The 57,671-nt window shown below is 71.7% G+C and carries 31 protein-coding genes and 1 pseudogene (1 of these 32 running past the window's edge); 15 read left to right on the forward strand and 17 right to left on the reverse strand.

From position 1 onward, the window contains the following. Positions 1-87: 87 nt before the first annotated feature. From ACWGJY_RS18795 to ACWGJY_RS18805, 3 genes are all read left to right on the forward strand, one after another. Positions 88-29,025 carry a hypothetical protein gene (locus ACWGJY_RS18795; protein ID WP_453261926.1) on the forward strand — a complete coding sequence of 9,646 codons (28,938 nt, stop codon included), beginning with the start codon at positions 88-90 and terminating at the stop codon, positions 29,023-29,025. 229 nt (positions 29,026-29,254) lie between these two features. Next, positions 29,255-30,124 (forward strand): type VII secretion system-associated protein, encoded by an 870-nt coding sequence (locus ACWGJY_RS18800; RefSeq protein ID WP_453261927.1) that lies wholly within the window; start codon positions 29,255-29,257, stop codon positions 30,122-30,124. Positions 30,125-30,465: 341 nt separating this feature from the next. After that, a complete protein-coding gene (locus tag ACWGJY_RS18805) occupies positions 30,466-31,743 on the forward strand; it encodes a thymidine phosphorylase (RefSeq protein ID WP_453261928.1) in 1,278 nt (425 codons plus the stop codon). 280 nt (positions 31,744-32,023) lie between these two features. On the opposite strand, the gene ACWGJY_RS18810 is transcribed toward ACWGJY_RS18805, so the two are convergent. Then, the gene (locus ACWGJY_RS18810; RefSeq protein ID WP_453261929.1) at positions 32,024-32,551 is read right to left on the reverse strand and encodes a hypothetical protein; all 528 of its coding nucleotides are present in this window, start codon (positions 32,549-32,551) and stop codon (positions 32,024-32,026) included. A gap of 50 nt (positions 32,552-32,601) precedes the next feature. Continuing rightward, entirely contained in the window at positions 32,602-33,060 is a 459-nt protein-coding gene (locus ACWGJY_RS18815; RefSeq protein WP_453261930.1) for a hypothetical protein, read from the reverse strand. A gap of 63 nt (positions 33,061-33,123) precedes the next feature. Here ACWGJY_RS18815 and ACWGJY_RS18820 point away from each other — a divergent pair, with 63 nt between their 5' ends. Genes ACWGJY_RS18820 through ACWGJY_RS18830 form a run of 3 tightly spaced genes read left to right on the forward strand, consistent with a single transcriptional unit; the run spans position 33,124 to position 34,330 of the window. Next, complete coding sequence (locus ACWGJY_RS18820) at positions 33,124-33,705, forward strand: DUF6415 family natural product biosynthesis protein (protein WP_453261931.1); 582 nt, start codon at positions 33,124-33,126, stop codon at positions 33,703-33,705. Continuing rightward, the gene (locus ACWGJY_RS18825; protein WP_453261932.1) at positions 33,702-34,136 is read left to right on the forward strand and encodes a recombinase family protein; all 435 of its coding nucleotides are present in this window, start codon (positions 33,702-33,704) and stop codon (positions 34,134-34,136) included. The genes ACWGJY_RS18820 and ACWGJY_RS18825 overlap by 4 nt, the downstream gene beginning before the upstream one ends. Beyond that, positions 34,133-34,330 (forward strand): hypothetical protein, encoded by a 198-nt coding sequence (locus tag ACWGJY_RS18830; protein ID WP_453261933.1) that lies wholly within the window; start codon positions 34,133-34,135, stop codon positions 34,328-34,330. Before ACWGJY_RS18825 ends, ACWGJY_RS18830 begins: the two co-directional genes overlap by 4 nt. A gap of 251 nt (positions 34,331-34,581) precedes the next feature. Here ACWGJY_RS18830 and ACWGJY_RS18835 read toward each other — a convergent pair whose 3' ends face one another. Further along, on the reverse strand, positions 34,582-35,376 hold the full coding sequence (locus tag ACWGJY_RS18835; RefSeq protein ID WP_453261934.1) for an SDR family oxidoreductase: 795 nt from the start codon (positions 35,374-35,376) through the stop codon (positions 34,582-34,584). A gap of 134 nt (positions 35,377-35,510) precedes the next feature. On the opposite strand from ACWGJY_RS18835, the pseudogene ACWGJY_RS18840 reads away from it, so the two are divergent. Continuing rightward, positions 35,511-35,606 (forward strand): annotated as a pseudogene (locus tag ACWGJY_RS18840) (IS5 family transposase); the annotation flags it as partial. A gap of 351 nt (positions 35,607-35,957) precedes the next feature. Beyond that, positions 35,958-36,491, forward strand: coding sequence for an NUDIX hydrolase (locus tag ACWGJY_RS18845; protein ID WP_453261935.1), 534 nt, complete (start codon positions 35,958-35,960; stop codon positions 36,489-36,491). 332 nt (positions 36,492-36,823) lie between these two features. Here the strand turns inward: ACWGJY_RS18845 and ACWGJY_RS18850 are convergent, their stop codons facing one another. After that, the gene (locus tag ACWGJY_RS18850; RefSeq protein ID WP_453261936.1) at positions 36,824-38,140 is read right to left on the reverse strand and encodes an MFS transporter; all 1,317 of its coding nucleotides are present in this window, start codon (positions 38,138-38,140) and stop codon (positions 36,824-36,826) included. A 95-nt stretch (positions 38,141-38,235) separates the two neighbouring features. Between ACWGJY_RS18850 and ACWGJY_RS18855 the strand changes: the two genes are divergently transcribed. After that, positions 38,236-39,222, forward strand: a complete 987-nt coding sequence (locus ACWGJY_RS18855) for a LysR substrate-binding domain-containing protein (protein WP_453261986.1) — start codon at positions 38,236-38,238, stop codon at positions 39,220-39,222. A 28-nt stretch (positions 39,223-39,250) separates the two neighbouring features. On the opposite strand, the gene ACWGJY_RS18860 is transcribed toward ACWGJY_RS18855, so the two are convergent. After that, on the reverse strand, positions 39,251-40,069 hold the full coding sequence (locus ACWGJY_RS18860; RefSeq protein WP_453261937.1) for an alpha/beta hydrolase: 819 nt from the start codon (positions 40,067-40,069) through the stop codon (positions 39,251-39,253). Between the two features lie 103 nt (positions 40,070-40,172). Here ACWGJY_RS18860 and ACWGJY_RS18865 point away from each other — a divergent pair, with 103 nt between their 5' ends. Continuing rightward, complete coding sequence (locus ACWGJY_RS18865) at positions 40,173-41,333, forward strand: adenosine deaminase (RefSeq protein WP_453261938.1); 1,161 nt, start codon at positions 40,173-40,175, stop codon at positions 41,331-41,333. A gap of 141 nt (positions 41,334-41,474) precedes the next feature. Then, a complete protein-coding gene (locus tag ACWGJY_RS18870) occupies positions 41,475-41,744 on the forward strand; it encodes a hypothetical protein (RefSeq protein WP_453261939.1) in 270 nt (89 codons plus the stop codon). 166 nt (positions 41,745-41,910) lie between these two features. Here ACWGJY_RS18870 and ACWGJY_RS18875 read toward each other — a convergent pair whose 3' ends face one another. The 5 genes from ACWGJY_RS18875 to afsQ1 form a co-directional block, all read right to left on the reverse strand. Further along, a complete protein-coding gene (locus ACWGJY_RS18875) occupies positions 41,911-42,120 on the reverse strand; it encodes a PspC domain-containing protein (protein ID WP_453261940.1) in 210 nt (69 codons plus the stop codon). Between the two features lie 44 nt (positions 42,121-42,164). After that, positions 42,165-42,719, reverse strand: a complete 555-nt coding sequence (locus tag ACWGJY_RS18880) for a VanZ family protein (protein ID WP_453261941.1) — start codon at positions 42,717-42,719, stop codon at positions 42,165-42,167. A gap of 162 nt (positions 42,720-42,881) precedes the next feature. Then, a complete protein-coding gene (locus ACWGJY_RS18885) occupies positions 42,882-43,508 on the reverse strand; it encodes a hypothetical protein (protein WP_453261942.1) in 627 nt (208 codons plus the stop codon). Next, complete coding sequence (locus tag ACWGJY_RS18890; RefSeq protein ID WP_453261943.1) at positions 43,505-45,340, reverse strand: ATP-binding protein; 1,836 nt, start codon at positions 45,338-45,340, stop codon at positions 43,505-43,507. The genes ACWGJY_RS18885 and ACWGJY_RS18890 overlap by 4 nt, the downstream gene beginning before the upstream one ends. Continuing rightward, on the reverse strand, positions 45,337-46,014 hold the full coding sequence (afsQ1, locus tag ACWGJY_RS18895; RefSeq protein ID WP_026169550.1) for a two-component system response regulator AfsQ1: 678 nt from the start codon (positions 46,012-46,014) through the stop codon (positions 45,337-45,339). The genes ACWGJY_RS18890 and afsQ1 overlap by 4 nt, the downstream gene beginning before the upstream one ends. A gap of 222 nt (positions 46,015-46,236) precedes the next feature. Here afsQ1 and ACWGJY_RS18900 point away from each other — a divergent pair, with 222 nt between their 5' ends. Beyond that, the gene (locus ACWGJY_RS18900; protein WP_453261944.1) at positions 46,237-47,067 is read left to right on the forward strand and encodes a SigE family RNA polymerase sigma factor; all 831 of its coding nucleotides are present in this window, start codon (positions 46,237-46,239) and stop codon (positions 47,065-47,067) included. A gap of 293 nt (positions 47,068-47,360) precedes the next feature. On the opposite strand, the gene ACWGJY_RS18905 is transcribed toward ACWGJY_RS18900, so the two are convergent. Further along, positions 47,361-48,005, reverse strand: coding sequence for an ATP-binding protein (locus tag ACWGJY_RS18905; RefSeq protein ID WP_453261945.1), 645 nt, complete (start codon positions 48,003-48,005; stop codon positions 47,361-47,363). A 156-nt stretch (positions 48,006-48,161) separates the two neighbouring features. Here ACWGJY_RS18905 and ACWGJY_RS18910 point away from each other — a divergent pair, with 156 nt between their 5' ends. Further along, positions 48,162-48,566, forward strand: coding sequence for a hypothetical protein (locus ACWGJY_RS18910; RefSeq protein ID WP_453261946.1), 405 nt, complete (start codon positions 48,162-48,164; stop codon positions 48,564-48,566). Positions 48,567-48,671: 105 nt separating this feature from the next. On the opposite strand, the gene ACWGJY_RS18915 is transcribed toward ACWGJY_RS18910, so the two are convergent. The 3 genes from ACWGJY_RS18915 to deoC are packed head-to-tail and all read right to left on the reverse strand — an operon-like array spanning position 48,672 to position 51,958. Beyond that, complete coding sequence (locus ACWGJY_RS18915) at positions 48,672-49,532, reverse strand: aldehyde dehydrogenase family protein (RefSeq protein WP_453261947.1); 861 nt, start codon at positions 49,530-49,532, stop codon at positions 48,672-48,674. Next, positions 49,525-50,955 (reverse strand): aldehyde dehydrogenase family protein, encoded by a 1,431-nt coding sequence (locus ACWGJY_RS18920; protein WP_453261948.1) that lies wholly within the window; start codon positions 50,953-50,955, stop codon positions 49,525-49,527. The genes ACWGJY_RS18915 and ACWGJY_RS18920 overlap by 8 nt, the downstream gene beginning before the upstream one ends. Positions 50,956-50,962: 7 nt before the next feature. Continuing rightward, entirely contained in the window at positions 50,963-51,958 is a 996-nt protein-coding gene (gene deoC / locus ACWGJY_RS18925; protein WP_453261987.1) for a deoxyribose-phosphate aldolase, read from the reverse strand. Between the two features lie 212 nt (positions 51,959-52,170). Here deoC and ACWGJY_RS18930 point away from each other — a divergent pair, with 212 nt between their 5' ends. Then, complete coding sequence (locus ACWGJY_RS18930; protein ID WP_453261949.1) at positions 52,171-52,803, forward strand: PH domain-containing protein; 633 nt, start codon at positions 52,171-52,173, stop codon at positions 52,801-52,803. A 72-nt stretch (positions 52,804-52,875) separates the two neighbouring features. On the opposite strand, the gene ACWGJY_RS18935 is transcribed toward ACWGJY_RS18930, so the two are convergent. The 3 genes from ACWGJY_RS18935 to ACWGJY_RS18945 form a co-directional block, all read right to left on the reverse strand. After that, complete coding sequence (locus ACWGJY_RS18935; protein WP_453261950.1) at positions 52,876-54,570, reverse strand: phospho-sugar mutase; 1,695 nt, start codon at positions 54,568-54,570, stop codon at positions 52,876-52,878. Between the two features lie 324 nt (positions 54,571-54,894). Beyond that, entirely contained in the window at positions 54,895-55,716 is an 822-nt protein-coding gene (locus tag ACWGJY_RS18940; protein ID WP_453261951.1) for a purine-nucleoside phosphorylase, read from the reverse strand. Between the two features lie 202 nt (positions 55,717-55,918). Beyond that, positions 55,919-56,356 carry a gamma-glutamylcyclotransferase gene (locus tag ACWGJY_RS18945; protein ID WP_453261952.1) on the reverse strand — a complete coding sequence of 146 codons (438 nt, stop codon included), beginning with the start codon at positions 56,354-56,356 and terminating at the stop codon, positions 55,919-55,921. 168 nt (positions 56,357-56,524) lie between these two features. On the opposite strand from ACWGJY_RS18945, the gene ACWGJY_RS18950 reads away from it, so the two are divergent. Further along, positions 56,525-57,671 carry the 5' portion of an NAD(P)H-quinone dehydrogenase gene (locus ACWGJY_RS18950; RefSeq protein ID WP_453261953.1) on the forward strand. 299 nt of this gene lie beyond the right edge of the window, so 1,147 of the gene's 1,446 nt are visible here — the first part of the coding sequence; the start codon lies at positions 56,525-56,527; its stop codon lies off the right edge, out of view.

Below are 57,671 nucleotides of genomic sequence, written 5' to 3' on the forward strand. Positions count from 1 at the left end.
ACCGGCGTCACCAGCTTCCGCCGCGAGATCATCAAGTACGGCACGGGCCTGTCGCAGAACGAGGACGACGAACCGGACGACAGCGGCGTGCTCGGCTACACCCTGACCGTGCACGCCGTCCTGGAGGTCACCGGCCCCGAAGGCACCCGGTGGGTCACGGGCAACGCCGTGGTGCGGGCCACCTTGGAGGACGTCCTCGGTCTCGGCCTCGCCCCGGCTCGGGCCTCCCGCGACGTCTACGACGCCCCCGCCGTCGTCGCCGCGAACGGCTCCGGCGACTGGCGCGCACTGGATTCCGCGGACTTCGGTGGCCTGCTCGCCGCCGCGTTCACCGAGGAGGACACCGCCCCGCAGGTCTGGCTCGACCCCGGCGACGTCCCGACGGCGGCCCGGCAGGCGCTGCTCGGTGCGCGTACCGCCCTGCTGGACGGCGGCACGCTCGCCGACGCACGGGAGGCCGCCGGCACCGAACTCCCCGCAGACCTCTCGGCCGCCATGGGCGCCACGGCCCACGCCGCCGGCCTCGCACACCGCCCCGTCACCCTGGTCCTGCGCACCCCCGACGGCCCGGTCCACCTGCCCTTCACCCCGTCGATGGTCCGTGGCGGCGGTGAGCAGCAGCCCTCGGGCTCCATCAAGGACGCCATCGACGATGTCTTCGACGACCTGTCTTCGGCTGTGGGGGCGGGCGGTCGGGATCAGCAGGTGTCGCCGCCCGAGGACGTGATCAACGCAGCATTCTCTGACGAGAACGCGCCTGCGGCCAAGGCCATGTCGGACCACGAAAGCGCTCCTGCGTCCGAGGCTCCGTCGCACGAGGGGCCGCGGTCTCCGGCCGTCGACAAGGGTAAGAGGGCGGTTCCGGGCAGCCACCCGAGCTCCGACGGGGACGTGGCCGCGGTGGCCTCGCCCGAGCACCCGCTGAGCGGTTACGCCGAGTCGATGGTCCCCCGGATCCGCCGCGACGACGCCCAGCGGCGGTGGATCGCCTCGCAGGTGACGGCGCAGGACCTGCCGGAAAGTCTGGCGGAGGACCTGTCGGACGCAAATGTCGATCCGGACGGCCTCGTCACGGCGGATGGACTGCCGGCGGCTGACGTCTCGCCGCCCCCGGGGCGGCGGGCCGAGGAGCCGCAGAGCGAGGGCAGGCTCCCGCTGGGGTCGTTGGCGCCGGTGGACCAGGTGCGGGTGCTCATGGCGCGCCCCGGTCCGTGGCCGGAGGCGCTCGACGCCGTGGCGGCGAAGGCGTCGCGGAGGATGTGGCGCGAGGCGTACACGGACTTCGCGAACGCGATGCCGCAGGGTGCCGATGGAGGCGAGGAGGCCGCCGCCCAGGCCTGGGACACCGCCATGGCCCTGGTCCTGCCGTTGGAGCTGCACCCGGTACGCGCCGACTCCCGGCACGTCGGCGATCCGTATCGGGCCGCCGTACGCGACGTCGCCGGCCTCCTGGTGCAGGGCGGCGACCGCACCGAGGTCGTCGCCCTTGCCGACCGCCACCGCCACGAACTCCGTCTGCCTCCCCGTGGCCGTGGGGGCGCGCCCGGGGACCGGACCGGGGAGGTACGCGTCCCCGGCCGCACCACCGCCCTGACCCTGGATCTCGACGCACCCGTGCGGGGGCTGGACGATCCGCTGCCGGACTTCGGCGGACCGGTGCCGGGCTACGCCGACGGCACGTACGAGGCGGAGCCGGGGCCGATCGGCCGTCGGGTGTCTGTGACGGAGCCGCGGCGTGGTGGTATCGCGGAGGTGCCTTCGCAGGAGGTGCCGACGCGTACGGGCGATGTCCCGGAGCAGTGGTTCGCGTACGTCCGTCCGTCGTCGTCCCTTACCGTGCCCTTCAGGTATGAGGTCAGTGACCGGGGCCGGATCAAGGTTCCCGGCTGGAAGACGCTCTCGCCTCAGGGGTGGGTGCGGTTCGGTGACGACTTCTTCCATTCGACGGGTGCGTTCCTGCGCGGGGACAGCGGTTGGATCGGCCAGGTCGAGGATCTGGACGCGCTGCGGAAGAGCGCCGTTTCCCTGGACCCTGCGAGCGCGCCGTACACGCTCGTGTCGGGATGGGAGGGGATGTATCTGGTGCCGGACGCGGAGGAGGGCGCCCCGGCGATCCGTATTCCGCTGGACCCTTCGCTGAACGCCGCCGCAGCGCATCCTCACGGGCACCCGTCCCTCGTGGAGGCCGACGCGACGTTGTTCAACGCGGTGCGCGATTACCTTCCGACGGGGACACCGGCGCCCGGCGCCGATGGTGCCTCGACGGTGTGGGTTCCGGACCGGGCGGTGCGGGACCACGCGCGGGCCTGGTGGTCGCGCATGGACGCCGCGTCCGAGTCGGGCCACGAACGGGTTGCCGAGGTGACCGATCAGGTTGTCGGGCGGCTGGAGCGTGGTGAGCAGACCGTCCCGTACATGCTGGAGGACGCGACCGGCGGTCTGGCCGACCCGGACCGCGGCGGTCTGGTGTTCGGCATCGAGGTCGAGTTCACCTTCCCCGCGTACTTCACGCGTGAGCAGAGGTTCGCCGCGCTCGGTGGTATCACCGCCGGACTCCGCACGGCCGGGCTGACCTCGCAGCGGGAGTTCGGGGGAATTCACACCGCACAGATGCAGGAAGGGGGTTATCGGGAAGCCCGGAACGGATGGATCCTGGAGGGCGACGCCTCGATCGGCGCCGAGCTGGTCTCTCCGCTGCTGCGGGACGGGCGGCATACGTGGGACGACCTGAACACGGCGCTGCGCATCATCCGCGACCACGAGGGGATCATCACACCGGAAGCGGGCCTGCACGTGCATGTGAGTACCCGTCAGTTCGGTACGGGTACCCGGCAGCGCCACGCGTTGGTGGACATGTTCCGCGGCTACCAGAGCGCTCTGGGCAGGCTGGCGATGGACCCGCATGCCCAGTCGCACCGCGGCCTGACCTATACCGGGCCGCTGCCTCCGCCGGAGTCGGCGGAGTCGGCCTCCGTAGGGGCTGTTCCGCCTGGTTGGCTGCCCACGTCGCATTACGACGCCCTGAACTTCGAGAACGTGGTGGGCGTGGGCTCGGACCATGTGGAGTTCCGGCTGAGTGACGGAAGCCTGGACGCGGCGAAGGTTCAGGTCTGGACCAAGATTGTGCTCGGGTTGACGCACACCGCCTTGCGGCTGGCCGGCGATCCGTCTTGGCAGCCGCCCGCCTACGACCCGATCGACGGGCACGCCGAGGTGGTGCAGCGGGTGCGGTACCCCGCCGACGGGGTGCGCCGGCCCGGCGATGTGGTGGTGTTCGAACCGGACTTGCCCAGGAACACGGCGCGCCTGCGCGCGATGCTGGACACGATCTTCTGGCGGCAGTCCGACCGGGAGCAGGCCATGGCCGTGTTCGCGACCACTGCCTGGTTCGGGGGCCGGGGGGCCCAGGAGGGCGCTCACGCGAGCGTCGGCTGGCCGGTCCCGGTCGGTGTTCCAGGGCTGGCGCCGCTGGAGTCGTTGGAGCGGATCTTCGTGGCGCAGCAGCCCGGCGCCGTGGCGTTCCTGACAGCCGTCGGTGGGTCGGCGGATGATTGGGACGCGGCCGGGGTGCGGGCCCGGTTCGGGCGTGACGATGCCTTCGTGGTCGGCGTCGCGCCGGGCGCGCGGGGTGTGCCGGCCGTCTTCGGCCTGGAGGGCAGCCGCCCGTTGGGCGGTGCGGAGTTCACGGCGCTGCTGTCGCAGCTGGGCTGGTCACCGGGGATGCCGCTGGCGGTGGTCTACCCGAGCGCGGAGATCCCCGCGTCCGTGTACAAGTGGGCCACCGCGGTGACCGGCGCCATCGGGCAGCCGGTGCACCTCACGGTCACCGACCAGTATCTTCCCGGCGAGATTGAGGTGCCGTCGGCTTGGCTGGCCGGTGGCGAGGTCTTCCGGCAGGGGGGCGGCGAGGTGGTCGACGACGACGGCTTCACGGCCGTGCTGCCGGGCGACTCGTGGCTGCGGACCGGCGGTGCGGGACAGCCCGACAGCGCCTGGCCCGCCCAGACCGGGTACGTACGCTATGCCGGCGCGCAACCGCATACACCGGCCGAGGCCGAGGCCCCGGCGCAGGCACAGCCGCAGGCGGAGGCGGAGGTGCATTCGACCTTCCTCACGACCAGCGGCATGGACAGCCTGCCGGGCACGGGCCGCACCACCGGCCAGGTGCCGGCAGAGGGCGAGCCCACTGTCTTCATCGAGCCGGTGTCCGAGGAGGCCCGCGAGGAGGTTCCGGACTCCCTGCCGGCTCCGCCGGCGTCGCGGCGCGGGGGCCTCGACGCCCTCCGCGACTGGATGGAGTTCTCGTCGGTATCGGGGCACAGGCGCTCCGGTGCGCTGCGCGCGATCGACGACGCCGTGGACGCTGTGCACCGCCATCCGGACGTCCAGCACCTGTCGGGCGTGCTCCGCGCGGTGCAGAGCTGGCAGCAGAAGCCCGCGAGCCGGGGGAGCAGCCGCTGGGAAGCGGTCCGACAGTTGGAGAACGCGGTACTCGATCGAGTGGATCGGTTGCAACGGGACTCCCGGCCCGGCCACCACGCGTCCGCCGGCCACCCGGCGCAGTCCTCGGCGCACGGCGTCGGGCGCGGCGCGACCATGTCGCTGGTCCCGGCCGGCCCGCGTCCGGCCGAGGTCGAGGGCTTCGCCCCGGGCAGCGGTTTCGAGGCCGAAGTCCACCGGTACCGGGTGGTATTGCCCGCAGGGGTGGGGCCCTCGGACTACGGCGAGCTCGTGGAGCTGCCCGGGGTGCTGACCATCACCCTGGACGTACTGGGTGATGTGCCGATCCTGGAGATCGTCACCGAACCGGCCCGGGGTCTGGTGCGGGGAGAGCACGACGGACGCGCCGAGCGGTCCGACGTGCTGGCCGCCTTCCACGATGTGCTGTCGCGGCTCGACAACGCCCGGCCCGGTGCCACGCTGCCGCGCATCTTCCCCAGGTCGGCCGGGTATGTGATCAACCCGCTCGCGGAGGAGGACCGCCTCCAGGTGTGGCCGCACCCGCCCGGCGGGGACGTCATTCTCGTGCATCACACGGCGACCGCCCCGCTCAGCGGCGTGCTTGCCTTCCTGAGGCACCTCGCCGACCACATGCGGAGGGATTCGCCCCCGTCGCGGATCGCGCACCGGGACCTGGGTGCGGCGGAGGTCTTCGCCGACGGCGTGCTGGAGCGTTATGGGCAATGGTTGACGCGGCACCCGGAGTTCGCGGGCCGGGAGCGGCCGTGGGACACGGACGAGCTGGCCGGTGCCGCCGCGCTCGGCTACACCCAGGTCGCCGCCACCCTGCGTGGGAGCCTGGACCACCGGGTGCACGCCAAGGGATTCGCGGGCGTCATCTCCCGTGCCTCCCTCGGTGGGATCCGGCGCGGCCTGGGCCCGGTGCCCCGCAGGTTCCTGGAGGACGAGGCGGCCTGGTTCACTCATCGCTTCCAGCGCACCTTCCAGCAGTACACCGACTACGAGCTGCCCAAGATGCTGGAGCGGCTGCTTCCGCCACGGTGGGACGACCGGTCGCCCGCCTTGGTCGGCCAGTACATGGAGAACCTGCTCCTCGCGCACCCCTCACGTGTCATTGACCAGTACGAAGCGCTGGGGGTCCGCACCAGGCACCGCGAGCTGGACAGCAACCCGGTGAACGGGGTGCCGACCCTCGACCCGGCAGTCGTCGTGATGGAGGCCCGTTTTCTGGCAGCCGCCCGATCCACCCCGCAGAGCATCGAGCACGATTACCACGCCCAGGCCCAGCGGTCCGTCGACCTCTACAACGGTTCCCGGCAGCAGCACGGGCTGCCCCCGGTGGGCCGGCCCCTGGCGCGCGGGCACCGAGGGCATACCGGGTATGCGCCGCCGACCAGGGCGCAGGTGGCCGGTGGTATCGATGCGGCCGGACCGGGTACGGCGCAGGGCGTCACCGGTCAGCCGGTTCAGTCCGGTGCGGCTGAGTCCCCGGCCACCCCGTCGGTTCCGCTGTCGCCGGCCCTGGCCGATCTGGCGGCTCGGCTGCCTGGCATGCCGCAGGACGAGCGGGCGGAGGAGCTGGCTCTCCTGCCCGCCGCCGATGTGGAGGCGCTGGCCTCCGATCCGGTGCTGGTGCGGGATCTGCGCGAGAGTCTGTCCGCCGAGGACTTCGCTGCCACTGTTGCCCGGTTGATGGTGCGGATCCCTGAGGGGGTGCGGCAGCCGTTCTCGGCGCGGCGTGAGGCCGTGAACCGGATAGCGCCGATGCTGGGTGACCCGGAGGTGGCGGTGCGGCTGCTGAACAAGGGCAGCCGGATCTTCGTGGTCCCCCGGGATGCCGAGTTGACGTCGGTGGGCCCGTTCCGCGAGTTGCGCGGCACTCTTACCGGCGACGGTCGTCCTTTTGCATCCCTGCGCGGCGACCTCAGGCGTGGTCAGGTGGGGGCCACGGAGGAGAATCTGCTGGGTGAGACCACCAGTGTGCCGGGCGCCGATACCTACGCGGACGGATACTCCGTCATCACGCATGAGTTGGCGCACGGCATCCACAGGCACGGGCTGAGCGACGCCGACGGGAGGCTCATCAAGGAGGTTTTCGACGCCAAGGTGAAGCAGGGGCGGGCCGCGAAGTGGCCTGACGGCTTCTGGTATGACCCTGCCGGCGTCAACCCGGACCCCAACTACTCCTGCCGCAACGAGTACGAGTACTTCGCCCAGCTCACCAATGCCTACCTGGGCACGAACGCGGGTCGGGACCCGTATACCGAGGCGCCCCGCAACAACGGCGCCAGCTGGGTGCGGGAGAACGACCCGGAGATGCTGCCGCTGCTGGAGCGGCTGTACGGTCCGGGTGCCGAGCCGCCCGGTCGCGGTGACAGCGGGCGGGCCAACCCGTTCACCACGACCCAGGCCGAGAACGAGGTCTGGGCGGGCTTCCGTGCCTTCTGGGACCGGGCCGAGGGCGTGCTGCGCCCGCAGCCGCATGCGGTGATGCCGCCCGTCCCGGCCACCTCCCGCGGACACGGGGCTCCCGGGGTGGTGTTCGACAGCCTCAGCCCGACCGGACCGGGTACACGGACGGTGCCCCCGGTGTCGCGCTACGGTGAGCAGGGGGAGGAGCCGCCGGAGACCCTGCTGTGGCACCTGCTGAACAACCGGCTGGAGAAGCCGAACGCGCGCCTGGAGGCCATGGGCCTCGCACGCGTGGAGACGCCGTCCAAGGCCGAGCTGGCGGCCGAGCTGGCGGACCACCCGGACAGGCTGAAGCACGACACGGTGCAGAAGATCGCCGACAACTACGCCACATACCTGCTCAACGAGGCGGGCGCCCGCCGCCGCGGTGTGCCCCCCGAGCCACTTGGTCTCAAGGGCGGACGGCTGAACCCCAACCGGCCCCCGAACTGGGAGGACGAGGCCGGCCCGTCGAACCTGCTGCCCGAGGAGGAAGAGGACCCGGCGCTGCCGCAGAGGGCCTTCGACAACGAGCGGGATCGCATGGCCATCCACGCCCATGCGCGGCGCCAGGGCGCTCCCGCGAACCCTCAACCGGTCGATCCGCGGGAGGCGGCAGCCCTCGCTCGGGAGCAGGCACAAGCCGCCGCCCGCGAGCAGATCGCCCGCGCGCAGGAGTGGGACAGCGACGACCTGCCGGAGGGGGAGACCCCTGCCCCGAGGCGGCGCCGGCGGCCCCTCACCGGCCGTCGGCCGATCGGTCAGCCACCGACGACAGTCGCCGGCCCGAGGATCCCCACCCTGCGTACGCAGCGGGCGGTGGAAGGCCTGGCGGAGATGGCCGTCGACGAGGAGCTCGTCGGAGAGACCGGCGAGAACCTCGGCGAGGACGACGGGGACCAGGTCCTCCTGGACGGGCAGCCCGTCGGCGGCGGGGACGAGGGCCTGTTCGGGGGCCTGATCGACCGGAACGCGGAGTTCTCGGAAGCCCGGGTCACCAACCGGAACGGACAGGGTGTCGGGCGGACCTTCTTCAATGACACGGACCGCGAGCTGCGCCGCTTCTACTCCTCCTACCGGCAGATCACCCGGGGCGTCCAGTGGCGAGGGTTGCCCGGCGGGCGGCGGGGCGCCTGGTTCGGCGTGCCCATCGGCAACCGGGGCCAGGCCTTCCTCCTGGGCGCGCACGGCTACGACCTGAACGAGCGCCCGGCCCTCAGTGAGGCCGTGCTGCAGCACTTCTCCGCCCGAGCCGGTGCCGAGGGCATCGTTGCGGTGTGCGACTTCCCGCCCGCGCTGGCACGGCGGGTGGCCGACCGGTTCCGCATCACGCTCCACACCGGCATGGTGCTGGGCGATCAGCCGATGGCCTACCACGTGCTGGAGGACGCCCTGGGACGGCCCCGGACCTGGCAGGTGTTCCGTCCGAACCAGCCGACGGAGCACTACCCGCAGGAGCCGCTGGTCTGGGACGTGAACGAGTCGGCGTACCCGGACGAGAGCCTGCACAACACGGGGCCGCGCGGCCTTCTCCGGCGTATACGCAACACCGCGCCGCCCGCGGAGTCGAGCACGGCTGCCGCCCGGCGCCCCGCGTCTCCTCCGGCCTGGGACGAGGAGCCACCGGCCGGCGGGACGTCGAACCTGTACAGCGAACTGATCCACCACCCGGAGTGGGAGCGACGGGCCGCGGACTACGAGAAGGGCCTGATCCGTGCCTTCCGGCAGGACCAGGACGTGCAGGAGGCCGCCGCCCGCATCCGCCGCGTCCTTGAGGATCACGCCACGCTTGAGGTGTCCCGTGCCGTCCGCAAGGGGCTGCGGAGCACGATCGGCCTCAAGCCCCGGAGCGGTGTGAATCCGGGGCTGGAGCAGGCGCCCCTCGGCGAGAAGCTGGTCTACGTCTTCCGTCCGTCGCAGGACGCACCCGCGGGGGTCGACCTCTCGCCCCTGGATCCGGCGACGGCCCAGCAGGGCGGCTACCTCCTCGGCAACGGCGACATCGCCCTCACCGCCCGGCTGATGCACGCGTACGTGGAGTGGGTCCGGGACCACGAAGTCGACCGGGTGCCCGTCCCGCTGGCCCTCAAGGCGTTCATCGCGGGCCTGGTGCAGGTCCTGCCGCAGAGCACGAGCAAGCCGCCGTCGACGGTGCGCGAGGTGTTCGAGGCGTGGCGGCGCGTGGGCCTCGGAGCGGACTACGGCGCGGAGTTGCCGGCCGGGGCCTTCGACAACGGCGCTCCCGAGATGTACGAGGCGGTCGACCGCGCGCTCACTCCGGCTTCCTCGCTGACGGGCGGCCTGCAGGTCCGCCACCCGGATGCGGAGGACGTCGAGAGCCTGGCGGACGCGCTCACCCTGCCGCATCTGGCTCTGAGCTACGACACCGGCCACTCCCGGCTCTTGGTCGAGGACGCCCGCCACGTGGCGGCTCGTGAGTGGCACCTGCCCGAGCAGCAGGCTGACGCGATCCGCCACGTGCTGCGGCCGGGACCGGCCGGCACCTGGGCACAGGGCCAGAGCTCCGTGGCCAGGTTGGCGGCCGACACGCTTCTGCACCACCTGCCGCCGACCGGGGGCGATGCCTACTTCCGTTACCCGGACGACTACAGCATCAGCGTCGGCGACGAGGTTCCGCTGGACGGCTGGTACGCGGGCCGTCCCGCCCTCCGGGACGCAGTGAAGCTGGGCCCCGGCACCACCGAGACACTGCTCCTGGTCAAGGGCACCACCGCACGTCCCGTCACCGGCCAACTCTCGGACGGGCACCCCCTGGTCCTCTATCCGCCCCACAGGGCGAGTGTCCTCATCGAGAAGGAACACTTCCCCGTCCTGCTCGGCCGCACCATGTTCCGGTTGCTGGTGGGCCGTGAGGTCAAGTCGCTCCCCGAGCCGCGCGTGCGGTGGGGGAAGGAGAGCGTGCGTCGCCAGGACGTCGTCTCCAAGAACGGCAAGGACTGGGTCTCGACGGGCTACTTCACCGACCCGGCGATGGCGTTGAGGGTGTCGCCGCTCCAGCAGCTTCACCTGACGGGCCATCTGAACAGGTGGCGCCTTGAGAACGGCCGCCCCGTCGCCAGGCATCACCTGCTGCCGGTGGGGGAGCCGGGGAAGCACCGGCCCAAGGCGTTCGTGATCGCCGGGCACGAGGGCTCGCTGGGCAACACGATCGGTCAGGCCGAGCGGTTCGCGTCCCTGCTCAGGAAGGACCGGCGCAGCCTTCTCTTCATCGATGAGTGCGGCAACGGCAGCATCCAGCACCCGAACGCGCGGCTGGAGAGGCTCACCCGCGACGGGGACCTGACGGTCATCGGCTTCGACGGGAAGATGGCCGGCCGGGAAGTGCCCCTCCTTCCCGACGGGAGCGGGCCCCTCGTTCCGGTCTGGGACGCGCTCTGGGACGACGCCGGGAACCCGACGAACGCCTTTATCTACGAGAACGGGACCCACCGGGTCTTCCCCGATCCGCAGGACGAGGGTTCGCCCCTCCCCGGTATGGTGCCGCCGCCCGCAGAGCTGATCAACGACGCGGGCCCGAAGGCAGCGGCCGAGGCGAGGCAGTGGCGGCTGACGGAGCGGTTGCACCGCCCCGTGACCCTGGCGTCGGAGCTGCGGAGTGCGCTCCGACAGCGGCCGGATCTCACCTTCGGTGAGGATCACGGGCTCCTCATGGACGAGCTGCGCGGCGGGGTGTTCGACCGCGTCGTCGGCGAGGCCGCGGCGCGCGTCGTCAGGCATGCGTTCCCGGGCGAGGCCGACGGGCACCTGCCGGGTGCGGCGGGACGCCTGGCCGGCCTGGGCCAGGCGTACGAGGGCAAGCTACGGGAAGGGCTCGACGCGAAGAGGGGCAGCGACGAGGAGACAGAGGCCGAGGAGGCAGCCCTGGACGCCCTGCGGGCCCGCCTCTCCGGTGACCCCGAGAACCCCCTTTCGGACGAGGAGTTCTGGGGTGATCAGGGCGAGCCCGAGGAGAGCCGCTTCGCGACCGCGGTCGCCCGCCACTGGCCCCGGCTCGCCACGATCTTCCCGCCCCGCCCGGACGTACTCACGCCGGATGACGAGGCGGGTCTGCGGGAGCAAGGGTTCTGGCTCGACGTCGACGAAGGCAGTGCGCGTGCGGACCGCCTCTTGCATGTCTACAGCGGGCTCGGACTCCCCGCAGAGCAGCACCCGTACTTCCTGACCGGGACGGCGAAGGACGTGCTGGGCAAAGGCCTGGGGCGGACGACCCTCTACCGGTTCGTGCGGGCCGCCTACCGGGCCCGCGTCGGTGACGTGGAAGAACTGCAGCGCGCGCTCACGGGCGGTCCGACGGATCTGTACAAGTGGGCGGCGGTCGAGTTCGACCTGCACGAGACCCTGCCCCACCGCACCTTTTACCGGGAGTACGTCGGTGGCAAGGAGGCGCTGGACAGGAACGCCAAGTCCGTTGCCGAGCAGCATGAGCTGCAGCCCATCGAGATGCATGCGCTCCACAGCCTCAACCACCTGATCGCCACGATGGACCGCGAGGACCGTAGCGGCGTGTCCGACGTCGCGACCGAGGTGCGCCAGGAGGTGACCTCGAACGCGCTCCGGTGCTTCCCCGCCCTGGACCAGGAGGTGTGGTGGCTGGCGGAGGTCCCCGCATCGGGGTACGGAGCCGGGCAGCTCTTGCGGTTCCCCGGGTTCCCGAGGGCGTGGGAGTCGAAGCAGGAGGCTCTGTCGGCATGGCGGGGTGCGGCGGTACCGGGGAACCGGACCCTCTTCCGTGGGCCGGGTCGGATAGCGCGAGACGTCAGCCGCGTCGTCCCGGATCTCGGTCTGCGCTTCCCCGGGAACATCGACCTCCGGGTCACCGGGGTCCGTCCCGCCGCGGCGGGTGAGCCACTGCCCGTGGTGACCCTGGAGGACGGCCGGCCGGGAGTGTTGCCGGAGGCCGACGAGGACTGGGCGCCGGACCGGGTGCGCAGGCGGGAGGCCGTCGGCGACGACGGGCGCGAGCACGGCAGCTTCTTCTTCCGGGACCAGGAGTGGGCGGACCGCGAGTCGGACTACCCGCACCTGCCGGAGGGCTCTGAGGGCGTCGCCTTGAAGTGGGAGAAGGGGGCGGACGGCCGGAAGCAGTGGTACAGGTCGTACTTCACGATGCCGTTCGACCCGAAGCGGGTGTTCTTCACCGGTGGGCTCGGTGACCAGTTGGGCTCCCATGAGTCGGTGGCCGCGGCAGGTGCGGCGGTGGCGATCGAGCGTGGCTTCTCGGGCATGGTGCTGGAGGCGTGTGGTGACGCCGTCCCCGTCGACGGGAGGAAGCTGGGGAGGATCGCCTGGGAGAACGGCCTCAAGCTCTACCGGTACACGAGTAAGGAATCCTTCACCAAGGACCCCTTCGCCCAGGCCGCCCCGGGCCGGGAGAAGTACGTGCACACCCTGAGCCCGGATGCCGAAGGCAACCCCACGTATGTGGAGGTGTACGACCCCGACTGGACCGTCAAGCAGTTCACCGGCGGCGAGAACGGCTGGGAGCCCGTCGACGTCAAGGACATCCCGGACGCGCGGTACAGGAACGACAGGGCGCCTTGGTCGCTTCCGCCCTCGTGGGAGCAGGCGCGGTGGTGGCGGGACTTTGCGAGGCCGGAGGACGACGAGGGGCAGCCGGCCGACCCTCCTGCTTTCCGGACCGCGCTGCGGCCGGACGCGGATGACGAGCTGCGCCGGCGAGTCGACCCTCGTGAACGGGTGCGGCACGAGTGGTCCGAGGAGCGGTCGCGCCGTGCCGAGGCTGAGCGCGCGGCGAGGCAGACCGAACTGCGTGCCGAGGCTGAGCGCGCGGCGAGGCTGGCTGAGTTGCGTGGCGAGGCCGCCATGCCTGAGGTCGCCGAGCTCACGCTGGGCCCGGTGTACGCCGATGAGCGGTACCAGGAGTTGGCGGGCGCGTTCGAGGGCGCTCTGGCGCGCGCGGCGCGGGCCGTCCCTGCGGCACGTGAGGTGATGCCCTGGGCCAAGGCTTCGCTGCTGGAGTGGATGAATGCCCAAGGGGTTCTGGGCGGGGGCCTGACAGCGGAGGCGCTCTTCGGGCCCGAGGGGGCCGGGGGCCCCGAGTCCGACTTCGAGGCGTTCCCCGCCGCTGTGCTGCGCGGTGCGAAGACGTTGCTGCTGGGCAGCGAAGACCCCGACCGGATGCAGACGGACACCGCGGAGGGCGCAGATGCGCAGGCGTCGACGCAGGCCCCTGGGAAGTACTGGGACCTGCTGGGCACCAATGCCGAAGTGAGCCGGGCATTGCGGGAGCGGGGCTTCCGGCTCGGCACCGACGACGTCCTGTGGAACTTGGTGTTCCGGGTCTTCGAGGAGCTCAACCCGACGGCGCAGCAGTGGGACGCCTTCCGTGTGGCGATGATGGCCTTGATGGGTCCGGAGCCCGACAGGCCCACCTTCTGGCAGGTCATGCGGTATTCGGGATGGGGCGGCTACGGGCCTGTGACGGGCCTCGGCAACGGCGTGCCGTTCGACAGGGGCGTGCCGACGGGTGAGGCGGCCGACCTGAACGAATGGGCGCTGAAGCAGGTGGGCGAGGCCGGTCTCGGGAGCTTGGTCTCCGAGAGGGGACTCGACGTCGTCCCGCCGCATCTGCGGTTGCTGGGCATGGAGACGCCACAGCTGGACGACAGGGTCGAGTGGGCGGCCGAGTCCAACGATCTGTCGTTGTCGCAGGTGATAGCGCTGACCAGCCCCGACGTGCTGGCAGGCGAGCTGGACGAGGAAGACCCCCTCGACAACCTGCGGTACGACCTGGCTGTTGAGGGGGTGGACCGGCTCCCCGTCCACGAGGGCCCCGTGTGGCGTGCGGTGCGTCTCTCGCAGCGCCGGATGAAGCGCTTGGCGGCCGGTCAGGAGTGGCAGGAAGACGGCTTCCTCGACGTGTACGGCTCCCCGCAAGAGGCGAGGGACAATCTCACGGGCCCTGCGGAAGACCGGCTGGTCATGGTCCGCATTCCGCCGGGACCCGGAGTCCGGGACGGGCGCGACCTGGGGATCGGGCTGCGCACCCAGCCGGGCACCGGCTTCCTCGTCACCGAGGTCCGTGAGGGTGCCGTGCCGGGTGCCCCCGCGATGGTGACGCTGAAGCAGCCCGGAGACCTCGCGGTGAAGGGCTGGGGTGTGCCCGGCGGCTGGACCAGGTCGTATGTCGTGAACAACGCCGAAGACCGTCCGTTCCTCGTGGCGTTCTACTCCGCGGACGACTACGAAGTGCGCAGGCGGCCCTACGAGTTGCTGTCCTCCATACGGCGTGGCCGGCAGTGGAAGACGGAGACGGAGAACGGGACGCAGCGCTTCTACAGCGCCGACTTCGACGTGCCACTGGAGGACCCGGATCACACGCTCTTCATCGCCGGTCACGGTGGCCGGCTGGGCAACAAGCGTGCCCTCGTACGGGAGATGGCCCGGCGGGTGGCAGGCGCGGGCGTCACGGAACTGGTCCTCCTCGACTGCGATCCCGACCCGGGATTCGAGGACATCGCGGACCGGACGGGCCTGGTGATCCACACCTCACAGGCCGCGGAAGCGACGGTTCCGGCGGAGGCCGGCGGCCGGCACGACCTGCTGGAGGACAAGCACGGCAAGCCGACCTACTGGCACACCTACCGCCCCCGCAAGCCCCTGCAGATCCGCCCCTTCGAGTCCGTGGCGGTCACCCCGGCCCCGGGCACGCAGCAGTGGGTTCCGCGCAGCGCGAGCGAGTACCCCGATGCGCAGTACGTGAACCGCGAAACGACCCGGTCGCACTTGTCGCTTGCGGACTTGTTGCAGGAGGACGAGGCGCAGTGGTTGGTGGAGCGCCACCGGGCGCAGCAGGAACTGCGTGAGGTGGCCGAGGCCGAGGCGCGTCGTGCGGCGGCCGAGCGTGCGGCGAGGCTGGCGGAGCTGCGTGCCGCGGTGCCGGTGTTCGCCGAGCTCAGGTTGGGTCCGGTGTATGACGACGGGCGGTACGAGGAGTTGGCGGGGGCCTTTGAGAAGGCTCTGGCGCGGGCGGCGAGGACCGTTGAGGCGTCTCATGAGGTGTTGTGCTGGGCGAGGGTCCGGCTGCTGGACCAGCTGAACGACATGCTGGGCGGGGGCCTGACGGAGGCGGAGCTCTTCGGCTCCGAGGAGGACGGGTCCGACCGCGACGAGGAGGGGAACGTCTCCGAGTCCTTCCTCGAGTCGTTCCCCGCCGCCGTGGCGCGCCATGCGCCAACCCTGGCGGACTTTGTCCGGGGAGACCTGCCGGGGCATCTCCCTGCCGAAGTGGACCAGGCGTTGCGGGGCCGGGGTTTCCGGCTCGGACGGCAGAACGTTTTCTGGAATCTGGTGTTCCGGGTCCTTGAGGAGCTCGACCCGACCGAGCAGCGGTGGGACGACTTCCGTGTGGCCATGATGGGCTTGATGGCGCCGGAGGAGCACCGGCCCACCCTCTGGCAGGTCATGCGGTATTCCGGGTGGGGCGACTTCGGGCCTTTGACGGGTGTCGGCCCAGGGGTGGCCGACGACAAGGCCGTCCCGGCGGGTGAGGCGGGCGATCTTTACGAGTTCGCGCCGTCCCTCCTGGACGATGTCGATCTTGACGACTTCGCCTCGGAGTTCGGTTCCGACATCGTCCCGCCGCATCTGCGGCTGCTGGGTATGGAGACGCCGCAGTCCGACGCGTTGGTCACGATGGCGGCTGAGCTCAACGGGCTGTCGTTGTCGCATGCGGCGGCGCTGACCAGCCCTGAGGTGCTGAGGGGCGAGCTGGAGGAGCTGCCTCTCGATCCTCTGCGGCGGGACCTGGCCGTTGAGGGGATGCGCCGGCTTCCCGCTTTCGAGCGGCCCGTGTGGCGTGCGTTGCGTCTCCCCAGGGACCGGGCCCAGAGGTTGACGGCCGGGCAGAGCTGGCAGGAAGACAGCTTCCTGGAGGTGTACGACTCCGAGCAGGAGGCGCTGGAAAACCTCGAACCGTCGCGTGCGAGGGGCCCGCTGGTGAGGGTCCGCGTCCTGCCGGGCCCTGGCGTCCGGGACGGGCGCGACCTGGGTATCGGGCTGCGTTACGAACCGGGCACCGCCTTCGTCGTCACCGAGCTCCGTGAGGTGGCGGTGCCCGGCGGTACCGGGGTGCTGGTGACGCTGGACCAGGCCGACAGGCAGACGCCACTGAGCCGGTGGGCACCCAGCGACTGGGCCGTGCAGCACGTCGTGCGGCGCCCCGACGGCCGTCCCGCCGTCGTGGCGTTCTACTCCGCCGATGACTACGCAGCGCGCGGGAATCTTCTTCCGTTGCTGCCGTCCCTGTCGCGTGGCCGGCAGTGGGCGACGGAGACGGTTGACGGAACCAAGCGCTTCTACAGTGCCGACTTCACGGTCACGCTGGACGACCCGGACCACGCGCTCTTCATCGGTGGGCATGGCGGCCGGCTGGGCAACAAGCACGTAACGGCCGCACGCGTGGCAGCCGCGGGCGTCAAGGAAGTCGTCTTCTTCGACTGCGACGACGATCCCGGCTTCCAGGAAGTCGTCAACGGCACGCTCCTGACGCTCCATGTGCAGCAGCAGCGGCATGCGCTGGTGCCGGGGGGCGATTCCCGTGGCGAGCACGCTCTGCTGGAGAACCAGCAGGGACAGCCGACCTACTGGCGCACCTACCGCCCCTTCGAGCCCGTGGCGGTCACCCCGGCCCCGGGCACGCAGCAGTGGGTCGAGCGCAGCCGGAGCGAGTACCCGGCGCGGAAGTACTGGAACGCCGCCCCGGCCGCCCCGGCCGCCCTGGGCACATCGGCCGCCCCGGCCGTGCCGGCGGCCCAGGTCGCATCGCCCGACGCCCACGCGCCGCTCTATCCGGACCTCTACGACCACGCCGCGTTCGCGGGGTTCGCGCAGGACTACGAGGACGCCCTGGGGACGCTGCTGGCGCGGGCCCGGGAAGGCGTGAGCGGGCCGCGGAAGCTCGTCCGGCGCCTCTACGCCTACCTGAGCGAGCACCACGACTCCAAGGAGAACGCCGCTGCGGCCTTCGGCCTGCAGACTCAAGGGAACCGGCCTGCGGCCGAGGTGCTGGACGAGCTGCTCAAGGAGCGGTATTCCCAGGATCTGACGCAGCGGTTGATGCACGCTTTTGAGAACGCCGCCTACGCCCACACCGACTCGTCCTACACGCTGGCCCAGCTGTGGCGCGACCAGCCGGAGTTGAACACCCGCGACATCCCGACGGACCCGCCGAAGGAGCGGCCGTGGGACGACGCGGAGCGCGTGGAACTGACCGGACGGCGCGGCCTGGTGCTCACCGAAGGCCCGGACGTGCACACCGAGCGGCAACTGGAGTACGCCCGAGAACTTGGCGCGAGCGAAGGAGATCTGAGGCAGTTCCGCGACGGGAGGATGGTCCACAACCTCCGGCGACCGGGCGGGTACTCGGCCTACGAGACCATGCGGGCGGCGCACGACGCGGGGGTGCGCGACGACATCGACCCGGACCTGTCGGCCGTCGACGCGGCCCGGTTCCACTCCTGGCTGGACGCGATCTACGGGCCCCGCGGGCACCGGGCGTACGCGACCCTCCCTCCGGAGACGCGGTTCGACCTCGGCCTGCCCCACCGGGCGATGTACCAGATGATGGCGGGGAAGGAGGAGCCCGAGGATCTCCAGGAGGACCCGGCGCAGGCGCAGCAGCAGCGCGAGGCGTACCTGCGGTGGCTCGCGCTCACCGGCGCCCAGGACATGCTGCGTGCGAACCTCGGGGCCGAGCATTTCGTCGCGTTCCAGATGGTGCGTGGCAACCACCCGCTGCTGGACCCTCGCTACGCCCAGGACGACCCGCAGGCGCGGGAGCTGCTGCGGGAGCGGCTCGGCCAGCTGGTGTCCCAGGCGCACGCCGCGCCCGGCGCTCACTCCTACCCGCAACTTCTGCTGGACGACGAGAAGTTCGCCGAGCTTGCCGGCTCGGGAGCGAGTCCGGACGCGCTGCGCCGCCGTGCCGCCACGCTGACGCCGGTGGTGGCCCGGCAGATCCGGTCGCACCTGTCGATGCTGGCCGAGTCCCTGAAGAGGCTGCCGCTCAGCCCGTGGGAGTTCCGGACCGCCGACGTGCCGGGCCCGCTGCGTGGTGAGCAGACTCCGGCCGTGGGAAGCACGATGCTCGTTCCGGCGCTGGAGCCCGGAACGGTGAGCCGGGAGTCGGCGTTCGCCTCCCTGCGCCCGTCCTCCGGGACGCATTCGCGCCTGGTCGAGGTCGTGGGCACCACCGGGCGGGACATCTCGCCGTTCGAGGACCGTGCGCAGGACGGGACGCTGCTCCATGCCGAGGAGCGCTCCCTGAGCGTGCGGGAGGTCCGCTTCGGGGTGCATCTGCGGGGCGGCCGGGAGTACGAGCACGTGGTGGCGGAGGAGGACCTGCGGCCGCTGCCCGACGCGGTCTGGGAACGGGAGGTCGCCACCCGTGCCCTCGTCGACCCGGACCGGAACGAGACGGTCGGGTACGCCGTCCACAACACCTACGACTGGTGGTGGATGGACTGGCAGCACCAGGACGTGCTGTTCCGGCGGGCTACGCACTACCGGCTGATGAACCGGCAGGCCAAGACCGTCGGCGAACAGTTCCCGACGCCGTGGACGGACAAGGCGCTCGTGTACTCCGGCCACAGCAACGGGCGCTACTTCAAGGCCATGGGCCAGGCCCTCGACGGGGCCGGACTGGGCCACTTCATCCGTCAGCTGATGGCGCACTCGCACACGACCGGGCGGTGGAGTTCGCTGGCGGCCATCTCGTGTCTCGCGGCCGCCGAGCGGGCCGACGGCCGCGCATCGCTGGCCCAGACGCTCGCCGATCGCGCGCTCATCGAAAGCCACGCTCCGAATGTCACGACGGCTTTCCTGCGAGAGGAAGAGCCCCTGGGACTCATCCCCGCCCCCGGTCGGCCGGAGCCGGCTCTGGTGAGCGCGCAGCCCCGGGATCGCGCCACCATCGCGGCCGAACTGCGCCGCGCGCTGCGGAACACCGCGCAGTGGGCGCCGCTGCTGCGGGAGCTGTACGGCACCCCGGACTTCCGGACGGCGGCCGAGACGTACGAGCACGCGCTCAAGGAGGCGCTGGCGCAGCGGCCCGCGGTGCGGGGCACCGCCGGCCGGGCGCTGATGGCGGCGGTCGCCAGGCCGGCCGACGACGCCGGCTGGCGCGCCGCGGTCGCTCCCGCGCTCGGGCTGGCGAACGACGCGCGTGCGGAGGACATCCAGGCCGAGGCGGCGCGCCGGGCGGCCCCGGACTCAGGCGTCGGCGTGGGCGACCTCCTGCACGCTTTCGCGGTCGCCACCACGTACCCCGATCCGCTGCCCCGGGCCACCACGCGCAGGGCCGACACCCCGGAACACCGGACCTGGCTGCGGGAGCGCGGCATCCCGAAGGGCGACGGGCAGGCGCCGCTGGTCACCGAGCTGCTGAAGAAGTACCGCGCGCTGACGGACGCCGGCGACGCGGACCTGTGGCGGTTCCTGGAGGCCATGGTCGCCGGGCTGCCGTACACCCTCTACGACCAGCTGCGCGCCGCGCAGGACGAGTTGGGGGACCTGTCCGGCTTCCACGACGTGCGGTACCGGGCCGCGACCTCTGGTGACGCGGTCGGGCTGTACCTGGGTGCGGACGAGCTGTTCCGGCCGCTGGAGTCCGCAGTGGGTGCAGACCTGCGCAAGCGGCTGCGGCTGCCGCACGAGGTGGCGTACGAGCGCGACCCGCGGGTGGCGGACGAGGCCAACGGCCTCGACGCGCGGCGGCGGGGTGGGCTGAGCGACGCCCATGCGGTGGCGCTGCACCGGGTCGACGCGCTGGACGACGTGGAGTCGGCCGACCCGCTGGACCGGGGCATGAGCGCGGAGGCGCTGAGCCTGCTGCCCCCGGTGAACGCGACGGTGTGGATACCGGCGCTGCTGCCCGGCGAGCCGGAGAACGAGCTGCACGAGATCGCGGTGCCGGAGTACCAGCAGGCAATGCGGGACCGCGCGGCGGCGGTCGAGGCCCTGCGCACCCGGTGGGGGAAGGGGCAGGACGGGCTCTACCCGGCGCTGCTGAAGGTGTCGGATTCCACGGCTCCCCAGGTGCCCGGCACGCAGCGGGTCCGCTACCCGGTGGAGACCATCCTGCCGGTGGCCGGGCGCGGCAACGGGGACTGGTTCACGGACCTGTCGCTGACCGAGTCCGAGCCGGTGGTGCGGCCATCGCGCGCGCTGCCGCCGGCCATCGCGCCGCACGGCCTCGACCGGCGGGCCGGCGCGATGCCGCGGGACGTCTTCGACTCCGAGGACGGCTCCTGGCTCGGCACCTCCTACTTCAGTGAATCCGATCTCGCACGGCGGGAGGCCACCCTCGGCCGGCTGCGGCGGATCATGTCGTATGTCGGTCTGGACGAGAAGCAGGACGGCACGCCCGACGCTTCCCGGTGGAACATGCCGGTGACCGACGGCACCTCGTCCTACTGGATCGGCCACGGCATGCCGACCGCGCAGGACCTGGAGACCCACGCCGACCGGACCGTCAAGGCCGGGCTCAAGGCCGTGACGATGCTCAACTGCACCACGCCCGGCCAGGCGGTCCTGGGCATGGACATGCTCGTGGACCTCACCCGCCGCACCGGCCTGGACTTCCACCTGGTCCACGGACGGGTCTCGACGGTGAACGGCATCCAACTGCAGTCCCAGGCCGCGTGGTTGACCTACCGTCCGGGCATGACGGCGCCGATCACGACGCGGACCGCGCGGCTCCCCTGGGTCAGCGGCCAGTCGGTGCGCTACCCGGCCCCCGAGGACTGGAACAGCCCCCAGGACGACGAGGACGACACCGACGTCCCGCGCTTCCCCTCCCTCATGGTCGAGGCCCGGAAGGCCGCCGCCGACTACGAGGAGGCCATGGGCCTGGTGCTGGCCGCCGACCTCCGCCTGACGCGAGAGGTGCAGGCCACCATCGGGGGCCTGCACTGGAAGCTGGAGCCGATCCTCGGCACCCATGGCGCCGAGGCGGTGTTCCTGCCCGCCGGCACGGGCGGGTCCGGTGGCGGTCTGGCGTACCTGCTCGGTCCGAACGCCGGTCTCGCCTTCACCGTCCGGGCGTTGGAGCGCGCCGTGGAGCGCGTCGCCTCCGACCCGCGGGCGGGCTCCGCCGGCCTTCGTCTCCCGCGCCGTCCGGCCGCGCAGCCCCACGACGCCGCCACCGAAGCGTCCTTGCACGACGAGCTCGGCCACCGGCTGTCCGGCAAGGGCCACGCCGTGGACGTCGGGTGGCTGCTGGAGGCACAGCGTGAGCTGGCTCTCCAAGACGCACATCCGCTCGCACTGCGCGAGGCTCTGATCGCCGTGGAGTTGATGACGCCGAACGGCCACTCGCTCGCCGAGGCGCTGGCCGGGGCCCAGCGGGTCGGGGTCCACGAACCCGAGGTCGAGCCGGCCGTGGAGGACGTCTCAGCCGACCGCCTCCTGCCCTGGGCCGATGGCTACTTCAGCGTCCTCGAACGGCTCACGCCGGATCAGACGCCCCGCCTGGCGCAGCACGAGAGGGAAGCGCTCGTGGCCAGGCTGTGGGAGCTCCCGCACCACCGCGTGTACGGGGAGATGGCTGCCCGGCGGGGGGTGGAGCCCGTCACCGAGGACCAGACCGCGTACCAGCGCTGGCTCGACTGGCACCACGCCCCGGGCGTACCGGCGTACAACCTGCGCCGGGCGCACCTGCTGGCCCTGAAGCTGCTGGAGAGCGGCGGGAAGCTGGACCCCGCCGACGCGGAGATGGCCGCGGAGGCGCTGGAGCGCCTCCCCGCCTGGCACGGCCCGTTGTGGCAGAGCGTGCGGATGGCGCGGCCCCCGCGAGTAGGGCGACAGTTCACCCTGCCCGGTCTGTACCCCGGCACGGCAGACCGGGAGACCGCCACGCGCCGGATGGCCGAGTACGCGACCAAGGTGGGTGTGCCCCTCCTGGTGGACGTCGCGGAGGCGAACGGCGTGCGCAACGACCCGTACGTCACGGACCGGCTGACCTATCCGCGCAGTGCCGACTTCGTGGCGCGCGACGTCAGGTCGGCCGTGGACGGTTCGACCGGGGTGCCGTTCTGGCATGTGCTGGCCGACGAGGTCGTCACGCCGCTGTCGACGGACGGGTGGGACCGCCCGATCATCACTCGCCGCCTGGCCGACCCTGGACGGAAGTGGCTCGTCGTGTCCAGCCTCAGCGCGCTGGACCCGGTGGCGCTCGGCGACCGCGTCTGGGCGGAGGCGGCGTCCGCCAAGACCGTCTCGCGCTACGACCCGGGGAGCCAGGCAGAGGAGAGCGACGCTCAGCGCCTCGCCACCCACACCGGCCGGGTCCTGCGCGTCGCGCACGGCAACGATGAGTTCATGTCCGTGTCCTCGCGCCACGGCCGCATCTTCGTCACCGGCCGGGACGACGGCCACCACCTGCGGCGGCTGCTCCCGGAGCACGGCTTCGCCCTGGACGCCCAGGTGCTGCTGGTCTCCTGCCAAGCGGCGCGCTCCCGGGGGGACGGCGTGCCGCTGCGGGCGCAGGACGCGGCCGACGGGAGCCTGCGCGTCACCGTCGCGTCGAAGGTCTTGATCGGGCCGAAGGCCGACGACGGGAAGCCGGCGCGGCTCGTGCTGTTCCGCGACGCGGAGGAGCCGCAGCCGAGGCTGCTCGCCTTCGAGCCCCGGGACGGCGTCACGCCGCTCCAGCGCGCCCGCGCCGCCCAGCGGCGGGGCCGGAAGCTGCCGCCCCCGGTCACCGCGGAGGCGTGGTGGCACGGCCGGCGGCCGGGCGTGCTGCTTCCCCAGGACGCAGGCACCGCGCCGACGGACACCTTGCACGAGGTGTGGGTCCCCGGCTCCCACGAGGTGACGCTGGACGCCCGTACCGCGCATGCCGGTCTGCGCGGCCCGGTCAACTTCAGCGGTACGCCGGACCACGCGGTGCTGTACCACGTGGTCAACACCTCGGTGCACCAGGTGTCCGGCGCCCCCGGCGACAAGCACCGGGCCCGGTACGGCTGGGACAGGATGCTGGACGTCGTGCTGCGCCAGGTGCGCCGCGACCCGGGCACCGGCCAGGTCTACGAGTACATGCGGCTGAGCGACCGGGAGGCGGCCACGACGCCGCGGCCGCGGCCGGGCCACGGCCTGGTGGCCCGGGACATCAACGCGCAGGGCAGTGGCTGGTTCGGCTTCGGCGGCGACTGGGTCGGCACGACCTACCACACGAGGTCCGACCACGACCTGCGTGCCGGGGTCGTCTCCCGCGCGCACCGGATCACCGAGTACACCGAGTGGCGTCGGAAGCCGGCCGGGGAGCTGACCTCGGTACAGCGCAAGATGCCCAAGGCCGACGCCTTCCTTGACGGTCACGGGCCGATGCCCCGCCGCGTGGTCGAGGACTTCGTGGCACGCGCGGCAGGCGAGGGCCGCAGGTCGGTCGCGCTGCTTCCCTGTTCCACGTCGGCGTCCAGGGCCGAATCGGCGCCGTGGCTGCAACGGCAGTCCGACACCCACCACATGACGCTGTTCCGGGTCATGGGCCGTTTCGCGCCCGTGCCCAACGACGTGGAGAGGTCGGAGGGATTCCACGAGGGCGGGGGCGAGCCGGACCGGTTCCATCTGGGCGAGGACGTCTACGGCCGGCCCATCCAGTGGGAGGTGTTCGTGCCGGGCGGTTCCGGGCCGGTCCCGGTCGACGCCCCGATCGTCGAGGGCTCGGCGCCGCCGGCCGCCTACCCGCCGGAGGAGTACTGGAACGGTCCGGGCGACGACGAGGCGGGCAGGGCGTACGTGAACGCCGCCGGCGGCGTCGACGCCCTGCGGGCACGCTTCCCCGGGCTCCATGGCGACCCGCGGTACCACGAGCTGAGCCAGTACTTCGAGACCGCACTCGGTCAGGTGCTGGCCAAGAACGGCGCCGTCATCAAGGAGGTGGCGCTGACGCTCGCCACGCTGCACGGCCTCTTCGCGGACGAGTTCGCCGCCTTCGCCAACCCGAAGGAGATCGAGGGCGGCGCAGCTGCTGCGGCGGCGCGGCTGTTCGCCGACCCCAGGGAGCGCGTCTCCTCGATGGATCAGTTGCTCCAACTCACCGACCCGCGCTCAGACGTCGGGCTCCCCGCACGGATGCGGGCGCTGGTCCGGGCCGCGTACGGCAACCCGCGGCGCCGAGGATTGGCCACGCTGTGGGAGCGTAAGCCGGAGCTGCGGCCGGACGGCATGGCGGACCGGCCTGCCGAGGAGCTCCCGCACAGGCCCGAGGACGTGAAAGGGCTGCGCGAGCGCTACGGAATCCACCTTTCCCCGAACGGGGAGGCCCATGTGGCGGAGTGGCTGCTCCGGTTGCGCGCGTGGCTGAAGGTGGACGACGGGGACCTGTGGACCTTCTTCCAGGCGGTGCTCGGCTACGAGCTGGGCGAACACAGCCTGGCGGAGCTCATGCGGGCGGCGGCCAACGCCAAGGTGCCCGGCGTGCCGAACCAGCGGATGGACGCCGCGCGGATGCACGCCTGGGCGTATAACGCCATCGACCCCCGGGCACTGGCCGGCGGGCGGGCCCTGCGGGACGACTTCGGGCCTGGCACGGAGGGTGGGGACAACCTGCGGCTGCCGCACGAGAGGTGGTACGCGGAGAACCCGGGCCGACTCGCGCCCTCGGTGCTGAAGGAGACCGGCGACATCGCGAAGCTGCTCGCTCTGCCCGACAAGCCCGTATACAGCACCGGCAAGGCTCTCGTCGGTCCGCTGGTGCAAAAGCGCCGGATATCCCTGATGGATTTCATAGCCGAACACGGGGGCTCCTGGCCGGTGTCCAACTTCCGGCCCGGCTACCTGGTGGGGTGGTTCCTGGCCACCGGGCCGGACCGCGCGCTGCTCGCACAGCGGCTGGCTCAGCCGGTCATCTCGGCGCATGACGACCCGGGCCTCCCGGCGCTCAAGCGGGTCGGCCGCGAACTCGCCACCGAGGCGTACGACAGCAAGGACATGGACCGGTACCCGCTGCTCCTCCAGGGCGACCCGACGTTCATGCAACTGATCCGCGAGTTCCACACGTCCCCGAACCGGGGAAGCCTGTGGGAGGAGGACCAACGCGGTCGTCGGCAGCGCACGGGGCAGCAACGCAACCGGAAGACCGACCTCGCCAGGCTGGAGGCCCGTGCCGACGCCGTCATCGAGAAGATCGCCGCAGACCTGACCGGCTACGCCGAGCTGGCCGCCGAGGCCGCCGCGATGATGCCGAAGCGGCGCGGCTGGGTGGGCTATTGGACCCAGGAGCCCGGTTCACTGCAGAAGCCGGAGACCTACGGTTCTGCGGGAGCCTCGCAGCACGTCCGGCAGTCCGCCCTGAAGGAGGGAACGGGGTCCTGGTCCGCCGCGCTCGCCACCATGCCCGGGGCCCAGAACATCCGGGACGGGCATCACCTCGTGCTGTGGCAGACGGAGGACTCGGAGTTCCACGACATCGGCCCCGCCGCGCGTTACCCGGACAAGAGCGCTGTGCTCACCTCCAGGCCGGGCCTTGTGGAGATACGCGGAATCACGTCGGCCATGGACATGCACAGCGGGCGGCGTTTCCACATCGTCACCCTCCGGACCGTCGAGCAGCCGCCTTCCCGCCGTTGGGGCCCGGAGATCCTCCACACGCCGGTCACCTCTGGCGACCGCCCCGTGGGAGTCAGCTTCCTCAGCACCCACGAACGGGCCGCGGCGGCGGAGGACTACCGCGACTTCCCGAGCCTGACGAGTTCCCGGGTCTGGAACGTCTGGGACGACGGCACCAGGGCGCCGGAGACCATCTGGAACAGCGCCGAGGAAACCCCGGACGAGCTGCCCCACATCCTGCCCTGGGACCCGAGCGCCGTCGCCCTGCTCGGCGCTCGCCCCGTCGATGACAGTGCCTTCGTGGTGCAGACGCCCTACGGGCCGAAGAACGAGAGCCCGTACCAGGTGGGGCGCCATGCGAAGCGTCTGCTGGACGCGGCGGGCGCGTCGGGGGATCTGCCGATCGTCCTGATGGGGGGCAGCCCCGGCAAGGACCGCCTCGGAGCCGATCAGCCGGCACAGGAGATCGCCGACGGGAGCCGGCACCGGGCCGTGGGGTCCACGGCGCTGTCCTGGGTGCGGCGGAAGACCGACCACGCGACGCAAGACGCGGAGGCGGCCGGGATGAAGGTCACCGGCACGGAGCTGGCCCTGGAGCGCGAGCACCTGCTCGCCCCCGATCCGCGGCTGGCCGTCTTCGAGCCCAGGTTGCGGGACGGCCTGCTGCCGATGTCCCCCTCACCGGCATGGCAACAGGCCCGGTTCGCCGGCTTCTACGGGGGCGGCGACAAGGCCAGGGCCAAGGAATGGATGAAGCAGGTCAAGAAGTACGAGACGAGGCTCGGCAAGGCGCTGGGCGGGCCCGTGGCGCTGGACGCCGCCCGGTACGCTGTGCGGCTCGCCACGGGGAAGCCCGCGGAGCGGTCGCGGTCCCTGGCCGAACTCATGAGTCGTTTCTTCATCGCGGTCGAACCGAAGCGGCACACAGTGGACTTCGACCAGCTGCTGCCGGATCCGCAGCGGCTGAAGAACCTGAAGAACCGCGGGATGCACACCCTGCGGGATACCACCGACCTGCCCGAGCTGCTGTTCCGGCGGTACCGCAGGCTGGCCGGCCCCGACCTCCAAGGGCTCCGGGCCTGGCGGCTGGCGGTCTTCGCCTGGCTGCTCGGTTCGTACTCGCTGCACGACCTGGTCGGCGCGTCGCTCCGTGCCGACGTGGGCTTCGCGACTCCGGCCGTGGAGGCTGCCATGCACGGTGAAGGGGCCCACCTGTTCCACTGGGCGGACCGGGATCTCGACCCCACCGGCCACGACGCCAGTCACCCCAAGGCCTACTACCGCACTCCACAGGAGTTCGCCTACCAGGAGGGAACCACCTGGCTCGTCCCCGAGGTCACCGGTGGCCCGGTGGTGCCCGGGGGCATCTGGGACGCCCTCCGGCGTCTGGCTCCCGACCAGGAGCGCCTCGACGCGTTGGACGAGTACGAGGAGCGCCACGGCAGCCACCCGCTGGACCACGTGCGGCCGGCGCACATCACGGCGGTGTACCTGGCCAGTGGACCTGACTGGGGGATTTTCCAGGCGGCCCTGGACGGGCAGCTGGGCGTGAACGAGCTGCTGGACGTTCTCCATGACATGGTCAGCAGCAAAATGGAGCAGGACAGCACCGATCTCCCCCTGCTGCTGATGCGGGACAGGAATTTCCAGGACACGGTCAGCCGGCTGGAGACCGCGTACATCCGGGGGACGGCCAAGGACATCACCCGGCACGAGACCAAAGTGCTCGGCATGATCGACAAGATCGACCCGAGGGCGGCCGAGCGGCTGCTGGAGGAGATCCCCGAGCACCTGGGCATGCTCGCCTACGCCCTGGACCGACTGCCGCCGACCGGCGAGGACGGTTTCTGGTCCTCCACCGTGCATGGGGAACTGATCGGCAAACGGCCCGGGGACGTGCTGCGGGGCGGCCCTGAGCTGCTCTCCATGCCGCAGTTCCACAAGCTCACGACGGACCCGGGCGTCCTGAACCTGGAGCCGGCCGTCCCCGGCCGCCATCGGGTGCTGAACCGGGTCCTGCGGATGAGCGCACCCGACATCACCGTCTTCGCGCGCCGCCCTGGCCGGCCACAGGCGATGTACCCGCGGGCGGTGGCCCTTGAGGTCGTCAGGCGTGTGGTCAAGCAGAACAAGCACGGCCTGTACGAGCTGCGAGAGCTCAGGGAGGTGCAGGCCATGCCGCAGGGCACCGCGCCCGCGGGCAACGTGCGACGCTTCACCGAGCCCACCCCGGCCACGTCTCACGGAAGCTCTGCGAAGGCTCCGCACTACTTCACCGGCAACTCCCCTGCCGAGGAGCGGGGGAGCGAGCCGCTACCCCGCCGTGCGACCGAACCGGCGGGCCGCCGGCCACAGCCGCAGCCGAAGCGCACGCCGCAGCGGGGGCGGACGTCGTACGGGGCGGGGGAGGAGCCCAAGCCGCAGCAGACGGCACGGCCGCAGTCGCAGCCGAAGTCGGAGCAGTCCGGGGCCGGGTCGCGGTCGAAGCCGGATCCGGTGTTCCCGTTGGAGCGGGAGCGGACGCCGTATGCGGAGAGGCCGGGGTCGCAGGCGACGTCGCAGCCGAAGTCGGAGCAGTCCGGGGCCGGGTCGCGGTCGAAGCCGGATCCGGTGTTCCCGTTGGAGCGGGAGCGGACGCCGTACGCGGAGAAGCCGGGGTCGCAGGCGACGTCGCAGCCGAAGTCGCGGGAGGCGTCGCAGCCGAAGCGGTCCGAGCCGGGGGCGCAGCCGCAGCCGCAGCCGCAACCCACCGTGATTGAGCGGGTTCCGAGGTCGGAGCAGCAGGCGGAGCGGTCCGCGCCAAAGCCCCAGGCCCAGCAGAAGCCCAAGCCCCAGCAGAAGCCCCAGCCCCAGCCCCAGCCGCAGCCGCGTCCGCAGGCCGGTCAGGGCCGTACGCCCGCCGGTCGTCGGGACTGGCACAGCTTCTGGGGCGACGACGGAGTAACGGGCCAGGTGTTGGCTCACTTCACCGAAACCGATTGGGAACGGCGCGATGACCCGTACAGCGAGGTCGGAGACGCCACGCACTATGTCCGGTGGGAGCGCCGCGAGGGGGAGTTGGTCGGCAGCCTCTACGAGTTGCCCGAGGAACTGACCGGCGAACAGCGGTTCGTCTTCGCCCGGCGCGGTCCGACGGCGACCTCAGGCATCGGCGTGCGGGAGATTCTCGGGTCCCCGAATGTGAGGTCGATGCGCAGCCTGCTGCTTCTGGAGTGTGCGGCCGACCAGGCACGGGCGGAGCACCTCGCGCGCTCGGTGGACCTGGGGACGGTCGGGTACACCGGGGGCGACGTGGCGGCGACGCTCGTGCCTGTGCCCGAGCTGGACTCCGAGCCCGTGCCCCTCGTCCACCTGCGCGAGAAGGACTCCGGAGGCCCGACGTCGCTGCTCCTCATACGCCACCAGCCGGACGGTCGGATGGTGGCGGACGTCCACGCCCAGGCGCAGCCCTTGGGCCGGGTAGACCCGAAGTACTACCCCCACCCGGACGACTGGAACAGCGGATCCGGGGAGGCCCGGTGAGGCGGCCCCCGCGTGCCCCGGAATCCCCGGGCATGCGAACCTGCGACACCACGCCCCGTCCGGGACGTCCGAACACCCCCCGGCCGTCCCCGGCGCGGGCGGGCGACCACGGCCACCGGCCGCCTTCCGGCACCGACGATGCCGGGGTGCGTCACACGACGTGACCCCGGCACCCACAGCACCCCCATCACCCACGATGAGACGCAACGCACCACAGAATGAGGGAAACGTGAGCAAGGCGACCGGACAGAGCGACGCCGCGGAGCAGAAGAAGGCGGTGGGCGCCGAGGAGACGACGGGCGGCGAGGCCACCGAGGCGATCGAGGGCGCCACCGAGACGATCGCGGGTGCCACCGAGAACATGCCTCCGGTGCCGGACTCGATCCGTGAGGCGGCCAAGTTGGCCCCGGACCACTGGCTCGGCATGGTCGACCCCACGTGGTCCGGTGACGGCGCGCCCCCGGCCTGGGCCGTCGTCGGGCAGTGGCGTTCCGGTGTGGACGGCGAGATCGCCGAGTGGCGGGACAACGAGGACTACCGGCCCTCGCCGACGGCGCTCGGCTGGCCGGAGCCCGCGGACGACGTGGACGCCGCCGTGCAGCTGGCGGCGACCGGCTACGGCCCCGGCGAGGACGTGACCACCGCCTTGGCCGCGCTGCCCGAGCTCGCCGTGTTCGTCACCGTCTCCGGCGACCCGCTGCCGGCCGCCGCGCCGGACGGGGAGACACCGGTGGTCCCGGTGTTCACCTCGCCGGTATACCTCCACATGTCGGGCCGGCTGGCGTTCGAGCTGCTGTCGGTGACCGAGGTGCTCGACCGGCTCCCCGAGGACCACCTGCTCTACCTCAACCCGTCCGCGCCGGTGAGCATGACGGTGGAGACCGAGGCGCTCCGCGAGGCGCTGGCCTCCGGGAACCCGGACACTGCCGAGGACGAGGACGAGTCAGACACTCGGATAAGCATCGGCGGCGTCCCGGCCGAGCCGGTCGGCGCCCCGGCGGAGCAGCCCGCGAAGAAGCGGGCCGCCCGCAAGACGACGAAGGCGAGCCCGAAGAGCAAGGTCGAAGAGGTGGACACGGCGTCCTCCGAGGCCCTCTGAGCAGCAGCGCAGCCACGGTCCGGCCGCGGACGAGACCCGCGGCCGGTCCGCGCGTGTTCTCCCGCACGGTCGTGGCCTTCGCGCAGGACGCGCAGGTGTTGCGGGGCGGGCTCGGGACAGGCGTCCGAACAGACGAAACGACGACGCCGCCCGCCGGGTGAGTGCCTCGTCCGTTCTCATCCTGGCGGGTCGCTTCGACCCGACCTGCGATCCGGTGGTTGTGGAGTTGAACCGGCGCGCCGCGCACTCAGGGGCCGCCCCCAGGGGCCGGCGCCCCCCTCCCTGGCCACCCCGCCATCTATGCGTGTAGAACGGACCTACCCGTTGGAAAGGAACCCTCCATGGACGCCATCTCCGTCATCCGCACCAAGCGCGACCGCGGCGAGCTGACCCCCGCCCAGATCGACTGGGTCATCGACGCCTACACCCGCGGCGAGGTCGCCCACGAGCAGATGTCGTCCCTGGCGATGGCCATCTTCCTCAACGGCATGAACCGCACGGAGATCGCCCGCTGGACCGCCGCGATGATCGCCTCCGGCGAGCGCATGGACTTCTCCTCCCTGCCCCGCCCCACCGCCGACAAGCACTCCACCGGCGGTGTCGGCGACAAGATCACCCTCCCGCTCGCCCCGCTCGTCGCCGCCTGCGGCGCGGCCGTCCCGCAGCTCTCCGGCCGGGGCCTGGGCCACACCGGCGGCACCCTCGACAAGCTCGAAGCGATCCCCGGCTGGCGCGCGACGCTCTCCAACGCCGCGATGCTGGACGTCCTGCGCGACGTCGGCTCCGTCATCTGCGCGGCCGGCGACGGCCTGGCCCCCGCCGACAAGAAGCTCTACGCGCTCCGCGACGTCACCGGCACCGTCGAGTCCCTCCCGCTCATCGCCTCCTCCATCATGTCCAAGAAGATCGCCGAGGGCACCGGCTCCCTCGTCCTGGACGTCAAGGTCGGCTCCGGCGCCTTCATGAAGGACCTCGACAACGCCCGCGAACTCGCCTCCACCATGGTCGAGTTGGGCACCGACCACGGCGTGAAGACCGTCGCCCTGCTCACCGACATGGCCACCCCGCTCGGCCTGACCGCCGGCAACGCCCTCGAAGTCCGCGAATCCGTCGAGGTGTTGGCCGGCGGCGGCCCCCAGGACGTCATCGACCTCACCCTCGCCCTCGCCCGCGAAATGCTCGACGCGGCCGGCCTCAAGGACGCCGACCCGGCCAAGGCCCTGGCCGACGGCTCCGCCATGGACCACTGGCGCCGCATGATCCGCGCCCAGGGCGGCGACCCCGACGCCACCCTCCCGGTCGCCCGCGAACAGCACGTCGTCACCGCCTCCTCCACCGGCACCCTCACCACCCTCGACGCCTACGCCGTCGGCCTCGCCGCCTGGCGCCTGGGCGCCGGCCGCGCCCGCAAGGAGGACCCGGTCCAGGCGGGCGCGGGCATCGAACTCCACGCCAAGCCCGGCGACCCGGTCACCGTCGGCCAGCCCCTGCTGACCCTGCACACCGACACCCCCGAGAAGTTCCCCTACGCCCTGGAGGCCCTGGACGGCGGCGTGCTCGTCGGCCCCGCGGACGCGGCCTTCGCCGCCACTCCGGTGGTGCTGGAACGTATCGCCTGAGCCGGCCGGGACGCCCGCCCCTGCCAGGGCAGGGCGTCCCGCCACCCGCCACCTTGGTCCAGGTCCCCTGGACGGGTGGTCTGGGAACTGATCCAGCTGCGAGAGGCTGGGCCGGCTGTGCCGTTTTGACCGGACGCCTGGGCTCACCCGTCAGCCAATAGGCCTTGGTTTCGTGCCCGCTTTGTCATGGGCGGGACGACTGAACACCTGGCCTGTTGCGAGCACTCGCTCGACGTCATGACGCGCCGCCGGATGGCAATTCTGGGTTGCGCCTGTACCTCTACGCCCCCAAGGAATCGATCATGTGATCGTCCAGTTCGGCAACCCAGTCCTCCCGGCGCCACGGCCGCAGCTCGTGTCGGGCACGCCGTAGCCGGATCGTCGCCACTCGACCGCCGGTCGCCGACGCGGCGTCGACACACTCGTGCAGCAGTGCGGCCGCCGACTGCGGATCGCCAAGACGCAGCCTGGCCAGTGCCTGGTCTGACATCACGATGGCTCGCTGTACTTGTTCCCGCGGTCGAGTGAGGGCTGCCGCGGACCGCGCGAACTCATCGTGTGCGGCGGCTGCGTCGCCTACATACAACGACGTCACGCCCTCGAACCCGCGCAGGTGCGCGGCTGAGAAGGACGACATCGACGGATCACCGGAGTGGTCGCCGTCGAGGTCGTACCAAGAGAGGGAGAGTGCCGCCCGAGCCTGCCGCTCAGCGTGCTCCCGTCCCGCCCGCGCGGTGATCTCTGCCTGGAGCGCATGGGCGCGGGCACGAACGATGGTGCTGCCGCCGGCGCGAACGTGTGACTGCATCAAGATGGCGGTCGTGCTCGCTCATGTGCCCATCATGCCCGTGCCGTACGTCACACGGGGACGATCAGGCGAGGCTTCCCGCTCTCCGCGGCGTGATGGATCGTCTGCCATGTGCCGGACGTACTGGCGCCCCCGTCAAGAGGAAACCCGATCACCATGTCGGAGCGGTCGACCATGTACCGGTTGCGGGCGTAGTAGGCAGGCGTCCGCAACTCGGAAGCCCGAAGTTCGAAGACGTCCGTGATCCGCCCTCGGCACCGGCTGATCGCCTCTTGTGCGTCGGTCGGCTGCTGGTCGACAGTCCCCGGGACGACGACCGTGATCGACGACTGTGAATGGCCGGCCAGCCACAGCAACGACAGCGAGTCGATCCCCTTCGCGCCACCGATATGGAAGTGGGAGTCATTGCTCGCGAACGGCCCGATGTAGCGGGCGAAATGGTCGGTGTACCAGGTGACTTCGTGGTGTTCGGTTGACCGGGTTCCGGTAATGGCAATGCTCAGAGTCATGATCAAGTCCGTGTCATAGGTTGTCAGATCCCCTGGCCGCTCGCGCCCCAGTGCACTGGCACCATGAACGTGAGAAACGACTCGGTCGCCATTCTGGCCGAGCACCTCCGAGCGAACGGGCTCGCAGTCGTCTGGACCGACGCGGCCGCCGTCTCCGCTTCACATTCGCTGAACTCAGCAGTCCGCGAGGACGTCACCGTCGACAATGGTCGTTACGTCACCGCCTACGAGTACGAGGTCGGTCAGTGCGGCGACGAGCGGGCAACGGCCCACCGAGTCGCCTTCCTCGTAGGAGCTGGCTCTGGGTGTGAAGCGCCACCGGTCGATGTGGAAACGATCAGCGCGACCATCGGACGCGCGCTGCGTCTCGGCTCCGGCCGGCCGGACTCGGGCGTACTGACAGAGCTGGAAGAGGAACTGCGGGGGCACGTCTCGCTCCTCCTCTCCGAGGCCCGTAAGCCGGTCCGGCATCTGTGCCCCAGCAGTATCGAGGCACACCGGCTGAAGACCCGACTCGACGCAATCGAGCGACGTACCCAGCAAGGACTCGGGCAGGGTGCACTCTCCGCCCGTGTCCAGGTGCACCAGCTTGCGCGGGATTGCCAGTACCTGCTGGCCCGGCACACCGCGGAGGCCCGGCGATGACAGCCACGAATCCCCTGGTCTTCGTGTACGACCGATCCGCCGGCCAGGCCCAACGCCGGCTCGCCCTGCGCCTGGCAGCTTGCCGCCACTACGCCGACGAGAAGGGCTGGTCCCTCGTTGGCTGTTGGTGCGATCTCGGCGACCACGCGCTGAGCACGCACCGGCCGCAGCTGTCCGCACTTCTGGCCGCCATGCGGGCCGCGGCGGACCATCGCGAGGTGCTGTGCCTGGTGCACACCTGGGAGAGGCCGGGGACCGATGCCATGCACCGCCTGCTGCTCCAACAGCGCGTCAGCGAAGCCGGCGGCCGGACGGTCACCACGTTCGGCGAATCCGACGGTCCCTCCAGCGTCATTCTGGACTGTAGGCCCCCCTTGCCTCCCCACCAGGAGTGGACGACCACGCTGGACGCAATGGAGGGCGCACGATGAACGGCGGTCAGCGTCCACAGGTGGGCGATGAGGTCGAGTACGCCACTGGCCGCCGTGCGATCGTCACGGACATCAGGAAGGGCATCCCCTACCTGCGAGTGGCGGGACGTCGGGAGTGGCCGGCTGAGGATCCGGACTCCCTGAGCGTGATGCGGACGCGGGTGCAGCGGATCGCGGACGGTGACCTGTGGTGAGTGGCGTCCACGCCCGGCCGCAGCCCGTTCCGCTGATCCGCTCATCCCTCTGCCGCCCGCTACTCGTCCTGGCAGCCCTCGGCCTGACACCGCCCGTCGCGACCGTCAGTGGCACCGCAGTCGCCCTCAGCGCGCCGGACCCTCCGCTTTCCCAATCCCCGGATACGGCCTCTGAGGCTGTCAGCGCGGTGCACACAGCTCCGCAGCCCCCCTGCCGGTGCGGCAACCACACCGGCCCCTAACTAGGCGGCCTACGCGGTGGTGGCGATGCCGCCGTCGACGGGGATCACGGCGCCTGTTAGGTATGCGCCTGCCCGGCTGGCGAGGAACACGGCGACACCCGCCATGTCGTCGTCGCGGCCGATCCGGCGTAGTGGGGCCGACGCCGCGATCGCCTCGCCGAACTCATCGAGGGTTGCAGCCATCATCGTCGACGGGAACGGTCCCGGCGCCACGGCGTTCACGGTGACGTGCTGCGGTCCTAGTTCCTTGGCGAGCACTCTGGTGAGTTGATGCAGTGCGGCCTTGCTGCTGGAGTACGAGTAGTTGGGCCGCTGGGGGATGTGGATGGCGGCGATGCTGCCGATGTTGATGATCCGCGCGGGATCGTCGGCGGTGCCCGCCCTGCGAAGTGCGGGCAGCAGCGCCTGGACTAGCCAGAACGGCGACTTCAGGTTGAGGTCGACGACCGTGTCCCAGGCCGCGTCTGGGAACGTCGCCAGCGGCTCGTCCCACATGGCGCCCGCGTTGTTGACGAGGATGTCGAGACGCTCCGAGTCGGCGGTGACGAGGTCGGACAGTCGCCGACACTCGTCGTGGCGGGACAGGTCGGCGGGGATGGCCCGCACCTCACCAAATCTGGACAGCTGTTCCTGCGCCTGAGCGCACGCTTCTGCGTTGCGTGAGCTGATGACCACGCGGACGCCCGCCTGGAGAAGGCCACGCGCGATCATCATTCCGATGCCTCGGGTGCCACCAGTGACGAGCGCGCGCTTTCCACACAGATCGAAAAGTTCTGCATGCGTGGTGAATTGGTTGTCTACCACTTGCCGCCTTTCCAGTTGGTCGTGCGGGATGATGCGCCGACGCGTTGGGTGTTCGGTTCAGCTGTCTCAACGCTATGGCCTTGGAGTGCACTCCAAGCAAGCGGATCAGGGTCCCGACGGACCGCGTCCGCAACCGCCTCAAGCGCGGATCGCGAGGCGGACGACCGCCCAAGTTCGACAAGGACGACTACAAGCAGCGGCACGCGGTCGAGTGCGGGATCAACCGCCTGTACGGGGAGCCGGCGGGCGGTTTGTACCGTGTGCTCGAGACCGTGAAGTACGGCGATGAGATGCACCTTCCCGCGCCGTTCGAGGTCACCGTAGATACGGCACTCTTCCCCGCCGGCTGAGAGAGCGACGACGAAGAGCCCGCCCCACCAGGACAGGCGGCGGAACGGGCCCTTCGGTCCGAGGGGTGTTACGCGGCCTTCTCCAGGTGGAGGAGGCGGCGTTCGGCCACGGCCTTGCGGGTGGCGTAGAGGGTGCACAGTATTCGTCACTGTGACATGAATTCTCCCGAATCCGGCTGCAGTTCAGCCTGGCTCTGCGATGCTGGAGGCCGATCGAGAGGGGCCGCAGCGATGCAGTGGAAGATCCACGGGGAACGTCCGATCTACGAGAACAAGTGGGTGAACCTGTGGCTCACCGACGTCGAGACACCGGACGGACACCGCTGGGAACACCACGTCGTCAAGCTCCGCCACCTGGCCGTGGCCGCGGTCGTCAACGAACGCCGACAGGTTCTGATGATGTGGCGGCACCGCTTCATCACGGACACCTGGGCGTGGGAGCTGCCCATGGGGCTGGTCGAGGAGGGCGAGACCCCCGCCGATGCCGCGGCCCGTGAGGTCTTGGAGGAGACCGGCTGGCGCCCCGGTCCCGTCAAGCCGCTGATCTACGCCGAGCCGGCCAACGGCATCACCGACTCCCAGCACTACGTCTTCCGCGCCGACGGGGCGACGTACGAGGGTCCGCCGACCGAGAAGAACGAGTCGGACCGGATCGAGTGGGTCCCGCTGGCCGAGGTCCGGGGCATGATCGACCGGCGCGAGATCGTCAGCAGCGGATCCCTTGTCGGGCTGCTCTACGTGCTCATGGACGAGGCGATCCGCTGACCTGGCGGGGCAGTAGCTCCCGGAGCCGGGCCTCGAACCACCGTGGCCGGCTCTCAGCGGAAGGGCGCCAACTGCTCGTGAAACTCCCGGAGGTGGCCGACGACTCATTGCGAGCCGATGGCCACCGCAACGCCGCCTGAATCGGATCTGTCGCGCCGGGTCACCCGAACGACGGGCCGGCCAAGCCGTGCAGGACGCCGGCCGTGCCACGGGCGGGTCTCCACGGGTTTCCTACGTCGGCGCCTGAAGGCGAAGACCAGGACCGACAGGTCTGACGAAGAGCCCGCCCCACCAGGACAGGTGGCGGAACGGGCCCTTCGGTCCGAGGGGTGTTACGCGGCCTTCTCCAGGTGGAGGAGGCGGCGTTCGGCCACGGCCTTGCGGGTGGCGTAGAGGGTGATCGAGGCGGCGCCGGCCATCGCGGCGAGGCCCAGGAGGACCGTGCCCTCCCAGCCGACGGCGTGGAAGGCGGCGGCGCCGAGGGCACCGCCCAGGCTGCTGCCGACGTAGTACGCGCACTGGTAGAGGGCCGACGCCTGGGCGCGGGCCGTCTTGGCGGTGCGGCTGACCGAGGACGAGGCGACCGCATGGCCCGCGAAGAAGCCCGCGGTGATCAGGATGAGGCCCGCCAGCACCGCGTACACGGAGTCGGACAGCGAGAGCAGCAGGCCCGTGGAGGTGGTGCCGACGGCCAGGTAGAGGGCGCCGCGGCGGCCCGTGCGGGCGACCAGCTTGCCGGCCGCGGCCGAGGAGACCGTACCGACCAGGTAGATCACGAAGATCGAACCGACGATGCCCTGCGGGAGGTTGAACGGTTCGGAGACCAGGCGGTAGCCGATGACCGTGTAGACCGCGCCGAAGACCGTCATGAACAGCCCGCCGATGGCGTAGAGGCGGCGCAGCAGCGGGTCGGCGAGGTGGCCGCCGAGCGTACGGGCCAGCGCCCGCGGGCCCACCGAACGGGGCGCGAAATGCCGGGCCTTGGGGACCAGCAGCCGGAACGTCACCGCGCAGACCACGGCCAGCACACCCACCGCGGCCAGTGCGGCCCGCCAGCCCCATGCCTGGGCGACCCAGCCGGTCAGGATCCGGCCGGACATCCCGCCGATGCTGTTGCCCGCCACGAACAGCCCGATGGCCGCCACCAGGGCCTTGGCCCGTACCTCCTCCGCGAGGAACGCCATCGCCGAGGCCGGCAGCCCGGCCAGCGCCACGCCCTGGATGCCGCGCAGCGCGATCAGCGTGCCGAGCGACGGGGCGAACGGCACCAGCAGCGCGATCAGCGCGGCCACCGAGAGGGACACCGTCATCAGCGTGCGCCGGCCGAAACGCTCGGAGACCGCGCTGAGCGGGATCACCCCGAGGGCCAGGCCGAAGGTGGCCGCGGACACGGTCCAGCTGGCCTGGTCGGGGCTGACCCCGAGGTCGGTGGAGATCGCGGGCAGCAGCGCCTGCGTGGAGTAGAGGAGCGCGAAGGTCGCCACCCCGGCGGCGAAGAGGGCGAAGCTCATCCGGCGGTAGCCGGGGCCGCCCGGCCGCAGCTTGTCCGACTCGGGGTCGGGCGCGGCGGAGGGAGAGGAGTCGGCGGACGACAGGGAAGAGGCGGCCGCACGGTCGGTGACGGACGCCCTGGTATCAGCGGGAGGCATGCTTCGAAGGTAGGCCGCCCGGTTTCATGCGTCCAATGCATGGAAACGGCATAATCGATGCTGTGGCACATGATCGCAGGTCGCAAGGGTCGCTGTTGCAAGGTCGCAACAGAAAAGACAGGGGCGAGGCGGGGCGGCGAGCCGGCGCGGAGGTGCCGGAGGCGGCCGAGCTCGGGGTCGGCTCGTGGGCGGCGACCCTCGCCCCACGGCTCGCCCAGTTCACCGCCGTCGCCCGGCACGAACACGTCACCCGCGCCGCGCAGGAGCTCGGCATGCCGCAGCCGACGCTCAGCCGTGCCCTCGTCCGCCTGGAGGACGACCTCGGCGTCGCCCTCTTCGCCCGGCACGGCCGCACCCTCTCCCTCACCCCGGCCGGCCGCGCGTTTCTCGCCTCCACCGAGCGGGCGTTGACGGATCTGGAGCGGGCGACGGAGTCCGTACGGGCCGATGTCGACCCGGCCGCGGGGAAGGTGGCGTTCGGCTTTCTGCACACCCTCGGCCCGGAAACCGTGCCCGGCCTGATCCGCAGCTTCCGCGCCGACCACCCACGCGTCCGCTTCCAGCTCGTCCAGAACTACGGCGAGGCGATGATCGAGCGGCTGCGCGCCGGCGACCTCGATCTCTGCCTGACCTCCCCGGTCCCGGACTACCCCGACCTGGTCGCCCGCCGCCTCGACGAACAGAAGCTGCGTCTGGTCGTCCCGGACGACCATGCGCTGGCCGGCCGCAAGCGGGTCCGGCTCGCGGAGGCCGCCGGCGAGCTGTTCGTCACCCTCGAACCCGGCTACGGGCTGCGCCGCATCACCGACGCGCTGTGCGCCGAGGCGGGTTTCACCCCGCGGATCGCCTTCGAGGGGGAGGAGGCCGAGACGCTGCGCGGCCTGGTCGCGGCCGGCCTCGGCGTGGCACTGCTGCCGCCACCGGCAGTCCCGCGCCCCGGAGTCGCCGAACTGACGGTGACGGCCCCCCGTGCGGTCCGCGAGATCGGCGTCGCCTGGCTGGACGGCCACCCGGACACCCCACCGGTCACCGCATTCAAGAAGTTCCTGCTGAGCCGGCGGGGGCGGTTGTTGCCCAGGTGACGGGCAAGCGCTCCGGGGCGGTCCGCGCTCAGTGCCGCAACGACGCCCCGAACCCCGCGGCCAGGGGCATTCGCAGGCCCAGTGGTGGTGGTGCGGCCAGGGCGTCCTTCACGGGTCTGGCGTAGTCCCGGGCGAACAGGGAGCCGAGCACGAAGTCGGCGGCCAGGGCGAGGACTTCGGTGCGGTGCTGGTGGAGTGAGTGGCCGTCGGAGTGCACCTCGAAGCGGCAGGTGTCGCGGTTGATCTTCTTGGCGCGCTGGGCGTAGCGGTAGGACAGGTCGGGGTCGGTGCGTTCGTCGTTGGTGCCGTGGACGAGCAGGACCTGCCGGCCGATGAGTTGTTTCACCGGGTCGGGCCGCTCGTCGTTCCGGCCGGGGTCGGGCAGCCAGGGGGCCAGGGCCAGTACGGAGTGGACGGCGGGGTGGCCCGCGGCGTGCAGGGCGGCGCGGGCGCCCATGCCCGTACCGACGAGGCAGACCGGGACATCGCCGTAGCGGCGGACCACTTCGTCCAGGGCCCAGGTCGCATCCCGTGCCGGATGGGCGTCGGGTCCGTTCCAGCCGCGGCAGCGGTAGCGCACGACATGGGCCGTCAGGCCTTCAGGGCGCCCCGCTTTCGCCAGCCTGACCGCCAGCGGCCGTACCGCCAGCGCCGCCACCGGCGACGGCCGCCGCACCCCGGTCGGCCCGCCTCCGGGCAGTAAAAGCGCGACCCCGCTCACCTCCCGGCCGGTGCCCGGACCGCCACCACCGCGCCACCGGAGCGCCTCGCGCGCCCCTTCCTTGCCGGCCGTTCCCAGCGGTTTTCCCAGCCGGGCCTCGCGCACCGGCAGTGCTTGCTGAGCCATGACGAGAACGATGGCAGAAGGTGGCGTGCCCGCCACCCCGTGGACGGGTCACTGTTACGTATCGTTCGGCGAGATCTACGCGCGTAGGGGCTAGAGTGCCGAGATGACGAGCGAGACCACCGCACTCCCGACCAGTGAACAGATCCACCGTGCCCCCAAGGTGCTGCTCCACGACCACCTCGACGGCGGACTGCGCCCCGCCACCGTCGTCGAGCTGGCCCGCGCGAGCCGCTACGAGGGACTGCCCGAAACCGACCCGGAAAAGCTCGGGATCTGGTTCCGTGAGGCTGCCGACTCCGGCTCGCTCGAGCGCTACCTGGAGACCTTCGCGCACACCTGCGCCGTCATGCAGACCCGCGACGCACTGGCCCGGGTGGCCGCCGAGTGCGCCGAGGACCTGGCCGCGGACGGTGTGGTCTACGCCGAGGTGAGGTACGCGCCCGAGCAGCACCTCGAACAGGGCCTGACCCTCGAAGAGGTCGTCGAGGCCGTCAACGAGGGCTTCCGCGAGGGCGAGCGGCGGGCCCGCGAGAACGGCCACCGCATCCGCGTCGGCGCGCTGCTGACCGCCATGCGGCACGCCGCCCGCGCCCTGGAGATCGCCGAACTCGCCAACCGCTACCGGGACACCGGCGTCGTCGGCTTCGACATCGCAGGCGCCGAGGCCGGCTACCCGCCCACCCGCCACCTCGACGCGTTCGAGTACCTCAAGCGGGAGAACAACCACTTCACCATCCACGCCGGTGAGGCCTTCGGGCTGCCGTCCATCTGGCAGGCCCTGCAGTGGTGCGGCGCCGACCGCCTCGGCCACGGTGTCCGGATCATCGACGACATCGAGGTCGCCGACGACGGCTCGGTCAAGCTCGGCCGGCTCGCCTCGTACGTACGGGACAAGCGCATCCCGCTGGAGATGTGCCCGACCTCCAACCTGCAGACCGGCGCCGCGTCCTCCTACGCGGAGCACCCCATCGGCCTGCTGCGCCGACTGCAGTTCCGGCTCACGGTCAACACCGACAACCGGCTGATGAGCGGCACGAACATGTCCCGGGAATTCGAGCACCTGGTCAAGACATTCCGATACACGCTCGATGACATGCAGTGGTTTACAGTCAATGCGATGAAATCAGCGTTCATTCCTTTCGATGAACGTCTGGCCATGATCAATGACGTCATCAAGCCTGGTTACGCGGAATTGCGGGCCGAATGGCTGTTCCGCCCGCAGGGTGCAACTCCCCCTGTAGGCAGTGGTTCTGACTCTGCGTGAGCGGTATCGCGAGCCTATAGCGCAACGGCCGGTGGAATGTCCACCGGCCGTTTTTTCTTTCGTCGTGGCTGTTTGCGGCGCCGGTTGCCGCATCACTAGGTTGATTGGCCGGTCAAGCCCCCATCACGAGGACGTAATTCGATGAAGCAGGGAACCATCAAGACTCTCGGCACCGTCGCGCTCGGTGCCGCCTTCGCCGTCACCGCTGCGGGCGTCGCCGGCGCGGCACCGGCGATCGGCACCTCCGACACCACCGGGGTGCTGAAGAGCCTGCCGGTGAAGGACGCCGCCAAGACCGTCTCCGGGCTCACCAAGTCCAAGCCGGCCGGCCACGACGTCAAGACCAAGCTGAACTCCCAGGGCAACAAGCTGCTGGGCGGCCTGCAGCCCGGCAGCCTCCTCGGCGGCTGACAACCGCCCCTCCCACAGGGGACGCGCACTGCGCCGTGCCCCGGCCGTACGCCCTCGCGCGTACGGCCGGGGCACCGTCATGTGCGGCGGGACCGGGATGCCGGGCGGCGGGGCGGCGGAGCGCCGGGTCAGCGGCGCGCGCCGGGCAGCCGGCCGGGCGGGCCGGTCACCAGGCGGCGGCGCCGGTGGCCTTCTCCTCCGAGGGGAGGAGTATCCACAGCGCCAGATAGACCAGGAACTGCGGGCCGGGAAGCAGACACGACACCACGAAGAGCACGCGCATCGTCGCCGGGGTCGTACCGAAGCGACGGGCCAGGCCCGCGCACACTCCGGCGATCATTCGGTTGTTGCGGGGGCGGACCAGTGCGGCGGTCATGAGGGCGGCTCCTTTTCGACTTCGTGGGGCGTTTGCCCGATGTCTCAAAGGTAGGTCCGGCTGCCGGAGAGAGCATCAGCCTGCGGGGCCAGTTCAACCCTGGGGATTGTCGGGGTCGTATCCCCGAGATGTCCGTACCGGCGGCGCAGGCGGCACCGTGCGCCGGGGACGACCGCCAGATGCACCACGGCCACCCCGAGGGCGCCGAGCAGCACCGAGTCGATGTCGGGGACCCGGCCGGGCACCCCTGACTGCAGCAGCTCGATGGCCAGCGCGATCATTGCGCCGGCGAAGACGGTACGGGTCAGGGACACCAGTGGCGAAACGTTCAGCCGTCCCGCCGAGAGGGGCAGCAGCACGCCCAGCGGCGCCAGCAGCAGCACCGAGCCGCCCAGATGCGTCACGGCCTCCCACGACAGGCCGTGCGCCAGCTCGGCGCGGATCGTCGCCAGTGGTTCGAGATTCGCCGCCGGCACCCACGGCACCGTACGGGGACGCAGCGTCAGCCAGCCGACGATCAGCAGATGCGCCACGAGGAGGAGAAGTCCGGTGACGCGCATACGGGGGGCGGCGGAGGTGCCGGGGCCATGACGCTGCACACAGGCCAGGACGCCATGAGCAGGCGCTGCGGTTCCGCCCCGTTGCGCCGGTCTTGGTGCGCCCGCTGTCCGCCCCGTTGCGCCGGTCTTGGTGCGTCCGCCGTCCGCCCCGTTGCGCCCGTCCGCCGTCCGCCCCGTCCGCCCCCGACGTGGCGCCCCGCCTTACCCCTCTTCCGACAACGGGTCCCCCCACCCGGCGTTCTCCGCGATGTCCGGATTGGCCAGCACATCCGCCGAGCAGTCGTAACGGTGCGCCGTATCGTCGCCCGGCCCGCCCAGCACCGCCGCATGTGTACGGCCCAGCGCCGTGCTCGCGCCGTAGGTGCACACCAGCTGCGCCAGCGCGAACGACGGCAGATCGTCCGGCCTGATGCTCAGCCGCAGCGCATCCGCGGGGTCGCCCGCCCGCGGCCCGGAGACCTTCAGGTCCTGCGGCAGGGCGCTGCTGAAACCGGCCTGCTCCTCGTCGGGCGACGGCTTGTGCTCCAGCTCGTCCAGCAGCGCACGGGCGGCCGGCAGCCGTGAGGCGGCGGCCCTGGACGGCGGCACCGTCCGCTCCACCTGAGCCAGTGCCGAGCCGCACACCAGATACACGACCGTCCGGGTGCCCGGACCGGACGGGCTCGGCGGCGGCTCGCTCGCCGGGGCCCGGCAGCTCACCCGCGAGGGCGCGCCGCCCGCGTCGACCGGGACGGACGTGCCCCGGATCCCGCAGCCCGCGACGGTGAGCGCGAGCATCGCCGCCGCCGCCGCGGTGCCGCGCCGTCCGGTCCGCCGGTCCACCGTCATCGCCCGCCCTCCGAGCCCTCGCCGGCCGGGCCGGCCGGGCCGCCGTCCCTCAGGTCGTCGTCCACCAGCGGGGAGGCGTCCATCGGCAGCCGCAGCGTGAAGACCGCGCCGCCCTCGGGGAGGTTGGCCGCGGTGATCTCCCCGCTGTGGATATGCGCGTTCTCCAGCGCGATCGACAGGCCCAGACCGCTGCCCTCCGACCGTGGCCGGGAGGCGCTCGCCTTGTAGAAGCGGTCGAAGACGTGCGGGAGCACTTCTTCCGGGATGCCGGGGCCGTGGTCCCGTACCCGGATCACCAGCGTCCCGCTCCCCGGCCGTCCCGCGTCCGGGACCGGCCCGGACCGCTCCGGGCCGCCGTCCCCCGCACCGGCCGCCGGTCCGCCGCCCGCACCGGTTCCGCCCGCACCGGTTCCGCCCGCACCGGTTCCGGCCGCACCGGTCCCGGCCGGACCGTCCGCCGGGCCACCGGCGGAGACGGCCGTGCTGCCCGTCCTGCCGCCCGCGCCCGCCACGCCTTCGGTACGTACCGAGACCCGCACCGGCGAGCCGCCGTGCTTGAGGGCGTTGCCGATCAGATTCGCCAGGATCACATCCAGCCGGCGCGGGTCCAGCCGGGCCACGATGCCGCGGTCCGCGTCCAGCTCGACCGCGTCCAGCCAGGCCCGTGCGTCGATACAGGCGGTCACCTGGTCGGCGACATCGACCTCGTCCAGCACCAGCCGGGCCGTGCCCGCGTCGAAGCGGGTGACCTCCATCAGATTCTCCACGAGGTCGTTCAGCCGCCGGGTCTCGCTGACCACCAGCTGCACCGCGGGCGCGATCATCGGGTCGAGGGAGTCGGCCTCCTCCTCCAGCACCTCCGAGACCGCGGTGATCGCGGTCAGCGGCGTCCGCAGCTCGTGCGACATATCGGCCACGAACCGCCGGGACGCCGCCTCGCGTCCGCTCAGCTCCTCGACCCGCTGCTCCAGGCGCTCCGCCGTGCGGTTGAAGGTCCGGGAAAGGTCGGCGAGTTCGTCCGTGCCGGTCACCCGCAGCCGGGTGTCCAGACGTCCCTCGCCGAGCTGGCGTGCCGCATGGCCCAGCCGCTGTACGGGCCGCAGCACCGTCGTCGCCGCGGCCTGGGCCAGCAGCGCCGAGCCGACCAGCGCGAGCGCGGTCGCGATGCCCAGTGACCAGGCCAGCGAGTTGAGGTCCTGCCGCTCGGTGGCCAGCGACTTCATCATGTAGCCGGTGGGCCCGCCGCCGATCACCTTCGCCCCGGCGACGAGATAGGGGGTGTCCCCGGTCTGCCGGCGCTGCCAGTAGAGATGGTGCGCGTAGCGGTTGGACTCGTCGACCGGGCGCACCTCGTTGACCGCGGTACGCAGCGAAGCGGGCACGCTCTTGAGGGTCAGCAGGTCCTTGTCCGTGGTGGCCGCACAGTCCTTGCCCTCGCGGTCCACTCCGATCAGCAGCACCTCGTAATTCTGCGGTCCGCCCGCCATCTGCCGTGCCGCGTCCTGGAGTTCGGCGCACCGCGGACGCAGCGGAAGCGAGCGGGTGCTGTCCTCCAGCGACTTGCGGAAGTCCTTGAGGACGGCGTTTTGCGTACGGTCCAGAACGGTGTTGCGGTTGAGCCAGTAGGCGATGCCGGACGCGGAGACCGCGGCGGTCAGCGCCACCAGCGCGAAGACCACGACCAGCCGCAGCCGCAGACTGGTCCAGCGCAGCAGCCCCGACGCACGGCCGAGCATCCGCAGCACCCGCCGGCCGACCGCGGGCGCGGCCCCGCCGCCCCCGCTGCCCGCGCCGTCCTCCGCCGTCGCGCCGCTCGTGGCACGCTCCCTCACTGTGGCGAGTCCAGCCGGTAGCCGACGCCACGGACCGTACGGATCAGGGTCGGTGAGGACGGTACGTCCTCCACCTTCGCGCGCAGCCGCTGCACACACGCGTCCACCAGGCGGGAGTCGCCGAGGTAGTCGTGCTCCCACACCAGCCGCAGCAACTGCTGCCGGGACAGCGCCTGGCCGGGGCGGCGGCTCAGCTCCAGCAGCAACCGCAGCTCGGTCGGCGTCAGTTGCAGATCCTCGCCGTTCTTGGTGACCGTCATCGCCGACCGGTCGATCACCAGCGAGCCGAATGTCGCCGAATCGCTGGACTCGCGCTCGCCGCGGCGCAGCACGGCCCGGATCCGGGCGTCCAGCACCCTCCCCTGCACCGGCTTGACCACATAGTCGTCGGCGCCGGACTCCAGCCCCACCACGACGTCGATGTCATCGTTACGCGCGGTGAGCAGGATGATGGGCAGCTGGTCCGTACGCCTGATCCGCCGGCACACCTCGAAACCGTCGATGCCCGGCAGCATCACATCCAGCACGATCAGGTCCGGGCGCTGCTCGCGCAGCAGCTTCAGGCCGTCCTCGCCCGTCGCCGCGGTCACCACACGGTGACCCTGGCGGGACAGCGAGAGTTCGAGGGCCGTGCGGATGGCGTCGTCGTCCTCGATCAGCAACAGGAAAGGCACATCAGCCATTCTGGCCCATGGGACGCCGGGAGATCGACCAGTGGCGCTCTCGTACACAAGGCCCGCACCCGCGAGGCCCCGCGACGCGCCGCACCGGGCCCTGTGACAGGCCTGTGACAGTCGGCGGACAACGCGATGAAACTGGGTTGGCAGTCTTTGGGGCATCGGGAGATCAACACCCGGACACACCGAACGAGCTGGCTCTACGACGGGGGGCGCGAGATGAACACACTGCACGGCACCACTACCAGCGCAGTTATCACGCGGCTCCATGACGTCGTCAGGACCAACGAGAAGCCCGGTGCCGGAGCGGGCACCGCCGCGCTCGGGGGAGGGCGGGGGTGCGTTCGCGGCACCGGGCGTCAGCGGCCGCCTTACATGGTGGCCATCGATGCCACGACGGTCACGCTCGACGGGGCCGACGGGGGAAACCGGGGGCACGGGGGAAATGCCGCCCACGGGGGAAACAACGGGGGAGCGGAGTACGGGGAGGGCACGGGGGAACGGCGCTCCGCGTCGGAGGCGGCCGAGGCCGAAGCGGCCTTCACCGCCTACGTCCAGGAGCGCCGCGCCTCCCTGTACGCCACCGCCTACCACCTGACCGGTGACCGCTACGAGGCCGAGGACCTGCTGCAGAGCGCGCTGTTCTCGACCTACCGGGCGTGGGACCGGATCAGCGACAAGGCGGCGCTCGGCGGCTATCTGCGCCGCACCATGACCAATCTGCACATCAGCGCCTGGCGCCGGCGCAAGCTCAACGAGTACCCGACCGAGGAGCTGCCGGAGACGGCGGCCGACGCGGACGCGATGCGCGGCACCGAGCTGCGCGCCGTGCTGTGGCAGGCGCTGGTCCGGCTGCCCGAGACGCAGCGCACGATGCTGGTGCTGCGCTACTACGAGGGCCGTACGGACCCGGAGATCGCGGACATTCTCGGGATCAGTGTCGGCACGGTGAAGTCGAGCATCTGGCGCGCTCTGCGCCGGCTGCGCGAGGACGAGGTCCTCAGCTTCGGCCGTGACGAGGAAGAGTCCTTCGGCGAGCTGGTGGCCTGAGGACCGGGGGAGCCCGAGGGGGAACCGGGGGGGGAACGCCCGAGGGGAAAGGGGATACGGGGGAACCGGCGGAAACGGAGTATTCCGCACAAGCCGGACGTATCGGGGGATACGGGGGAAGTGCGGGGGAGCACGGGGAAGAAGAAGCGGGTTCGGGCGGCCGGGGGGTCTGCCCGAGCCCGCTTCTTCGCGCGTGCCGCGGCGGTCATGAGTGCCGTCGCGGCCGGAACCGTCCGCTGCGCCGCGCACCGTCATGGACCGATCCGCGGGATGCGGGCGGACGGTGCGCTGTGTCAGGAGCGGACGACCGCGCCCACCGCCTCCGGCGTCCGCGCCGCCGATATCCGGGCCAGCGCCTCGGGCTTGGCGCACGGGTACGCGCCCAGCGCGGTGTGCCGGGCGACGATCGACCGCTCGTTGCGCAGCAGTCGCAGCCCCCGGCGCACGAGGTACGGGGCCGACTTGCGGCCCTCGCGCAGATCCCGGGCCAGCCGGCGGCGGAAGGTGGTGGTGGGCCGGCCGCGCAGACACAGCGCGTCGGCCAGCAGTCCCGCCTCGCGGCACGGTGCGATGACATCGGCGGCGAACACGCCCTCCGCCAGGAACAGCGGGGCACCACCGAGGTCGAGCCCTGACACCCCGACCCGGGCACTGGCCGCAATGTCATAGACCGGAACGTCGGTGCGCCCCGTGCGGCACAGTGCGTCGATGGCCGCGACCGCGGCGCAGGCGTCCCAGGACAGCGGCGCGTCCCAGTCGGCGCCGCCGCCGTCGGGCAGCTGCGGCAGCGTCGGGTCCGTGCCCTCCTTGTAGAAGTCGTCGAGACGGAGGACGGGCAGTCCGCTGCGCGCGGCCAGGGACGTCTTGCCGGAGCCCGAGGGGCCGGTCAGCAGGACGACCTGGGCGGCAGGCGGCCGGGTGGAGGAGTGGGAGCTCACGGGCACCCATTGTCGCGTATGGGGCCGTGTGGGCTACCCCTGGCGTGCGAGGTGGATCGGCCATCCCGGCTCAACTACGCTACGCAGTCAATCGATTACCCGAGTGCTTCGGCTCGTACAGCACTTCGACCGCTTCGATACACAGGCAGGTGGCTCATGCCCTCCCATGCACGTCCCAAGCCCAGCCGCATTCCGCGCACTTTGCTGCGGGCGGGGCTGGTGATCTCCGCGGCCGGTGCCGCGATCGCGGCGGGCGGTGCGGCATCGGCCACCGCCGCCCCCGCGTCCGCCCAGGAACGCAGCACCGACACCGGTGCCACGGCCTCCGCGCTGACCGGCGCACTGCTGCACTCCGCGGCCGGCGGCCTGGGCCCGGTCAAGAACCTCCAGGTGGACCCGCTGGCCAACACCTCCGTCGACCCGCTCGCCAACGCCGTCAGCACCCAGATCGCCGACTTCAAGCCGGTGGGCACGACGCTGCTGACCGGCGCCCTGTCGAACGGCGGCGCGCTCAAGGACCTGCCGTTGGTGGGGACGGTGACGAGGGTGCTGCCGGGCTGACGGCCTGCGCCGGCGGGCAACGGGCCGGACAGCCGTGCGGGGCCCCGTCATCGGACGGGGCCCCGCACGGGCATGGGTGACGGCGCGTCATCAGGCCGCCTGAGGCTAGACGCCCATCGGGTGCCACACCGTCTTCGTCTCCAGGAAGCCCAGCAGTCGGCCGGTGCCGGGGTCGGCGGTCCAGTCCGCCGTCCCGGGGCGGAACACCCGCTTGAGGTTGTCGGCCGCGGCCGTCTCCAGCTCCTTCGCCAGCGCCTCGTCGGCGCCCGCGAGATCGAGGGCGTTGACGTCCTGGTGGGCGGCGAGCGGAGCGCCCAGCTCCGCGGTACGGCCCGAGAGGATGTTGACCACGCCGCCCGGGAGGTCGGACGTGGCGAGCACCTCGGCCAGGGACAGCGCGGGCAGCGGGGCGCTCTCGGCCGCCGCCACGACCACCGTGTTGCCGGTGACGACCGCCGGGGCGATCACCGAGACCAGACCGAGGAACGACGACTCCTGCGGTGCCAGGACCGCGACCACACCGGTGGGCTCGGGGGAGGAGAGGTTGAAGTACGGACCGGCCACCGGGTTGGCGCCGCCGGCGATCTGGGCGACCTTGTCGGACCAGCCCGCGTACCAGACCCAGCGGTCGATCGCCGCGTCCACCTGGGCCGCGGCCTTCGCCTTCGACAGCCCCTCGGCGGCGGCGACCTCGGCGGTGAACTGCTCGCGGCGGCCCTCCAGCATCTCGGCGACGCGGTAGAGGATCTGCCCGCGGTTGTAGGCCGTGGCGCCCGACCAGCCGCCGAACGCCTTACGGGCGGCGACCACCGCGTCCCGGGCGTCCTTGCGGGACGCCAGCGGCGCATTGGCGAGCCATGTGCCCTTGGAGTCGGTCACCTCGTACACCCGCCCGCTCTCGGACCGGGGGAACTTGCCCCCGATGTACAGCTTGTAGGTCTTGAAGACGGAGAGTCGGTCAGACATTGAGGTACGCCTCCAGACCGTGCCGGCCGCCCTCGCGGCCGTAGCCCGATTCCTTGTAGCCGCCGAAGGGGGAGGCCGGGTCGAACTTGTTGAACGTGTTGGACCAGATGACGCCCGCGCGCAGCTTGCTCGCCATCCACAGCATCCGCGAGCCCTTCTCCGTCCAGATGCCGGCGGAGAGGCCGTAGGGGGTGTTGTTGGCCTTCTCCACGGCCTCCGCGGGAGTGCGGAAGGTCAGCACGGACAGCACCGGGCCGAAGATCTCCTCGCGGGCGATGCGGTGGGCCTGGGTGACGCCGGTGAACAGCGTCGGGGCGAACCAGTAGCCGGCGGAGGGAAGTTCGCAGGACGGCGACCAGCGTTCGGCGCCCTCGGCCTCGCCCGCGTCGGCCAGCGCGGTGATACGGGCCAGTTGCCCGGCGGAGTTGATGGCGCCGATGTCGGTGTTCTTGTCGAGCGGATCGCCGACCCGGAGGGTGGCCATCCGGCGTTTGAGCGCGTCCAGCAGCTCGTCCTGGACGGACTCCTGGACCAGGAGGCGCGAGCCCGCGCAGCAGACCTGTCCCTGGTTGAAGAAGATCCCGTTGACGATGCCCTCGACGGCCTGGTCGAGCGGCGCGTCGTCGAAGACGATGTTCGCCGCCTTGCCGCCGAGCTCCAGGGTCACCTTCTTGTCGGTGCCGGCGACCGTACGGGCGATGGCCTTGCCGACCCCGGTGGAGCCGGTGAAGGCCACCTTGTCGATGCCGGGGTGAGCGATCAGCGAGGCGCCCGTGGAGCCGTCGCCGGTGAGAATGTTGACGACGCCCTTCGGCAGGCCCGCCTGGCGGCAGATGTCCGCGAAGAACAGGGCGGACAGCGGGGTCGTCTCGGCGGGCTTGAGGACGACCGTGTTGCCGGTCGCCAGCGCCGGGGCGATCTTCCACGCCAGCATGAGCAGCGGGAAGTTCCAGGGGATGACCTGGCCCGCGACGCCCAGCGGGCGGGGGTCGGGGCCGTACCCCGCGTGGCCGAGCTTGTCGGCCCAGCCCGCGTAGTAGAAGAAGTGCGCGGCGACCAGTGGCAGATCGGCATCGCGCGACTCGCGGATCGGCTTGCCGTTGTCGAGGGATTCCAGGACGGCCAGCTCGCGCGAGCGCTCCTGGATGATCCGGGCGATCCGGAAGAGGTACTTGGCGCGCTCGGCGCCGGGCAGTGCGGACCACTTCTCGAACGCCTTGCGGGCGGCCTGCACGGCGCGGTCGACGTCCTCGGCGCCGGCCTGCGCCACCTCGGAGAGGACCTCCTCGGACGACGGCGAGACGGTCTTGAAGACCTTGCCGTCACCGGCCGGGGCGAACTCGCCGTCGATGAACAGGCCGTAGGACGGCGCGATGTCGACGACCGCGCGGGACTCGGGTGCGGGTGCGTAATCGAAGGTCATGGGAGCCTCAGTCCACCGTGACGTAGTCGGGGCCGGAGTAGCGGCCGGTGCTGAGCTTCTGGCGCTGCATCAGCAGGTCGTTCAGGAGGCTGGAGGCGCCGAAGCGGAACCAGTCGGCGGTCAGCCAGGGCTCGCCGAGCGTCTCGTTGACCATCACCAGGTACTTGACCGCGTCCTTGGTGGTACGGATGCCGCCGGCCGGCTTCACCCCGACCTGGACGCCGGTCGCGGCGTGGAAGTCGCGGACCGCCTCCAGCATCAGGAGGGTGACCGGCGGGGTGGCGTTGACGGCGACCTTGCCGGTCGAGGTCTTGATGAAGTCGGCACCCGCGAGCATCGCCAGCCAGGAGACCCGGCGGACGTTGTCGTACGTCTGGAGCTCGCCGGTCTCGAAGATGACCTTGAGGTGGGCGGCCGTGCCATCGGGGCGCGCGCAGGCCTCCTTGACGGCCTTGATCTCCTCGAAGACGGCCGTGTAACGCCCGGAGAGGAAGGCGCCGCGGTCGATCACCATGTCGATCTCGTCGGCGCCGGCCGCGACCGCGTCCCGGGTGTCGGCGAGCTTGACCGGCAGCGCGGCCCGGCCCGCCGGGAAGGCGGTGGCGACGGACGCGACACGGATGCCGGAGTCGCCGAGCGCCTCCTTGGCCGTCGCGACCATGTCCGGGTAGACGCAGATCGCCGCGACCTTGGGGGCGGTGCGGTCGGTGGGGTCGGGGTGGATGCCCTTGGCGCACAGCGCCCGGACCTTGCCCGGGGTGTCCGCGCCTTCGAGGGTCGTCAGGTCGATCATCGAGAGGGCGAGATCGATGGCGTACGCCTTCGCCGTTGTCTTGATCGAGCGGGTGCCGAGGGTGGCGGCGCGGGCCTCGAGGCCGACCGCGTCGACGCCCGGGAGGCCGTGGAGGAAGCGGCGCAGCGCACCGTCGTCGGCGGTCACGTCCGCCATTGACGCCAGACGCCCCGCGGCTTCCTTGCCGTATGCGGGAACAGTGATGGGCATGGTCACGAGGGGAGCATATCTACGCGCGTAGCACCATGTCATCCCCCTCAACCGTCCAAATCCGGCCGGACCGGAGGGCACGGAACGGACAACATGCCCGGTGGCGGGAGCGGACGCGGCCGCATCCGGTGCCGGATGCGCGTGGCGCCCCGCGTGCGAATGATGCCGTAACGCAATGTCCGGCATCCGGACGGTCGGGCAGAATCGGCGTCATGACGAGCCAGGACCGGTCCACCCCGCCCCAGCAGCAGTACGCGGAGCGCAGCTACCGCTCGCCCGCGGCCCTCGCGGGCGGCGCACTGCTCCTCCTGCTCGGAGCCTGGCTCGGCGGCGACGCGCTGCTGCGGGGCGCCCCGCACACCAAGCTCCTGGCGGTGTTCGCGCTGCTCCTCGGGGTGCCGCTGGTGGTTGCCTACACCCTGCGGCCGCTGGTCAGGGCGGGCGAGGAGCGGCTGACGGTGCGCAATCCGTTCCGTACGATCACGCTGCCGTGGGGCGCCGTGGAGACGCTGCGCGCGGCGTTCTCCACCGAGGCGGTCACCGACGCCGGCACGTACCAGCTGTGGGCCATCCCCGTCTCGCTGCGCCAGCGCAAGAAGGCCGGCCGGCAGGCGCGGCGCGGAGCCGTGTCCGGGCCCCGCTTCGGGCTGCACGCCGGTGCCGGCGATGCGGGCCCGGTGCCGCGCGCCATGGCCGACCAGGCCCTCGAAGAGCTCCGTGAGGTCAAGGAGCGCGCCGCGGCCCGCGCGGGCGCCCAGGGCGAGCCGGTGGTGCGCTGGGCCTACGAGATCATCTCGCCTGCCGTGGCGGGCGCGGTCGGGCTGGCCGTGTTGGCGGTGCTGTAGGCGTCGGGGCGTCGGGTACGTCACCGCCCGCGCCGCGCCGCCCCGCTTCTCGGATCCCTGCCCGTCGCCTTCTCAGATCCCTGCCGCCGCCGACACGTCCCGCTTGAGGGACGCCAGCGTCGCGGCAGCCTTCGACCGGGCCTCGGGCAGTGCCCCGGGCGAGGCCACCGGCACCACGACCTCCAGATAGCACTTGAGCTTGGGCTCGGTGCCGCTGGGCCGGACCACCACGCGGGCGGCCTCGATACCGGCCTGTGGCGACCCGGAGAGGTAGTAGCGCAGCCCGTCGGTCGGCGGCAGCGCCGGGGTGCCCCGGTTCAGGTCGTCGGCCCGGGTCACGGTCAGGCCCGCCAGCGCGGCCGGCGGCTGCGCGCGCAGGGTGCGCATGGCGTCGGCGATCAGCGACAGATCCTCGACCCGGACCGAGAGCTGGTCGGTGGCGTGCACCCCGAATTCCAGCGCGAGGTCGTCGAGCAGGTCGGTGAGGGTGCGCCCGGCCTGCTTGAGCTCCGCGGCCAGCTCGGTGATCAGCAGCGCGGCGGTGATGCCGTCCTTGTCGCGGACGCCCTCCGGGTCGACGCAGTAGCCGAGCGCCTCCTCGTAGGCGTAGCGCAGGCCGTCCACCCGCGCCAGCCACTTGAAGCCGGTCAGCGTCTCCTCGTACGGCAACGCAGAGGCGGCCGCGATACGGGACATCAGCTGGGAGGAGACGATGGTCGTCGCGAAGGTGCCGCAGGCGCGCTTGCTCACCAGATGGGCGGCGAGCAGTGCCCCGACCTCGTCGCCGCGCAGCATCCGCCAGCCGTCCGCCGTCCCGGGGTCGGGGACGGCGACGGCGCAGCGGTCCGCGTCGGGGTCGTTGGCGATCACGATGTCGACACCGGAAGCACCCTGGTCGCGGGCGGTGGCGAACGCGAGGTCCATCGCGCCCGGCTCCTCCGGGTTGGGGAAGGCGACGGTCGGGAAGTCCGGGTCCGGTTCGGCCTGTTCCGCGACGATCACCGGGGCCGGGAAGCCGGCCCGTGCGAAGGCGGCGACGAGGGTGTCCCGGCCGACCCCGTGCATCGGCGTGTAGACGATCTTCGTGTCCCGGGGGGAGCCGGGGGTCAGCACCGCGTCCGTACGCGCCAGATAGGCGTTCAGGACCGCCTCGTCGAGGGTTTCCCAGCCGGCCTCGGGGCGCGGCACACCGGCCAGCGGGCCGACCGCGGCGATCTCGGCGGCGATCTCGCCGTCGGCGGGCGGCACGATCTGCGAGCCGTCGCCCAGGTAGACCTTGTAGCCGTTGTCGCGCGGCGGGTTGTGACTGGCGGTGACCTCGACGCCGGCCACCGCGCCCAAATGCCGTATCGCGAAGGCCAGGACCGGGGTGGGCAGCGGGCGCGGCAGCACCGCGGCGCGCAGGCCCGCGCCGACCATCACGGCCGCCGTGTCGCGGGCGAAGTCGGCGCTCTTGTGGCGGGCGTCGTAGCCGACGACGACCAGCCCGGCCCCGTCGCCCTGCGCCTTGAGGTGGGCGGCGAGACCGGCCGCCGCCCGGATGACCACGGAGCGGTTCATCCGCATCGGGCCCGCGCCCAGCTCACCGCGCAGCCCGGCGGTGCCGAACTGGAGGGTGCCGGCGAACCGGGCGGCCAGCTCGGCCGCGATCCCGTCGTCGGCGGCGGCCTCGATGAGCTTGGACAGCTCCTCCCGGGTCTCCGGGTCGGGGTCCTCGGCCAGCCATGCCTGGGCCCGGTTGATCAGCTCCGCGGGATCGGTAGCCACGTGATGCTCCTGACGGTGAATACGGGTGGGGGCGCGCTGAGGACAGCTGCCGGGGAGGAGGCCTCTCGGCTCGTCACGCATACCCATGACGCGCGTACGGGCAGCCGCAGAACCGGCCAATACCACTGGATGGCAGCGCGCGGGGTACGGGCAGCGCGCGGGATACGGCGGCGCCGCGCGGCGGTGCGGTCCGGCGGCCGGCGGCGGGGCCGCCGTGGTGGTGCCGGCGGCGGGGCGGCCCGGCGGGTGTCGCGCACCCGCCGTGGCCGTCGTCCGCCGCCGTCCCGGTGTCGTGGCGCCGGGACGCCGGGACGCCGGGACGGCTCAGAGCTTGCCGAGCACCTGGGCGAGCAGGCTGCCCATCCGGGTCGCGGAGTCGCGGCCGGCCTGCAGGACCTCTTCGTGGTTGAGCGGCTCGCCCGTCATGCCGGCGGCGAGGTTCGTCACCAGCGACAGCCCGAGCACCTCGGCGCCGGCCTCGCGCGCCGCGATGGCCTCCAGGACCGTGGACATGCCGACCAGGTCGGCGCCCAGCGTCCGGATCATCTTGATCTCGGCCGGGGTCTCGTAGTGCGGGCCGGGGAACTGGGCGTAGACGCCCTCCTCCAGGCTCGGGTCCACCTCCTTGCACAGCGCGCGCAGCCGCGGCGAGTACAGGTCCGTCAGGTCGACGAAGTTCGCGCCGGCGATCGGGGAGGTGGCGGTCAGGTTGAGGTGGTCGCTGATGAGGACCGGCTGGCCGGGGCGCATGCCCTCGCGCAGGCCGCCGCACCCGTTGGTGAGCACGATGGTCTTGCAGCCGGCCGCCGCGGCGGTACGCACGCCGTGCGCGACCGCGGCGACACCGCGGCCCTCGTAGTAGTGGGTGCGGCCCAGGAAGACCAGCGCCCGCTTCTCGCCGACCCGGTACGAGCGGATCGTGCCGCCGTGTCCTGCGACGGCCGGCGGCGGGAAACCGGGCAGCTCGGTGACGGGGAATTCCTGCTCGGGCGCGCCCAGGGCCTCGGCGGCCGGCGCCCAGCCGGAGCCCATCACCAGGGCGACGTCATGGTTCTCGGCGCCGGTCAGCTCACGCAGACGGGCGGCGGCGTCGGCGGCGGCACCCTGCGGGTCGCGCGCGATGTCCGGGGTAACAGATGCGTTCACGCGGACGAGGGTAGCCGCTCATCCCCTACGCGCGTAGATGCCGCTGCTCACGGTACCGGATCGTTGTCTTGTGGCTTCTGCTGAATGTGTCGTCCCGGGCGCGGCGCGGCGGCCGTACGGCGGTGCGCCCGGCGCGGCACCCGCTACGGCGCGGCCGCCCGCGCACCCGGGCGGTGCGCCCGGCGCGGGCCGCCGCCGTCCGTCAGCAGGGCCGCTTGCGCAGCTCCATCACATAGTCGTGCGGTGCGCCCGCCGACTCCGCGGCATCCGCGATCTCGCCCAGGTAGCGGGCCGACGGCAAGCCGCCCTCATAGCCGTTGAGGACATAAATCCACGCCGTCTCGTCGCCGTCGAGGGTGTGCGCCCGCACCCGCATCCGGCGGTAGATCTCCAGGCCGACGCCCTCCCATCGGTCCATGGACTCCTCGTCCATGGGCGCGATGTCGTAGAGCGCGACGAAGAGCTGGGAGCCGGGGTCCTCGACGACCGTTGCCAGCGCGCCTTCCCAGCCCATCTGCTCGCCCCCGAAGGTGAGCCGCCAGCCGTCGAGCCAGCCGGTGCCGCGCAGCGGCGAGTGCGGTGCGCGGCGGGACATCAGCCGCGCGTCGAGGTTGCCGGCGTACGCGGCGTAGAGCGACATGGTTCCGAGGGTACGGGAGGTTGCCCGTCGGGCCGGTGGTACCGGCGGTTCGCACAAGAAGCCTGGCAGGGCGCACCCCGGTTGCCCGTAAGGGACAGGCGCACCCCGGTTGCCCGTGAGGGACACAGCCCGCCCCCGGGCGAGAGCGACGTACGGGCGTGCGGGACAATGGAGTACGTGACTCGGATCGTGATCATCGGTGGCGGACCCGGCGGATACGAAGCGGCCCTGGTGGCCGCCTCTCTCGGCGCGGAGGTGACCGTCGTCGACTGCGACGGTCTGGGCGGGGCGTCGGTGCTCACCGACTGCGTGCCGTCGAAGACTCTTATCGCCACGGCCGAGGTGATGACCACCTTCGATTCGTCGTACGACGAGCTCGGCATCATCGTCGAGGACGACACCCCGTACAACGAGCGGCCCGCCCGGGTCGTCGGCGTCGACCTCGGCAAGGTCAACCGGCGGGTCAAGCGGCTCGCGCTCGCCCAGTCGCATGACATCACCGCCTCCGTGACCCGGGCCGGCGGCCGGGTCATGCGTGGCCGCGGCCGGCTGGAGCCGGGCCAGGCGCCGGACGGCTCCCGCAAGGTGACGGTCACCGCCGCCGACGGCACGACCGAGGGCCTGATCGCGGACGCGGTGCTGATCGCCACCGGCGCGCACCCCCGCGAGATCCCGGATGCGCTCCCCGACGGTGAGCGGATCCTGAACTGGACGCAGGTCTACGACCTCGACGAGCTGCCCGAAGAGCTGATCGTGGTCGGCTCCGGTGTCACCGGTGCCGAGTTCGCCGGCGCCTACCAGGCGCTCGGCTCCCGCGTCACCCTCGTCTCCTCCCGTGACCGCGTGCTGCCGGGCGAGGACCCGGACGCGGCCGCCGTGCTGGAGGACGTCTTCCGCCGCCGCGGCATGAACGTCATGTCGCGCTCGCGGGCCCAGTCCGCCAAACGGGTCGGCGACCGCGTCGAGGTCACCCTCGCCGACGGCCGCACGATCTCCGGTACGCACTGCCTGATGGCGGTCGGCTCCATCCCCAACACCGAGGGCATCGGCCTGGAAGCGGCCGGCGTCAAGCTCAAGGACTCCGGGCACGTGTGGACCGACAAGGTCTCCCGCACCAGCGCCCCGGGCGTGTACGCGGCGGGCGACTGCACCGGTGTCTTCGCGCTGGCGTCCGTCGCCGCGATGCAGGGCCGGATCGCGATGTACCACTTCCTCGGCGACTCGGTCACGCCGCTGAACCTCAAGACGGTCTCCGCGAACGTCTTCACCGACCCGGAGATCGCCACCGTCGGCTACTCCCAGGCCGACGTCGACA

Source organism: Streptomyces sp. NPDC054765, from assembly GCF_053612065.1.

What these genes read in the sequence shown, in the direction of transcription:
- ACWGJY_RS18805 (WP_453261928.1), top strand. Translation starts at nt 30,466, where the DNA reads ATGGACGCCATCTCCGTCATCCGCACCAAGCGCGACCGCGGCGAGCTG.
- ACWGJY_RS18810 (WP_453261929.1), bottom strand. Translation starts at nt 32,551, where the DNA reads ATGCAGTCACACGTTCGCGCCGGCGGCAGCACCATCGTTCGTGCCCGC.
- ACWGJY_RS18815 (WP_453261930.1), bottom strand. Translation starts at nt 33,060, where the DNA reads ATGACTCTGAGCATTGCCATTACCGGAACCCGGTCAACCGAACACCAC.
- ACWGJY_RS18820 (WP_453261931.1), top strand. Translation starts at nt 33,124, where the DNA reads ATGAACGTGAGAAACGACTCGGTCGCCATTCTGGCCGAGCACCTCCGA.
- ACWGJY_RS18825 (WP_453261932.1), top strand. Translation starts at nt 33,702, where the DNA reads ATGACAGCCACGAATCCCCTGGTCTTCGTGTACGACCGATCCGCCGGC.
- ACWGJY_RS18830 (WP_453261933.1), top strand. Translation starts at nt 34,133, where the DNA reads ATGAACGGCGGTCAGCGTCCACAGGTGGGCGATGAGGTCGAGTACGCC.
- ACWGJY_RS18845 (WP_453261935.1), top strand. Translation starts at nt 35,958, where the DNA reads ATGCAGTGGAAGATCCACGGGGAACGTCCGATCTACGAGAACAAGTGG.
- ACWGJY_RS18850 (WP_453261936.1), bottom strand. Translation starts at nt 38,140, where the DNA reads ATGCCTCCCGCTGATACCAGGGCGTCCGTCACCGACCGTGCGGCCGCC.
- ACWGJY_RS18860 (WP_453261937.1), bottom strand. Translation starts at nt 40,069, where the DNA reads ATGGCTCAGCAAGCACTGCCGGTGCGCGAGGCCCGGCTGGGAAAACCG.
- ACWGJY_RS18865 (WP_453261938.1), top strand. Translation starts at nt 40,173, where the DNA reads ATGACGAGCGAGACCACCGCACTCCCGACCAGTGAACAGATCCACCGT.
- ACWGJY_RS18870 (WP_453261939.1), top strand. Translation starts at nt 41,475, where the DNA reads ATGAAGCAGGGAACCATCAAGACTCTCGGCACCGTCGCGCTCGGTGCC.
- ACWGJY_RS18875 (WP_453261940.1), bottom strand. Translation starts at nt 42,120, where the DNA reads ATGACCGCCGCACTGGTCCGCCCCCGCAACAACCGAATGATCGCCGGA.
- ACWGJY_RS18885 (WP_453261942.1), bottom strand. Translation starts at nt 43,508, where the DNA reads ATGACGGTGGACCGGCGGACCGGACGGCGCGGCACCGCGGCGGCGGCG.
- ACWGJY_RS18900 (WP_453261944.1), top strand. Translation starts at nt 46,237, where the DNA reads ATGAACACACTGCACGGCACCACTACCAGCGCAGTTATCACGCGGCTC.
- ACWGJY_RS18910 (WP_453261946.1), top strand. Translation starts at nt 48,162, where the DNA reads ATGCCCTCCCATGCACGTCCCAAGCCCAGCCGCATTCCGCGCACTTTG.
- ACWGJY_RS18915 (WP_453261947.1), bottom strand. Translation starts at nt 49,532, where the DNA reads ATGTCTGACCGACTCTCCGTCTTCAAGACCTACAAGCTGTACATCGGG.
- ACWGJY_RS18920 (WP_453261948.1), bottom strand. Translation starts at nt 50,955, where the DNA reads ATGACCTTCGATTACGCACCCGCACCCGAGTCCCGCGCGGTCGTCGAC.
- deoC (WP_453261987.1), bottom strand. Translation starts at nt 51,958, where the DNA reads ATGCCCATCACTGTTCCCGCATACGGCAAGGAAGCCGCGGGGCGTCTG.
- ACWGJY_RS18930 (WP_453261949.1), top strand. Translation starts at nt 52,171, where the DNA reads ATGACGAGCCAGGACCGGTCCACCCCGCCCCAGCAGCAGTACGCGGAG.
- ACWGJY_RS18945 (WP_453261952.1), bottom strand. Translation starts at nt 56,356, where the DNA reads ATGTCGCTCTACGCCGCGTACGCCGGCAACCTCGACGCGCGGCTGATG.